The organism is Kitasatospora cinereorecta (genome assembly GCF_024172095.1).
Lineage (GTDB): Bacteria > Actinomycetota > Actinomycetes > Streptomycetales > Streptomycetaceae > Kitasatospora > Kitasatospora cinereorecta.
The window spans coordinates 452,881-508,102 of sequence record NZ_JAMZDX010000007.1; the positions used below are offsets into that span (position 1 = coordinate 452,881).

Sequence of the window (55,222 nt, forward strand, 5' to 3'; positions counted from 1 at the left end):
CCGCCGCCGAGGCCTTTCTGACGGCGTACCGGGAGGCGGCCGGGACGGTGGTCGCGGACCTGGCGCTGTGGGACGTGTTCGCGCTCACCAACGCGTACCACAGGGTGGAGTCCTGGCTGCCCAACTACCACGAGCTGGGCCGCACCGACCTCACCGCCGTCGAACTGCGCCGGCGCCACACCGCCTGGACCGCCGCCACGCTGGAGCGGACGAGGTGACCCTGCTGTCCGACGGCGAGTTGGAGAGCTCGCCCGTGGTCGCCAACCGCACCATGAACCGCGAACGGACGCTGACCGGGGTCAACAGCTACGCCCGCGAGCTGGGCTTCGACCCGGTCGAGGAGCTGGCCTGGCGGGGTGGCGCCGCCTCCTGGCTGGACCTGTGCAGCGGGGAGGGCCGGGCGCTGGCGGTCGCCGCGACCCGGCTGCCGCCGGACGCCGTGCTGACCGGGGTCGACCTGGTCGGGTCGCTGGGCCGCCCGCCGGCCGCGCCCAACCTGCGCCTGGTGGTGGCCTCGCTCGCCGACTGGGAACCGGACCGCCGGTACGACCTGATCACGTGCGTGCACGGGCTGCACTACCTCGGCGACAAGCTCGGGGTGCTCACCCGGATCGCCTCCTGGCTCGGTCCACAGGGCCTGTTCGCCGGCCACCTCGACCCGGCGTCGCTGCGCCGGGCCGACGGCTCCGACCTCGGCCGCAGGGCTCTCGCCGCGCTGCGGGCGGCCGGCTTCGCCTACGCGCCGCGCCGCCACCTGCTGACCCTGCGCGGCGGGCGGGCCGTCGACCTCCCGTTCGCCTACCTCGGTGCCGACGCGGACGCGGGCCCCAACGTCACCGGCCAGCCGGGCATCGCCTCCCACTACCGCTGACGTCGGATCCGTCAGTAGGACGGGCGGGTTTCGTTGCGGGCCGGGAGGACTTCCTCGACGGTGCTGGTGCCGGAGCCCGCTCGGGACTCCCAGGTCCAGGTCTCGTCCAGGCGCAGCCGGCCGTCCGGGAGGCGGCTGAGTTCGCTGACGCAGTGGCCGCCGGCGGTCTCCCCGGCGGTGTTGAGCTGGACGTAGCGGAACTCGAGGACATCGCCGACCCGGGTGCCGACCAGGTGGCCGTGGACGATCTCGCCGCCCCGGTACGCGGCCCAGACGCGGCCGTCCTGCTCGCGGTAGGTGAAGCGGGTCGCGGCGTCGACCTCGCCGGCCGCGGCCCGGCCGGTGGGTGCGAAGACCAGTCCGTCGAGCGAGGGCAGCATCGGGGCTCCTTCCTGGGGCGGAGCGCACAGTTGATCACGCCGGCGGGGGAGTCGGCGCGCCTTTTCGGATGCTGGGACGGCGTGGAACGGTACGGACGGCGAGGGGCGTCGGAGGCTCAGAGGCTCAGAGGTAGTCCTCCAGGCGGGCCACCGCGAAGCCCTGGGCGGTGGCGGTGTCGAGCACCCGGCGCAGCATGTCCGGCATGGTGCCCTTCCAGCTCCCGGGTCCGCGGAAGTGGGTGAGGACGATGTCGCCGGGGTGCAGCCGCTGGTCGGCGTAGCGCCACTCCATGTGGTCGGGGAACGCCTCCTCGTTCCACAGGGCGACGGCGGTGATCCCGCACGCGGCGGCGACCTGGAGGCTGGTGTCGGTGTACTCGCCGTACGGCGGGCGGAACAGCCGGGGGCGGGTGCCGATCTCCTTCTCCAGCCGGTCCTGCTGGCCGCAGATCTCCTTCTCCTGCCCGGCCCGGTCGAGTTTGCGCAGGTCGGGGTGGGTGAGGGTGTGGTTGTCGATGGCGGCGCCCTGCTGGTGCAGGGCGCGGAAGTAGCCGTAGTCGGAGCGGGCGAGGTAGTCGGAGAGGAAGGCGGTGAGCGGTATGCCGAGCTCGCCGGCCATCCGGCTGAACTCGGGATCCTTCTCGGCGCCGTCGTCGACGGTCAGGAACACCACCTTGGCGTCGGTGGGGACCCGGTACACCACCGGCAGCAGCCCGGCCTGGTGCCGCACCCCCGGGCCCTCGCCCAGCGGCGGCTTGGTCGCGGGCGGCGGCGGGGCGGTCAGCGGGACGGCGGCCAGGCCCCAGCGGTGGGCGGTCTGCGCGGCCTGCTGCTGTGCCGCTTCGCGTTGGGCGGCCGCGGCCCGGGCGTCGAGCTCCTGCCGGTCGGCCCGCTCGGGTCTGGCCCCGCCCTGACCGGCGGGCGGTGCGGCGGGCGCCTGGCCGGGCGGTGGTGCGGGCTGCTGCGGGGTCGTGCCACAGCCGGCCAGGGCGGCGGAGAGGGCGGTGGAGAGGAGCGCGGAGAGGACGGCGGCGCCGGTCGGTATCCGGCGAGGGCGGTCCGATGATGCTATCGGCATACCGGCGGATCGTCCCCGGCCCGGGGCAGCGCCAACCACCGCTCACCCGGTCGGCCGCGCGCGCCGACCAGGGCGTACGGGAGCACACGGCGGGGCCGCGACCGACCCCGCCCGCACCGGCTCGCGCCCCTTCCGGCAGGCCGCTCGGCCCTTCCGTCCGGCCGGGTCCGGTTTGACACCCCCCTCGGCGCGGCGTACAGAGAAGAACATGCGCCAGGGTGTGCCGGCGGACGAGCACAGCCCGCCACCCAGCTCGGGCGCGGCGCACGACGGTCCGCCCTCCACCCCCGTCTCCGGGGTCCCGCGGAACGCCGACGCCCGCCCGCGGTGGAGCGATGCCGCAGGACCGGCCCTGGCCGACACCCTGCTCGGAGCCGTCCGCGCCACCGCCGCCTACGGCGGAGTGCTCTACCTGCGCTCCGCCGACCGCCGCTCGCTGGTCATGAGCACCGTCGTCGGCGTGCCGCCGGCCCTGCTCAACGCCTTCCGACTGGTCCCGGTCGCCGCCCCGATCCCCGCCGCCGAAGCCTTCCGCACCGGCCGCACCATCGTGCTCACCGACGCCGACGACACCATGCGCCGCTACCCCCGGCTCGCCGTCGGCCTCCCGTACGCCTACGCCTCGGCCACCGTCCCGGTCGGCGTCGGCGACGAGGTGTTCGGGGTGCTCTCCGTGCTCTGGCCGGTCACCGCCTCCGGTCCGCCCGCCTCCGCCCGGCGGCAGCTGCGCACCGCCGCCCACAAACTCGCCACCACGCTCGCCCCGCACGGCGACGACGTGTACGCCGAGGGCCACCCCACCGTCGTCCCGATGCCCGCACCGGCGGGCTCCGGCCAGCGGCTCGGCCTGTTCGAATGGGACCTCGCCACCAACCGGCTCACCGTCGACGACGAACTGGCCGCGATCCTCGACATCGAGTTCGACGGACGCGGCAGCACCCTGCTCGACCGGATTGCCCCCGAGGACATCGCCCTGCTGCGCGCCGCCGCGTACAAGGCCGCCCGCACCGGCGGCAGCTTCACCCGGCAGATCCACATCCTCGACCGGCGCGGCGGCCACCGCCTGCTCGACCTGCGCGGCCGGGCCACCGAGGGCTCCTCCCACCTGGTCATCGCCGTCCTCGACGCGGGCGCCGCCGGAGCCGCCGTCGCCGCCGTCGAACGGCTCCGCGACGGCGTCTTCGCCCTCGACCCCGAAGGCCGGGTCGGCTACGTCAACCGCAGCGCCGAACTGCTCCTTGAGGCCGACCGCGACCAGCTCCTCGGCCGCCACCCCTGGTCCGTGCTCACCTGGCTCGCCGACCCCGCGTACGAGGACCGCTACCGGGCCGCCATGCTCACCCAGCAGCCCACCGCCTTCCTCGCCTGCCGCCCGCCCGACCACTGGCTCGCCTTCTCGCTCTACCCCGACGCCCACGGCCTCACGGGGCGGATCGTCCCCGCCATCTCACCCGGCGACGACTCCCGGACCCTGCCCGAGGCCCCGCCCCCCACCCGGGCCAGCGTCGGCGCCGTCTACCACCTGCTCCAGCTCGCCAGCGCCCTCACCGAAGCGGTCAGTGTCCGCGAGGTCTCCACCTGCGTCATCGACCAGATCCTGCCCGGCTTCGGCGGCCAGGAGATCGCCCTGTACCTCGCCCGCAGCGGACGCATGCACCTGATCGCCCAGAGCGGCTACCCCGACGGCTTCCTCGACCGCTTCGAAGGCACTGCCACCCGCGAACGGCTCCCCGGCACCGAGGTCTTCGCCACCGGCGCCCCGATCTTCTTCGAATCCGAACGCGAACTCGTCGCCGCCTACCCCGGCATCGTCCGCGACGAGATGCAGGCCTGGGCCTTCCTCCCGCTGATCGCCTCCGGCCACCCCGTCGGCAGCTGCATCCTCGGCTTCGACCGCCCCCGCGTCTTCACCGTCGAGGACCGCGCCGTCCTCACCGCCCTCGGCGGACTCATCGCCCAGGCCCTCGAACGCGCCCGCCTCTACGACGCCGAATTCGCCCTCGCCCGCGGCCTCCAGCAGGCCCTCCTGCCCCACCGCCTCCCCGACATCCACGGGCTCAGCATCGCCGCCCGCTACCTCCCCGGCACCCGCGGCATGGACATCGGCGGCGACTGGTACGACGCCGTCGCCACCCCCGCCGGCGTCTGCCTCGTCATCGGCGACGTCGAGGGCCACAACGTCGGCGCCGCCGCCGTGATGGGACAACTCCGCAGCGCCGCCCGCGCCTTCGTCATCGGCGGAAGCCCGCCCGAGGAAGTCGTCGCCCGCACCAACCACCTGCTCGTCGACCTCGACGCCGGACTGCTCGCCAGCTGTTGCCTGCTCCAGCTCGACCCGGCGAGCGGCCGCATGCGAGCCGTCCGCGCCGGACACCTGCCACCCCTGCTGCGCCACGCCGGCGGGCAGACGGAGATCCTCGACCTGCCCGGGGGCCCGCTCCTCGGCATCGACCGCGCCGTCCGCTACCCCGTCTCCGACGCCCACCTCCCGACCGGCGCCACCCTCGCCCTCTACACCGACGGCTTGGTCGAACGCCCCGGCAAAGCCGTCTCCGAAGGCATCGACCGCCTCCGCTCCGCCCTCGCCCACGCCACCGCCCCCAGCCTCGAAGCCCTCGCCGACCTCCTGCTCGGCCAGGCCCGCCACGCCGCCCACCGCACCGACGACGTCGCCCTCCTCCTCACCCGCCGCGGCTGACCCGGCCCTCGTGCCTGCTGCGTTGCGCGCCGGCCGTCGAGCGTTGGGGGGACGGAGCGGCGGTTGCAGGGGGTGGGGTGGGCTTCGTCCTCGCCCGCCGCGGCTGACCCGCCCTCGTGCCCGCTGTGTTGCGCGCCCGCCCTCGTGCGGTCGGGGCGGCCGCGGGGCGGGGTTTCAGGGCGCGGGGCGGCGGAGGAGGCCTGCCTGGTCGGCCTTCCAGGCGAGGGTGGCGGTGAAGGCGAGGGTGGCCGCGGAGGCGGCCAGGGCGCAGAGGATCCAGAACGGGATGGCCAGCAGGCTCGGCCGGGCGGTGATCATCCGGCCGTTGTCGAGCCACACGGTGGTGCGGTGACCGTCGGGGTACGGCTCGTCGGTCGGGCGTTCCTCGCTGAAGGGGCGGCCGTCGACGCTCCAGTGGTAGGTGCAGCCGTAGGTGGGGTCGCCGGGGGCCTGCTCGTCCATCTGGCGGCCGGTCCGGTGGCAGTCCGTCACGGTGGCGGCGGCGCTGGGCGGTGCGTGCCCGTGGATGCCGATGCCGTGGGCGGCCTGCGCGGCCGAGAAAACGGCGGCCAGGGCGAGGACGAGCAGGATCGCGAGGGCCAGACAGGAGAGGACGTAGTCGGTGGAGCCGACCTCGCGCAGCAGCGGCAGCGAGGCGGCGAACCCGATCAGCAGGGCGGCGCCGGCCACCACCCACCAGCGGCGCCCGGTCGGCGCGTCCTGGGAGGCGGCCCAGACCAGTGCGGCCGAGGCGACCACCAGTGCTGCGACAGACGCCGCCACGACGGCCGCGCAGCGCCGCTGGAACGCCGACCAGGTGACGGCAGGTTCGCGCTCCACCGTTCCGTTCCCCCCTCATTCCCCGTGCCGAGCTGTTCGATTCTTGCCCGGCGGCCCGGCGGGCCACCCGCGTCTGGCCGTTCCATGACAGATCGGTGACCGGACCGGTACATCCCCGGCCCCCGGCCGACCACCGGCGACTTTCGTCGCGCCGGGGTGCGACCTTCGGCGGCAGCGACGGTCGCGGGCGGGCCGCTAACCTCGCCGGGTGAGTGCGATACCTGCTGTGTTGCTGCGGCGCGCCCTGCCCGGGCCGTGGTCGCGTCGGACCGTGGTGCGGGAGGCGGCCGCCGCGGTGCTGCTCGGTCTGGTCGCGGCCGGACTGGAGGCCCTCGGCACCTTCCACCCGCTGCGCTCGGCGACCGTCGGCGCGGCGACCGCGGTGCTGTACGTGCTGCGCCGCGGCCTGCCGGGGCCGGTGCTGGTGGTGGCCGCGGCGTGCGCGAGCGGCCCGGGCGGGTTCGGGCCGGTGCTGGTGACCGCGGGCTACTCGGCGGGCCGACGGATCGTCCGGCCGGCGTGGATGGCGGCGGCGTTCGTCGGTGCGCTCGCCGTCATGCTCGGCGGCGCGGTGGCCGTGGGCGGCGACGGCCTGCCGCTGCCCGGCCTGATCGGCGTCTGCGTGGTCGGATTCCTGCTGCTGGCGGTCCTGCCGGGCCTGTTCGGCCGGTACCGGGCCCAGCGCGACACCCTGCTGGACACCCTCCAGGAGCGCAACGCCCAACTGGTGCGCGAGCGGGTGATGATCGCCCACCAGGCGAGGCTGCGCGAACGCCACCGGATCGCCCAGGACATGCACGACAGCCTCGGCCACCAGCTCGCCCTGATCTCCGTGCACACCGGCGCCCTGGAGGTCGACCGCACCCTGACCGGCCATCAGCGCGAGGCGGTCACCGTCCTGCGCCACGCCGCCACCGGTGCGATGCGGGAACTGCGCGGGGTGGTCGGGCTGCTCCGCGACGACACCCTCCCCGAGGCGGGCGGCATCGACGCCGTCGAGCGGCTGGCGGACGCCTCCCGGGCCGCCGGGACGGCGGTGACCGTCCGTCACGAGGGCGAGGCGCGGACGCTCGCGCCGGCCACCGGCCACGCCGCGTACCGGATCGTCCAGGAGGGCCTGACCAACGCGCACAAGCATGCGCCGGGCGCCCCGATCACCGTCGCGGTCCGGTACGAGCCCGATGCGCTGGTGGTGGAGGTGGTGAACGCCCCCGCCCCGGACGGGGCGCCCGACCAGGCGGTCAGCGGCGGGCAGGGTCTGACCGGGCTGCGCGAACGGGCCCGACTGCTCGGCGGGATCGTCCACGCCGGCCCGGCCGACGCCGGCGGCTACCGGCTCGCCGGCGTGCTGCCCTATCAGAGCGCCGGCCACGCCGCCGCCCTCGACGACGACCTGGCCGCGCTCCCGCCCGAGCCGGAACTCGCCCCGCGCCGCAGCCCCGCGCTCGGCTGCGCCGTCGGCGCGGTCGCCGTGGTCCTCGCCGTCCTCGGACTGCTCGGGTGGGGCGTGGTGCAGTTCTTGCAGTCGGTGCAGAACGCGACCGTGCCGCTGCGGGTGTACGAGGAGGTGCAGGTCGGCGAGAGCGAGCGGGACGTCGACGCGCGGCTGCCGCGCGGCAGCGACTTCGTGACCGGCGACCTGCGGCACCAGGGCCCGGAGATCCCGGCCGGCGCGCACTGCCGGTGGTTCACCACCGACCAGGACACCGGATGGAGCGAGCCGGCGGACGCGGTGCGGTTCTGCTTCCGGGACGGCGTGCTGATCGAGAAGCAGCGCCTGCGTGACAAGGTATAGCCAACCAGCCCGTTCAGCTCAGCTCAGCAGGAGAGACCGCACGTGATCCGCGTCCTCGTGGCCGACGACGAACCGCTCATCCGCGCCGGCATCAGGATGATCCTCACCTCCGCCGACGACATCGAGGTGGTCGGCGAGGCCGCCGACGGCCGCCAGGCCCTCGACCTCGCCCGCTCGCTCGCCGTCGACGTCGTCCTGCTCGACATCCAGATGCCCGTGCTGGACGGGCTCAGCGCCCTCGCCGAACTGCCCCGGGCCGCCCCCGCCGCACGGGCCCTCGTCCTTACCACCTTCGGCGAACGCGAGAACGTGCTGCGCGCGATCGCCGCGGGCGGCGCCGGGTTCCTGCTCAAGGACACCGCGCCCGCCGAACTCATCCAGGCCGTCCGGGCCGCCGCCACCGGCCACGCCTTCCTCTCGCCCGCCGCCACCCGACACATCGTCGACAGCCTCGCCGCCGGGCCCGCCGCCGCCCGCGGCGAAGCCGCCCGGCGCCGTCTCGCCGTCCTCACCGACCGCGAACGGCAGGTTGTCGACCTGCTCGGCGAGGGCCTGTCCAACGCCGACACCGGCGCCCGCCTGCACATGAGCGAGGCCACCGTGAAGACGTACGTCAGCCGGATCCTCGCCAAACTCCACTGCGACAACCGGGTCCAGGCCGCGCTGCTCGCTCGGGACGCCGCACTCTGAACCCCGCACCGGCCGTCGGGACAACGGCGGGAGAAATTCCGGTTGCGGGGAAGTTGTTCGATGTGCAGGTGGGGGAATGGGCCGGACCTGCGATCCATGGGAATCGGCAGCACTCCGGAAACTGATGCATCGTGAGATCAGTGGTGGGCACCACAAAAAGCCGGTCGCAGCGGGCGCTGCGACCGGCTTTCCGGTGAATTCGGGGCGTCAGGCGACGGCGGGGGCGAGCTTCGGGTTCGCGCCGTACTCGTTGTCCTCGGGCTGGCCCTCCATGGCGCAGAAGACGAGCAGGATGATGTTGGCGACCGGGACCACTCCGAGCAGCAGCAGCCAGCCGGACTTGCCGGTGTCGTGGAGTCGGCGGGTGCCCACCGCCAGGGTGGGGACCAGCACGGCCAGGAGGTAGATCACGGCAAGGAAGCCCGTGCCGAGAATGTTGTCCAGGATCGCCAGGACGATGACAGCGATCAGGTTGAACAGGTAGAACATCCAGAATTCCTTGCGGCGCGCCCGACCGCTGAAACCGGCGTAGTTCTTCAGGACTGCCAGGTACCACTCCACGGCGACTGCTCCTATTTCCATGGTGATGAGCGGAGGCGAACGTACGGCCGCCGCCGATGAGCAGTCAAGGTATGTGGCCCGGCTCGATACGCGACCGTGATTCAAGGTCGTTCCGGCCCGGCGGTCTGGGGGGATTTGCGGCGATATTTCCTGTGTACCGGTACCAATTCCACGGCTGTGATCGCACGCTGACCTGATGTCACGCCAACGTGGGCGGTGGGGCGGGAGTTCCCGGCGGTCAGGACGGGATGGCGCGGGAGAGCTGTTCCTGGGCGCGGTCGATCTCGCCGGCGAGCTGGGCGCGCAGGGTGGGGAGCAGGCCGAGCGCGGCGCGGGCGGCCTCCGGGGTGGGGGCGGGGTCGGCCTGGGCGGCGGCGACGGCGGTCCGGACGGGCATGGTGACCAGCGCGGTCTCCCAGGCGGTGCGGTGGACGCCGGTGGCGTAACGCGCGGTCAGGTACTCGAGCGGCTGGAGGGCGAGCGATTCGTGGTCGCCGGGCCCGGCCAGGTGCTCGGAGGGGAGGAGCCAGGCGATGCCGTCCCGGGCGATCAGGTCGAAGGCGCGGTTCTCGTCGGGCACGGGCCGGCGGCCGCTGTCGGCGGTGGCGGCCTGCAGGAGCCGCTCCAGCATCGCGGCCTCGCGGGGGCTGTTCGGCCGGTCCGGGTAGGCCTGGTCGGCCAGGACCTGCTCCAGGTGGTAGCGCTGGCCCCAGCTGCCGACCGAGCGGTGCATGGCGCCCGCCCGGGTCTCCCGCAGGGCGGCCAGCACCAGCGCCCGGGTGGTCAGGTCGCGGCGGGCGAGGACCTGGGCGGCGTCCGGGCCGGAGCGCTCCAGGGCGGTGCGGACGGTGCCGACCGTCGGCCCGTCGTACCAGCGGAGCGTCCAGCTGCGGCGGCCCTGGTCGTACTGCGGCTCGATCGGGGTGCGGTAGCGCGCGGTGAGGCGGTCGGCGAGGCGGCGCACGCGCGGGCCGCGCTGGGGCTGGTGGGTGGCCATGGCGGTACGGTAGCCAGCCCGGCGCGCCGGGCCGGGGCGGACGCGCGCCGGCTCACCTGACCGGTTCGCTCGAACGGGTGAGGGTGCGTCCGAACGGGTGAGGGCAAGGACTGGTGGGCGCGGAGGTTCGGGCGTGGGGGTTCAGGGCGCGGCGGGGTCGAACTCGATGGCGCGGAGGTGGAGCGCCCCGGGCCGGTCCAGCAGGACGGCGGAGGCGAGGCCCGCGCCGGCCGGTCCCGGGCCGGCGGTGAGCCGTTCGCGCAGCACGGCGGTGGCCCTGCGGTGCCGGCCGAAGGCGTACGCGGACACCTGCCGCCCGCGGGCGAGCTGGCCGCTCACCGCCTCGGCCGGCCGGGCGTCCAGCAGGATCAGGTGCAGCCGCCGCCCCTGGCGGGCGGCCGCGCGGGCCAGCCAGTCGCGCACCCACGGCAGGGTGCCGCAGTCGTGCACCACCAACGGTCCGCCCGCGCGCAGCGCGCGGTGCAATCGGCGGTAGTGCAACAGGCGCACGAGCGGACGGTAGAGCGCGTACGGGAGCGCGCGGGGCAGCCGGGCCTCGACGTGCAGCCGGGCGTGCTGGGAGTCGATGACGGGGACGTGGGCGCAGCGCCGGATCAGCGTGCTCTTGCCGCCACCGGGCAGGCCGGAGACGACCACCAGGTCGGCGGCCGGGTAGCGCAGCGCGTGGGGGACGGGGCGGCGCCGCAGATCGTGCAGGCCGTCCGGGCGCAGCACCTCCGGCGGCCCGGACGTGCCCCGCGTCGCGCCCTCGACCGGTATGGCCTCGACCGGTATGGATCCGACGGATTCCCGCACCCCGCGCCTCCTCGCCGTCCCTGGAATCCTTCCCGGGGGTGGGAAAGGAATCACCAAAGGAGCGTAATGTCCCGGTCGGTGCGGGCGGCGGGCTGTCACCGGGCTGTGGCCCGCGGGCCCGGCATCGGGACACAGCCGTGACAGGGCGGGGGTTGTGACCCGGTTGTTGCCGATTCCGTACGGGTCGTTCGATCTTGCCGGTGCCGTCCGTGGCATCCTGGACCGCTACACACAGCCCCGGGGGGACCCGCGGGGCGGACGGGAGTCGTGGGGGAATGAGGTTCTGCTTTCTCGTCGAGGAGCACTACCGGAACGACGGGATGCCACTCGACGTGGTGCGCCAGCTGTCCGACTGGGGACACCGGGTGGATGTCCTGCGGCCCGGCAGCTCGCTGGTCGACCTCGCGGACGAGGTGCGCTCGGGCCGGCACGACGCCTGGGTGCTGAAGACCGTCTCGGGTGGCCCCGGCCTCGGCCTGCTGGAGTCGGCCGCCGCGGTCGGCCTGACCACGGTCAATGACGCGCGGGCGATCCGGCCCGTCCGTGACAAGGCGCAGGCCGCCGTCATCGCCGCCCACCGCGGCCTGCCGGTGCCCCGTACCTGGGCCGCCGCCGACCCGGCCGAGTTCGCCGCGATACCCGACGGCTACTACCCGCTGGTGGTCAAGCCCGCCGACGGCAGCTCCGGACGCGCCGTCCACCTCGTCGAACGCCCCGACCAGCTCGCCCAGCTGACCGCCCTCATGGCCGGCGAGGGCCTGCTGATCGCCCAGCCGTACGTGCCCAACGCCGGCCTCGACCTCAAGGTCTACTCGGCCGGCGGCGAACTGTTCGCCACCGAACGCACCTCGCCGCTCCACCCCCACCATCCGCACCGCGAACGCCCGGTGACCCTCGGCGCCGAGGTCGCCGCGGTCGCCGCCCAGGTCGGCGAGGTGTTCGGGCTGGACCTGTACGGCGTCGACATCCTGCTCGGCCCCGACGGCCCGGTCGTCGTCGACGTCAACGACTTCCCCAGCTTCCGGCAGGTGCCGCAGGCGGTCGCCAAGGTGGCCGGCGCGGTGCTCCGCCTCGCCCGGACCGGCTCCTCCTGGCCGACCGTGCCCAGCGTCCCGGCCGGGCGGGCGGCGGTGCTGTGAGCCGTTCCGGTCCTCGCACCGCCGTACGCACGGCACGCACCGCACGCACGGTCGGGCTGCTCGCGGGGGACGTCGGGCATCCGCTGCTCGCCGCCTGCAGCGAGATCCTGCAGGCGGGCGGCCACCGCGTCGTGGCGGCCGGGGAGCCCGCCGACGTCCTGCTGCTCAAGGCCCGGACGCCGCAGGCGCTGGAGCACGCCCGGCAGGTCGAGGCGGCCGGGACACCCGTGCTCAACTCAGCTGCCTCCACCGCGTTCTGCCAGGACCGGGTGGCGATGGCGCAGCTGGCCGTGGAGGCCGGACTGCCGTTCGCCGCGACCTCCGGGCCGGTCCGACTGGCAGACCTGGCGGTGGAGCGGCCGTCCGTGGTCAAGAGCCGGTACAGCCGGCGCGGCGACCTGGTGGCGCGGGTCGGCGGCGCCGACGATGTCCGGCGGCTCGCCGAGACCTGGGGCGAGGAGCCGGTGGTGGTCCAGGACCTGGCCCCGGCCGGCGGCTGGGACCACAAGATCTGGGTGGTCGCCGGACGGCTCTTCGCCCAGCTGCGCCACTCCGAACTCGCCGCAGGACCGCCCCGGCCGCCCCGTCCGCTGGCCGTCGAGGCACTGCCGGTCGGGTACCGGGACCTCGCGCTCACGGTCGGCGAGGTGTTCGGCCTGGATGTGTACGGCGTCGACGTGCTGGACGTCGGCGGACGGCCGCTGATCGTCGACGTCAATGCCTTCCCCGGCATCCGCGGCCAGGCGGGCGCGCCCGAGGCCCTGGCCGCGCTCGCGCTGGCCGCGGCCGAGGGACGGCACACGCCGCGGGTGGTGGCCGTGGGGGCGGCGGTCTGAGCCCCGGTTCCGTGGAGCGGGTCGGTGTGCGGCCGGGGGCTCAGGCCGGGCGGCGGGACAGGCGGGACAGCCGGGCGGCGAGGGCATGGAGGGTCAGGCCGACCGTGAGCCCGGCGATCGAGCCGAACGCGACCGTGGGGATCAGCTCCAGCGGCGAGGCGAGCGGAAGCCGCAGCCGGGCCCGGTCCGCGATCCGGAACAGGGTGCCGAGCAGCGCCGCCGCCGCGATGCCCACCAGCGCTGTGCGGCGCCGGTACGGCAACGGGGCGAGCGGCACCGGCTCGGTCGACCGCAGCGCACGGTGCACGAACCGGCCGACGTACAGCAGGGCCAGCGCCGAACTGCCGTATTGCAGCAGACTGAACAGCGGCTCCCCGGCCACCGTCCGGTTCAGCACGGGCAGCAGCCGCACCCCGAACCGGTCGTGGTGGGTGAAGGAGTCCCAGCCGACATGCGTGGCCGCGCCGAGCGCCGCCGACAGCACGAACCAGCCGACGTCCGCCGCGCGCACCGGCCACCACCGGCGCCGGCGGGCCGTCAACGCCTCGGCGCGGCCCGCCAGGCGGCGCGGCAGCAGGGCGACCAGCGGCGCCCGCAGCAACCCGTGCCAGAACCCGACCAGCGCCGCGGCCAGCAGCACGTCCACCGTCGGCACACCCCACGCCGCGTGCGTGGCCGCGCCGTAGCCGTACGTGCCGTGCACCAGCGATTCGGTGAAGTACGGGACGTCCGGCGCGAGCGAGCCCGCCACCAGCGCGGAGGCGATCAGCGGCCCGCGCCGACGGGCGATCAGGGGCAGGACGGCGGCGGGGTGGCTCAGCGTGAACGGCACCGCCCCACTCTACGGAGGCGCCCGGCGGCGCCCGCTCCCGGTGACGGTTTCTCGCATCCGGAATTCGGATGCGCGTTTGACCGGCGAGGTGGCAGCATGCCCCGGTGGAGACGATCACGCGCCCGGTGGAACACGCCCTCGGTACCCTCCTCTCCGACCCGGTCGACCTCGGCGGCAGCCGGCGCAGCACCGTGCTGCGCTGCCGGACGGCCGACGGGGACACGGTGATCGTCAAGGCCTTCGACCCCGAACCCGACACCCTGCGCGGCTTCACCGCCGAGGCGGCCGGACTCTCCCTCGGCCTCGCCGGCCCCGAACTGCTCGCCGTCCTCCCGCACGCACCGCGACCGACCCTCGTCATGCGCGACCTCGGCACCGCACCCACCCTCGCCGACCTGCTCCTCGGCGACGACCCGGAAGCCGTCCGCGCCGGACTGCTCGCCTGGGCCCGCGGACTCGGCCGTCTCGGTGCCGGCTCCGTCGACAGTCGTGAACGCTTCGACCGGCTCGTCGCCCGCTACGCCACCGAACGGCCCATCTGGGCCGAGGCCTCCTGGATCGCCGACGACGCCGAACGCCTCCCCCCGCTGCTCGAGGCCGCCGGCCTCACCGTCCCGGCCGGACTCGCCGACGAACTGGCCCGGATCGGCACCGCCGGCGGCGACCGGTACCCGGCCTTCACCCCCGGCGACACCTGCCCCGACAACAACCTGATCACCCCGGACGGCCTGCGCCTCATCGACTTCGAGACCTGCGGCTACCAGTCCGTCTTCCTGACCGCCGCCTACTGCCGGATGCCCTTCTCCACCTGCTGGTGCGTCTTCGATCTCCCCGAGGACCTGGCCCGCGAAGCCGAACACGCCTACCGGACGGAGATCGTCGGCCACTACCCCGACCTCGCCCAGGACGCGGTCTGGGAAGCCGGCATGCGGCAGGCCGCCGTCGTGTGGACGGTCGACATCACGGTCCGACTGCTGCCGCTGAGCGTCGAGGACCGCCCCATGCACCGCACCCGGCGACCCGTCGGCACCGTACGCCAACTGCTCACCCACCGCTGGCGCAAGGCCGCCGGCCTCACCGAGTACCCGGCCTTCGCCGCCACCATGGACCTCCTCCTCACCCGCATCGCCGCCGCCTGGGACAACCCTCCGCTCCCCGGCTACCCGGCCCTCACAGTGGCGCGTCCGGAGCGCTAGGCCCGGCACCTGCGGTGCTCGATCGCGTCCGCAGACGCGACGTCCGTCCGGCCCCGTAGAACCTCGGGTGGCGTGCCCCCCTAGGATCCTCACGTCGCAGCAGATGAAGGGGCGGATCATGGGCGTGGGGACGTGGTGGCGTACGCAGCGGGCACGGACTCTGATGGACCGGAGCCTGCACGACCTGCGGTCGGGGCGGTTCGGTGAGGCCGAGGCCGCCGCGCGCGAGGCCGCGAACATCCGTGCCGAGGTGCTCGGGCCGGCGGCGCCGCAGACCCTCGCCTGCCGTCTGGTCGTCGCCAGGGCCCTGTACTTCCAGCAGCGGTGGGCGGCGACCGAACAGGAGGTGCGTGAGTGCCTGGCGCTGAGCACCGCGACGGGGACGGGCAGTCCGGTGGTCGCGCAACTGCGCACGCTGCTGGCGTCGACGCTGTGTCAGGCCTGCCGGTTGGCGGAGGCCGAGACCGAGGCCCGGGCGGCGATCGCCGCACGTCCTGAGGGCGCCGATCCGGGCGAGGAGACCCCCCACGATGTCCTCGCCATGGTGCTCGGTGACCAGGGACACCACGCCGAAGCAGCCGAGCTGTTGGAGACCATTGCCGCCGCGCGAGCGAGCAGGGCCGGGGCCGGGCATCCGCTGGTCCTCAAGGGGCGCAGCGACCGCCTCCAGTGTCTGGCCTACCTGGGACGCCACGAGGAGTTCGACGTGGAGGCGGATGCGCTCCGGGCCGCAGCAGCCGAGCTTCCGGGCGTGAACGGAGTGCTGGTGAGCTTGGCGGTGGCCAACGCCAGGGCGTTCAGCCTCAACCTCCGAGGACGCTTCCCGGAAGCAGTGGACGTGTTGGGTCCCGCCTTGGCGAAGTCCCGACAGGGGCTGCGGGCGGACCGGTTCGAGCGGGTGCTGCGCCTCGGCCTGGCCCGCGCGCTGACCGGCCAGGGGCAGGCCGAGGCCGCCATCGAGGAGGTCGAGGCGGCCCAGACGCTCTACGACCGAAGGCCGCAGGTGGGGCACGACCTGAGCGCGATTCACCTGGCCAGGGCCGATGCCCTGCTCGCCCTCGGGCGGGCGGCCGAGGCGGAACAGGAATCGCGGCGCTGCCTGACCGTGTGCGAGCAGTCCATCGGAGCGCGGCACCACCGCACCCTGGAGGCCCGGACCGTCCTCGGCGAAGCCCTGGCCGCAACCGGCCGCACCGCAGAGGCGACCGCCTGCCTCGACGCCGTCGCCACCGACTGGGACACGCACTTCGGCAGCGGCCACCACGGGACCGTACGGGCGCGGACGGCACTGCAGTCCGTCGGCACGCCGGGCTGGGCGAGGCACGGTCAGGTGACGACCGGCGGGTGCGCCGCTGCCCGGGATGCCTAGAGGGTGACCGCGAAGTGGGTGAGGCCTTCGGGTGGCTCTTCGGTGACGTCGACGTGGTCGACGGCCGAGCGGCTGGAGCCGCGGCCGCACCAGGCGACCATGCGTTCCACCGCTTCGCGTTCGCCCTCGAAGACGGCCTCCACCCGGCCGTCGGGGAGGTTGCGGACCCAGCCGGCCACGCCGAGGCCGGCAGCCTCGCGGCGGCAGGTGTCGCGGTAGAACACGCCCTGGACCAGCCCCGAGACGAGTACCCGTCGACGGATCACGCCGTTGTCACCTCCACCTGTTCCAGCCCGGTATACCGCAGGGGGCGGTCCGGCCGCGGTCACGACACCGCGGCGCCGGCGGGGAGGCTCAGCCGTCGCCCGAACGGGCGCCAGGCCACCACGGTCAGCGCCGCCATCACCACCGCCGACACCCAGAACGGTCCGGTGATGCCGAGCAGCCGGGCGAGCGGGCCACCGATCAGTGAACCGAGGGCGAAGCCGCCGATCCCGATCATGAGGAAGACGCTCTGGACGCGGCCGCGCAGTTCGTCGGGGACAGCCCGCTGACGCAGGGTCTGGTCCACCGAGTTCCACACCGAGCCGTGGGCGCCGAACACCAGCAGGACCGGGCCGGCGACGGCGGCGGTGCCGGCGAGGGCCAGTCCGAGGTGGGTCAGTGACTCGATCACCAGTCCGGCGCGGAGCAGGACGGAGGTGGAGAACCGCTCCTGAAGACGCGGCGCGACCAGTGAGCCGGCCATCCCTCCGACCGCGATGGCGGTCAGCAGCACGCTGTACCCGAAGCCGGACAGGCCCAGGTGCCGGCGGCAGTACAGGACCATGACGGAGAAGCCCGCCATCAGGGTGATGTTCATCAGGCACAGGGCCAGCGAGAGGGTGCGGATCGCCGGTTCGCGCCAGAGCCAGCGTACGCCCGCGAGGATGTCGGCGGCGACCGAGGCCCGCGGGGCCGCCGGGCCGGCCGGCGGGGTCGAGGCCGGCCGGCGAAGCGCCGCCATCAGCACCGCGGAGAGGGCGAAGGTGACGGCGTTGACGGTGATCGGCAGGCCCGCGGCCACGCCGAACAGGGCTGCGCCCAGCGGCGGGCCGACGAAGCGGTTGAGCAGGAAGTAGGCGCTCTGCATCCGGGAGTTGGCGAGCGGCAGGTCGGCGGAGTCCACCACCGAGGGGATCATCGCCGAGGACGCGTTGTCGCCGAGCGTCTCGCAGCAGCCCAGCAGGAAGCCGAGGCCGTACACCAGCGGGATCGACACCGCGTGCCGGTAGACCGCGAGGGCGAGGACGGCGATCACCAGGGCCCGGCCGGCGTCCATCGCCACGGCGAGACGGCGGCGGTCGACCCGGTCCACCACGACGCCGCTGAGCAGCGAGAACAGCAGCCACGGGAGCTGCTGGGCGAACACCGCGAGGCCGACCAGGACCGGGTCGGTGGTCAGCGAGGAGACCAGCAGCGGTGCGGCCGCGGCCGCGATGCCGTTGCCGAGGTTCGCCACGGCGGAGGCCGCCCAGAGTGTGTGGAACTCCCTGCCCAGCCGCGTCACGCCGCCGTCCTTCCGTTCGGGTCCGCACCGTTTCAACGAACCGGCCGACCTTAGCCGGGCGGGGCCGGAGCGCGCGCCCGATTTTCGCGGGTGCCGGCACCCGGGGGGCGGCGGCGGACATCCGGGTGTAACCGGGGCGAAGCAGGCGCGTCAAGCGGAGGGGGTAGCGTCCGGGGTGAGCGTCCGTCACCGAGGAGGAGGACCGTGCACCGCCCCGAGGCAGCCCGCTGGCTCAAGCATCCGTTGCGCTGGCAGCGCGGACCGGTCTCCGGGGCGGCGGTCGTCCGCGGCGCGCTCGGCATGGGACCGCTGCTGGCGGTCGGCGTGGCGTCCGGGCATCCGCGGGAGGCGGTGCTCGCGGGGCTCGGTGCGATGTTCGCCGGCATCAACGACCGGCCCGGGACGTGGCGGGCCGGGGTGCTGCAGATGGGTGTCCCGGCGGTCGGCGGCGCACTCGGCGTGCTGCTGGGCGTGGCCGGGGCAGAGGCGGGCTGGTGGGCGGTGCCGCTGCTCGCGGTGGTCGCCGTGGCGTCCGGAGCGGTGAGCGTGGCCGGGCCGGTGGGCTCGGCGGCGGCGGTGCAACTGCTGGTGTTCGCGGCGGTGGGCAGCGGGATGCCGCTGGCGGTGCCGGCCTGGGTCAAGGCGGGCTGCTACCTGGCGGGCGCCGGCTGGATCGTCCTGCTGCGGGTGGCGTGGGCGGGTGCCGTGCACGGCCGTCCGACGGCGCCGGGCCGGTCCGGCGGTGGCGGCGGGGCGGGGGAGCGGTTGGCGGTGGCGGCGGTGTTCGACGCGCTCGGGGACGCGCTGGCAGCGGTCGGGACGGCGGACGCGGAGTCCGCCCGGCGGCGGTTGACGGCGGCCCTCGATCGGGCGGACGAGGCGCTGTGGCTGCGCAGCCGACTCCCGGTGCCGTGGGAGCGGCGCGCGGGGCGGCGACGGCCGGCGGAGCGGTTCGGCGCGGCGGCGGCGCTGTGCGAGGCGGCGGTGGCCCTGCTGTGGGAGGGCGAGCGGCTGCCGGAGCGGGTGACGGAGGGGCCGCGCCGCCTCGCGGAGGCGGTCCGCAACGACGGGGTGCCCGGGCCGCTGCCGACCCCGGTCGCCGACAGTCCCGCCCGGATCGCCTTCGACGAGGCGGTCCTGGCGGCCGGGCTGGTGTTCGGTGGCGGCTCCGCGGCGGCGACGGCGCAGGCGCCGGGCACCGGCCGGTTCCGGCGCGGTGTGGCGGTGTGGGGACCGGCGGGTCGGGAGTACGGCCTGCGGGTGGGCGTGTGCGTCGGGGCGAGCACGGCGGTGGCGCTGGTGCTGCGGGCCGACCACTGGTACTGGCTGCCGGCGACCGCCGCGTTCCTGGTGAAGCCGGACTACGGCCCGCTGTTCTCCCGGGTGGTGAACCGGTTCGCCGGTACGGCGGTCGGTGTGCTGGCGTTCGCGGCCCTGGCCGCCGCGGTGTCGTTCGCGGCGCCCGGCAGCGGGTGGTGGGGGCCGGTCGCGGCGGTGACCGCGGCCGGGCTGCTGATGCCCCTCGCGGTCCGGCACTTCGCCTTCCAGACGGCGGTGGTGACCCTCGCCGTGCTGGCCTTCGTCACGCTCGGCGGGGACACCCAGGCGGCCGCGGCCCGGCTCGCGGACACCGCGATCGCCTGCGCCATCGTCCTGCTGGTCGGGCACCTGCCGCGGCTGGTGGACACCCGGGCCCGGGTCGGCCACCGGACCGCGCACGCGCTGCGGCACACCCTGCGCTACCTGGAGCACGTCATCACCGCGCCCGCGCACGGACGCGACCCCCGGCAGCGGGCGGACCTGCGCCGGGCGGCGTACCACGCCCTGGCCGAGGCGCGCGCCGCCGCCGAGAGCGCCGCAGCGGAGCTGCGCACCCGGCCGGACCCGGACTGGCTGCGGATCGCCGCCGGCGCCGAGCGGATCGCCGACGCGGCGACGGCCTGCGCGGTCCGGCTGGAGCACGGTGCGCCGGTGCCCGGGCAGGAGACGGTGCGTCGGGTGACGGCCGTGCTCGCCGAGGTGGCCGCCGTGGTGGACGGGACGGGCGGGCGGGTGGTGGTGGCGGGCGATGCCGAGGGGTGCCTGACCCTGGACGGGATCCTCGACGAGGCGGAGCGGCTGAGCGTGCTGGCGGCCGGCTGAACGGTGTACCGGCCTTCCCGGTGGGCCGTGGCGGCGGCCCACCGGGTGGCGGGGGGTCAGCGGTGGTCGGCCTCGTGGATCTTCTGCCAGGAGCGGGGTTCGGCCGGGGCGGGGGCGGCGGCGAGGGCGGTGGTCGCGGGGCCCGGGCCGGCGGCCGGCCGGGCGGGGGTGAACAGCCAGGTGTCGAGGAGCGGGCCGAGCGGCTTGCCGGAGATCCGTTCGGCGAAGGAGCGGAACTGGTCGAGGGTGGCGTTGCCGTAGCGGTGCTCGGCGGGCCAGCCCTTGAGGATGAGGAAGAAGGCGTCGTCGCCGACGGCGACCCGCAGCGCCTGGACGGCGGCCGCGCCCCGGTCGTAGACGGCGATGTCGAACTGGGCGTCCGGGCCGGGGTCGCCGGGCTTCACGGTCCAGAACGGGTCGTCGGCGGGGTGCGAGGCGTAGACGTAGTCGGCGAGTTCCTGGGCGGTGCCCTCGTTCTCGTGCTCGGACCACATCCACTGGGCGTACCGGGCGAAGCCCTCGTTGAGCCAGATGTCGCTCCAGCGGTCGAGGGAGACGCTGTCGCCGTACCACTGGTGGGCGAGTTCGTGGACGACGACGGAGGTGTTGGAGCCGGCGGCGAACTGCGCGGGGCTGTAGAAGACCCGGGTCTGGGCCTCCAGGGCGAAGTGGGTGGTCACGTTGGGCACGTAGCCGCCCACCGAGTCGAAGGGGTACGGGCCGAGGTAGCCGCTCAGCCAGTCGACCAGTTCGCCGGTGCGCTCGACGCTGGCCCGGGCGGCGCCGTCGTTGGCGCCGAGGTCGCGGCTGTAGGCGTTGAGCACGGGCAGGCCGCTCGCGGTGGTGCCGGTGGTGATGTCGAACCGGCCGAGGGCGAGGGTGGCGAGGTAGGTGGCCTGCGGGCGGTCCTGGCGCCAGCTGTAGCGGGTCCAGCCGAGCTGGGAGCGCTGGGAGACCAGGAGGCCGTTGCTGATCGCCTGGGTGCCGTCGGGCACCAGGACGGAGACGTCGAAGGTGGCCTTGTCGGAGGGGTGGTCGTTGCTGGGGAACCACCACCACGCGGACTCGGGTTCGCCCGCGGCCACGCCGCCGTCCGGGGTGCGCAGCCAGGCGGTGAAGCCGTAGCGGCTGACCGAGGAGGGCACGCCGGCGTAGCGGACCACCACGGTGGTCCGGCTGCCCTTGGCGAGCGGTGCGGCGGGGGTGACGACCAGTTCCTGCTCGCCGCTGGTGGTGAAGGCGGCGCGGTGGCCGTCGACCAGGACCTCGCTGACCGGGAGGGCGAAGTCCAGGTCGAAGCGGGAGAGGTCCTGGGTGGCGGTGGCGAGGATGGTGGTGGTGCCCTCCAGCCGGTCGGTGGCGGGCTGGTACTTCAGCCGGATGTCGTAGTGGGTGACGTCGTAGCCCCCGTTGCCGTACGTGGGGTAGTACGCGTCGCCGGCCCCGGCGGCGCCCGGGGTGGGGGCGGCCGCCGAGGCCGGGGTGGTGAGCAGCAGGACGGCCGAGGCCGCTGCCGCGGCGAGCATCCGTGTGCGCACGGGGTCCTCCGATGCGGTCGGGAAGTGGACAGTTGACGGTAAGTCGGAATCCTGTCCCGGCCGCGCCGGTTCGCGCGTGTCGTTATGAAATGTTCACGTCAAGCAATGGAGTGTCACACCGACGAATGGTCACCAGCGCGGAGCCACCTGCTCCCCGGTGGCCGCCGAGCGGACGCTGATCGCCTCGACCGGGCACATCTCGGCCGCCTCCGTCAGCTCCTCCGAGTCCGCCGCGATGGCCCGCAGCGCTCTCGCGCGGCCGTCCGCCCCCAGCTCCAGGGCGTCCGGCGCGGTGGCCGCGCACAGGCCGGTGCCCACGCAGCGGATCCGGTCGACCTCGACCCGAACCTCGCCGCCCGCGCCGGGCCCGGCTGCCGTCACCAGCTCACCTCCAGCCGCTGCGGACTGCGGGTCAGCAGGCCCTGCCGCCACTCGATCTCCTCGACCGGCAGCGCCAGCCGCAGGCCCGGCAGCCGGCGGGCCAGCTTGTGCAGGCCGAGCTCCAGCTCCATCCGGGCCAGCCAGGCGCCCAGGCAGTGGTGCGGGCCGGCGCCGAAGGTCAGGCTCGGGGTGCCCAGCGGGGCGAACAGGTCCGGCGTGCCCTCCGGGTAGACCAGCGGATCGTGATTGGCCGACACCGCGTCCGCCGCCACCACCGCGCCCGCCGGGATCAGCACCCCGCCGATCTCCACGTCCTCCACCGCCCGGCGCAGCAGACCCGGCAGCACCTCCCGGTCGCCGAGCGGGATCTCCCGCAGCAACTGCTCGGTGGCGGCGCTCGCCGCCTCCGGGTCGGCGCCGATCCGCCGCCAGGCCGCCCGGTCCTCGTCCAGCAGGTACACCAGCGCGTTGCCGAGCGTGGTCATGGTGGTCTCGTGACCCGCCACCACCAGGCCGCACACCAGCGAGGTGAGCTGCTCCTCGGTGACGCCGCCGGTCTGGTCGGCGGCCTGCACCAGGCTGGAGACCAGGTCGTCGCCCGGGTTCTTCCGCCGCTCGACCACCAGTTGGTGGCCGAAGGCGCCGAACTCCCGCATCGCGCCGGCGATCTCCTCTGCGGAGTACGCGGTCGCCGAGAGCGCGTGGTCGCTCCAGTGGGCCAGCCGCTCGTGGTCCAGGCCCTCCAGGGCCATCAGCCGGCTGATCACCGCCACCGGCAGCTGCCGGGTGAGCGCCGCGACCGCGTCGACCGGCGGGCCCGCGGCGACCAGGTCCGCGACCAGCTCGTCCACCACCGAGGACACCCACGGCCGCCAGCGCTCGATCGCCCGCGGGGTGAAGGCGCGCTGCACGGTCCGGCGGATCCGCTGGTGCTCCGGGCCGTCGCTGTTCAGCAGGCTGGCCGGGTCGTCCAGGATGTTCGGGGTCACCATCAGCCGCGGGGCGTCGGCCGCGTACAGCGAGGCGCGGTTCAGTCGGGGATCGGCCAGCACCTGCCGGACGTCCGCGTGGCGGGTGACCAGCCAGACGGCAGTGCCGGTGGGCAGCGCCGCCTGCCGGGGCGGACCCGGCTCGACGTGGCGCAGGCAGTGCAGCGGGATGAGCGGCGGTGTGTCGGGCCCCGGGTGGTGCGCGGTGGTCATCCGTCCTCCTGGCGGGTACGGCCGAGGGGCTGCGGGACGCAGACCCACTCGACCGTACGGGTGCCGTCGGGGCCGCGAGAAGAACGCAAACCAGCCATCGGCGCCCACCCCGCCCACCAGGGACGCCCGTCTGCCGCACAGGGCGGACGGGTGGTGGCTCAGACCCCGGTCTCGGCCGGAAGGCGACCGGTGCGCACCGCCGCCGCCAGCTCGGCGTGGTCGCGCTCGCTCTGGTCGGCGTACGCCACCGCGAAGGCCGCCACCGCCGTGTCCAGCCGCTCGTCCTTGCCGCAGTACCCGGCCAGGACGACGGCGTCCGCGGTGTGCGCGTGCGCCCGGGCCAGCAGCGCGCCGGTCAGCCGGCCGTAGTCGTCCAGCTGGGCGGGCAGCAGGGCCGCCGGGTCGACGCTGCCCTTGCGATTGCGGAACTGCCGTACCTGGTAGGGGAGTCCGTCCACGGTGGTCCAGCCCATCAGCACGTCGCTGACCACCTGCATCCGCTTCTGGCCGAGCACCACCCGCTGCCCCTCGTGGGCGGGCGCGCCGGAGACCGCGAAACCGGCCCGGGCCAGGTGCGGCAGCAGCACCGAGGGGCGCGCCTCCTTCACCTGCAGCACCAGCGGGTGCTCGCGCTGGTCCAGCAGCAGCACCACGTACGCCCGGGTGCCGACGCTGCCGGTGCCGACCACCCGGAACGCCACGTCCTGCACGCTGTAGCGGGCCAGCAGCGGGTGCAGCTCGACCGGGACGGTCTCCCGGTACGCCGCCAGCGACCCGGCGACCAGCGCCTCCTCGGCGTCGGTCACCTCGCTCAGGATCGGCGGCGCCGCGACGAAGCGCCAACGGCCCTCGTCGGTCCGGACGGTGGACCGCGCCGCGAACTTGGCACTGGTGTTGCGCAGCGCCTTCGCCGACACCGCGCCCAGCACCTCGGACAGCTCGTGCGCCTGGGCGAAGGTCACCAACTCGTCGTCGGGGATGGCGTTCCAGGAGTCCAGCGCGGACAGCTTGGCCAGCCTGCGCACCGTCCGCCGGTAGGAGCCGGCCGCGTCCGCCGCCGCCTGCCGGCACACCGCCTCGCCCGCCCCCGCCTGCCGCCCCGCCAGCACCAGGCTCGCCGCCAGCCGCTTCAGGTCCCACTCCCACGGGCCCGGCACGGTCTCGTCGAAGTCGTTGATGTCCAGCGCCAGCCGGCCCCTGGCGTCGCCGTACAGGCCGAAGTTGGCCGCGTGCGCGTCACCGCACAGCTGCGCGACGGGCCCGCTGGTCGGCGTGGTGGCCAGATCGTGTGCCATCAGCCCGGCCGAACCGCGCAGGAACGCGAACGGCGAGGCCGCCATCCGCCCGATCCGGATCGGCACCAGGTGCTCCAGCCGACCCGCGTTCGCCCGCTCCACCGCCGCCACCACGCTCGGCCGACCCGCCGCCGGGGCGTGCAGCGCGTGCGACTCCAGCGGCGTCCGCTCCCGCAGCGCCTTGCCGCGCCGCTTCCCGGAACCCTGCGGAGGCCACGGCGCGAACCCCGCCACCGCCAGCTCCCGCACTCTCGCACCGGCCCCCACCGCAGTCACTGCCAACCCCACCACCGGACTCCGTTCCGCTCTGTTCTGACTGACCGGACCGACGAACAGGATCGCCCGTTCGGTTCCCGCCGGGGCGGAAGGCTACCGTCCGGACCGCCGGACCGCCGACCGGCCGGCGGGGCACCGACCTCGGCGGCCGGCCGCCGCGCGGGCCCGCGTAGCATGCCGGACATGGCCCACGACCTGCACGCCCTCGACGACGCCTACCTCGCCTTCTGGCGCGAGTACCAGCTCTGCACGCTGACCACCCTGCGCCCGGACGGCACCCCGCACGTGGTGCCCGTCGGCGCCACGTTCGACCCGGCGACGGGCATCGCGCGGGTGATCAGCAGCCGGGGCAGCCGCAAGGTGCAGAACGTGCTGGCGGCCGGCGACGCGGGCCTGCGGGTCGCCCTCTGCCAGGTCGACCGCGCCCGCTGGGCCACCCTGGAGGGCCGCGCCGTGGTCCGCGACGAGCCCGAGGCGGTCGCCGACGCCGTCCGCCGCTACGCCGAGCGCTACCGGCAGCCGCGGGTGAACCCGGAGCGCGTGGTGATCGAGATCACGGTCGACCGGGCGATGGGGCGGGCCTGACCCGTACACAGCTCCGCACGCAGCTCCGTACACGGCGCCGGGCACCGGCCTCGCGGCCGGTGCCCGGGTCCTGGGTTCGCAGGGGGATCAGCCGACGGCGACCGCCGACCACGTCGCCGCCACCGCCGCGTACTCGGCGCTGCCGGCCCCGTACAGGTCGGTGGCGGCCTTCAGCGTCGCCGTACGGGCGCCCGCGTAGTCGGTGGTGGAGGTCATGTAGACGGTCAGCGCCCGGTACCAGATCTTCCCGAGCTTGTCCCGGCCGATCCCGGTGACCGTCGAGCCGTTGCAGGTCGGGCTGTTGTACGAGACACCGCCGATCACCTTGGCGCCGCTGCCCTCGGCCAGCAGGTACGCGAAGTGGTTGGCCACGCCCGACGAGTAGTGCACGTCCAGGCCGCCGACGCTCGAACTCCAGCAGTCCGCCGACTTGGTGTCCTTGGACGGCTGGTCCATGAAGCGCAGCGCCGCCTTGCCGAAGCCCGGCTTCACGATCTTCTCGCCGATCAGGTAGTCGCCCGGGTCGTTCGCGTTCCCCGCGTACCACTCGACCAGGGTGCCCATGATGTCGCTGGTCGCCTCGTTCAACCCGCCCGATTCGCCCGAGTAGTTGAGCGCGGCCGTCCGGGACGTCACGCCGTGCGACATCTCGTGCCCCGCGACGTCCAGCGCCACCAGCGGCCCGAACGTCGACCCGTCACCGTCGCCGTACGTCATGCAGAAGCAACTGTCGTCCCAGAACGCGTTGTTGTACGCGCTGCCGTAGTGCACCCGGTTGTACGAGCCCTTGCCGTCGCCGGCGATGCCGGTGCGGCCGTGCACGTTCTTGTAGTAGTCCCAGGTGGTGTTGGTGCCGTACTGCGCGTCGACGGCGGCGGTCGGGCGGTCGGCCGCGGCGCCGGTGCCCCAGTGGTTGTCCGCGTCCGTGAACACCGTCGAGGGCGCCCGGCTGAAGCAGATGCCGAAGAAGCACAGGTCGGTCTTGTTGGCCGCGTCACCGGTGTAGGTGTTGCCGCGGGTCGGGTCCTTGAGCTGGTAACCGCCGCCGGACGCCGTGGACTCCAGCGCCACCGTGCCGCTGTACAGCGACTGCCCGTCGCCCGCCACCGTCTCCAGGCTGTCCCAGGAGGCGATCTGCGCGCCCGAACGGGCATCCGTCAGCACCGTCCGCGCCACCGGGTTGCCCAGGTAGTCGGTACCCGAGACGACCGTCCGCCACGCCAGGCGCGGGGCGCCGTGGGAGGCGTCCACCACCAGCTGCGGAGTGCCCGTCTCGCGGACCGCGGTGTTGCCCGGAACGGCCTGCTTCAGCGCGCTGCCCGCCTGGGCCTGCGCCGCGTCCGCGCCGATCGCGGGCGTGGTCGTCTCCACCGCCAGGTCGCTGCCGGAGGCCCGGTCCGCGTCCCGGAACGCCCCGCCCGGCGCCAGGTGCACCACCAGGTCGCCGCCGATCACCGGCAGGCCGCGGTAGGTCCGGTCGAACCGGACGTGCTGGCTGCCGTCCGCGTCGACCACCACGTCGCGCACGCTGCGGCCCTGCGCGGACGTGACGGCCAACTGCCCGCCGTGCGAGGCGATCGCCGCCTCGGCCCGGGCGATCGCCGTGGACGGGCTCGGCCGGCCGGCCGCCCGCCCCTCTGTCGCCGACGGGCCGGCCGCGGCGATCATCGTGCCGGCCGCCAGGACGACGGCGGTGGCGACGGCGGTGGAACGGATGCTCGTACGCATCGGACTCCTCGGAGTGTGGGGGAGCCCGGGGAACCGGAGCAGGGGTGCGCCCCGTCCCCGGAGGGATCGGTGGCGCTTTGCCTGAAGAAGACCCGAAGATGAGATGAGCTGGAGACGCAGTTTTACATGTGCAGAACACTTCCCGTCCAGAGTGCGAGGCGAAAGTCCTGCGTGGTGCTGACGTCATGTCAAGAAACGCGCAGGTTGCGGCGGGCAGCGGAGGGGGTGCGGCCGAAGCGGGTGCGGAAGCGGTTGGTGAGGTGGGCGTGGTCGGTGAAGCCCGCCGCGGCGGCGATCTCGGCGAGGGGGAGGGCGGTGCGGCTGATCAACTGGCCGGCGGCGTCGAGGCGGACGGTCAGCAACTCCTGCTGGAAGGTGGTGCCGTGCTCGGCCAGGCCGCGTTGCAGGGTGCGCGGGGCGACGCCGAGATCGCGGGCGGCCTCGGCCAGGTGCCAGCGGTGGGCGGGGGTACGGGCGAGCAGGGCGCGCAGTTCGAGCGGGGTGGGGCGGGGGCGGGGGCGCCGGCGTTCCCAGGCGAGGTGCCAGCCGTCGATGCGGGTCGTGCAGGTGCGCAGGGCCACGTCGGGGCTCGAGCCGGGGACGCCGTCGACGGTCACCAGCACGTGCGGGTTGCGGCCGGTGACGGTCGTCGCCGCGGTGACGTGGACCGCGCAGACGAAGAGTGACTCGGCGGGGGTCGGGGTCCGGCCGAGGGCGGGGACGTGGTGGACGGTCAGGCGGTCGGCGGTGAGGGAGTGCTGGGTCTCGTGGCCGACGTGGAACCAGCCTTCGAGGGCCGCCGCGTGGTCGAGGAGGTCGGTGAGGGTGGCGCAGGCGGCGAGGTCCGCGCGGAGTGGATCGGTCGACAGGAGGTGCTCGGCGGCGGCCAGCAGCGCGGGCCAGCCGTGGGCGGCGAGGGCGTCGAGCAGGCGGGCATGGAGCTGTTCGGGCACGGGTTCGCCGGTGGCGAGGAGGTCGGCGGCGAGGGTGGTGAGGTCGGTGGTGGTGCCGAGGGCGGCGAGGGTGTGAAGTGCGGCGCCGGCCAGGGCCGGATGGACGGTGCGGGCCATGTCGGCAGGGGTGCGGCGGGGCATGGCGTGAGCGTACAAGCGGGGTGGGTGGGGCTTCGGGGGTGGCTCGTGGGTGCGGGCCGTGGGGTGGCTGGGCGCGCAGTTCCTCGCGCCCCGGGGGTGATCGCCACTGGGGTGTTGGCCGCAGGCCGCACTGTTGGCGTGATCGTACAAGTGACGGGTGGGTGAGGTCGGGAGGATTCGGGGTGTGGACATGAATGGACAGCGGGTTCTGGTGACCGGTGGGACGAGTGGTGTGGGGCGGGCGCTCGCCGAGGTGTTGGTGGGGCGCGGGGCGAAGGTGGTGGTGTGCGGGCGGTCGGCGGTGGAGTCGGCCCGGGCGGTGAGGGCGGATCTGGGCGTGCCGGGCGAGGCGGCGCGGACGGTCGCGGCGGCGGTGGAGCGCCTCGGCGGGCTGGACGTGGTGGTGGCCAACGCCGGGGTGCAGTACCGGACGCCGCTGACGCTCGGGCCGGTGGCGGAGACGCTGGCGCTGGCGCGGGAGGAGATCGAGGTGAACCTCGCGTCGGTGGTCGAGTTGGCGGCGGCGGCATGGCCGCACCTGGCGGCGACGGGCCGGGCGGCGTCGTTCGTGGCGGTGACGTCGGGTCTGGGGTACGCGCCGAAGCAGAGTGCGCCGGTCTACTGCGCGACGAAGGCGGCGGTGCACGTGATGGTGGAGTCGCTGCGCCACCAGTCGCGGACGGTGGCACCGCAGGTGGGGGTGCAGGAAGTGGTGCTGCCGCTGGTGGACACGGCGATGACGGCGGGTCGGGAGGGGCCGGCCCGGAAGATCGCGCCGGAGCGGGCGGCGCTGGCGATCGTGCGCGGTGTGGAGCGGGGGCGGGACACGGTGCCGGTGGGGGCGTCGCGGATGCTGCTGGCGCTGTTGCGGGTGGCGCCGCCGGTGGCGAAGCGGATCCTGCGGGACGGCTGAGCGGTGGACGCCCCTTGCGCCGGGCGTCGCGGGACGGTTTGACTAGCACCGCTAGTTAACTGTCCGGGAGAGAGAAGGTCGGCCGTGGTGCAGCGGTTCGCGGATCAGTACATCGGCGGTGCGTGGCGCCCGTCCCTGGACGGGGGCGTCGTCGAGGTGTTCAACCCGGCGACCGAGCAGCTGCTGGCCACCGTCCCGGCCGGCGGTGCGGCGGACGTGGACGCGGCGGTCGCCGCCGCCCGGGCCGCCGCGCGGGCGTGGGGTGCCACCGCCCCGGGGGAGCGGCTGGCCCCGCTGGGCCGGCTGCGGGACGGCCTGGCGGCCGCGCAGCAGGAGATCGCCGAGACGGTGGTGGCGGAGCTGGGCAGCCCGATCGGGTTCGCGTCGTCGGTGCAGGCGGGTCTGCCGCTGGCGGTGACGCAGTCGTACCTGGAGCTGCTGGCGGCGTACCCGTTCGAGGAGCGGGTCGGGAACTCGGTGGTGTACGCCGAGCCGGTCGGCGTGGTCGCGGCGATCACGCCCTGGAACTACCCGCTGCACCAGGTGGTGGCGAAGGTCGTCCCGGCGCTGGCGGCGGGCTGCACGGTGGTGCTGAAGCCGGCCGAGGACACCCCGCTGGTGGCCCGGCTGTTCGCCCGCCTGGTGGACGAAGCGGGCTTCCCGGCGGGGGTGTTCAACCTGGTGACCGGTACGGGCGCGGTGACCGGTGCGGCGCTGGCCGCCCACCCGGATGTGGACCTGGTCTCCTTCACCGGCTCCACCGCGGTGGGCCGGACGGTCGCCGAGGCGGCCGGGCGCGGGATCAAGCGGGTCACCCTGGAGCTGGGCGGCAAGTCGGCCAACGTGGTCCTGCCCGGCGCCGACCTGGCCCGCGCGGTCAACGTCAACGTGGCCAACGTGTTCGCCAACTCCGGCCAGACGTGCAGCGCGTGGACGCGGCTGCTGGTCCCCGAGGAGCAGTACGAGGAGGCGCTCGCGCTGGCGGCGAAGGCCGCCGCCAAGTACGTGCCGGGCGACCCCGCCGACCCGGCCACCCGGGTCGGGCCGCTGGTCAACGCCCGCCAGCTGGAGCGGGTCCGCGGCTACATCCGGGACGCGCTGCAGCAGGGCGCCCGGCTGGTGGCCGGCGGCGCGGAGCGGCCGGAGGGCATCGAGGCCGGCCACTACGTGCGGCCGACCGTGCTCGCGGACGTCTCCCCGGAGGCGGCCGTCGCCCGTGAGGAGATCTTCGGCCCGGTCCTCACGGTGCTGGCGTACCGCGACGAGGAGCACGCGCTGGAGATCGCCAACGGCACCGACTACGGCCTGGCCGGCGGCGTGTGGGCGGCGGACGAGGCGAGCGCCGTGGCGTTCGCCCGGCGGATGGACACCGGCCAGGTCGACATCAACGGCGGACGGTTCAACCCGCTGGCCCCGTTCGGTGGTTACAAGTCCTCCGGGATCGGCCGCGAACTGGGCCGACACGGGCTGGAGGAGTACCTGCAGACCAAGTCGCTGCAGTTCTGAGCCGACGTCAGGGTCCGCCGACCAGCCAGGCGGTGGACTGGTCGGCGGCGTCGAAGCTGCGCGCCGCGGCGAAGTCGCCGGTGACGTCCGGGTGGCGGCCCAGCACCTCGTGGGCCCGGGCGAGACCGGTCGGCTCCACCCGCCGGGTCAGGCCGAGGTGCGGCAGCCAGCGGCCGGGCAGGTAGTGCTCGTTCGGCTCCGGCACCGCAGCCAGCTCCCGCCAGACGGCCCGGTGCAGGTCGATCAGGTCCGGGCTCGGCACCACGCCCCAGGCCAGCACCCGGCGGCGGCTGCGCGCGCTGAACGACAGCAGTCCGCTCAGCCGTACCGGCAGCGGCAGCGCCTCGGCGAGCAGGGCGCCGATCCGGGCCAGCGCGTCCGCGTCGATCGCGCCGCACACCGCGAGGGTCAGGTGGGGGCGGTGGCCCGGGTGCGGGTTGTCGGCCAGGCTGTCGACGCCGCCGTCCGCCAGCTGCCGCCACACCGCCCGTACCGCCGCGTCCAGGGCGGGACCGCAGGTCAGCTCGATCGTCTGCATCCGGATACGGTAGAGGGGGCCCCGCCCGCCCCGGCGCGCGGGGCGGCCGGGCGAACGGGGGAGCGGTGTGATGGGGTGGTCGGCATGAGGACGCGCACGGGGCGGCTGCCACGGCCGGGTACAGGGGCCGCCGGTCGCTGGGGCGGGGCGCTCGCCGCCGCCGTGCTGCTGCTCGCCGCCGCCGCGGCGCCGGTCGCGGCCGAGGGCAGCCGGACCGAGTTCACCATCGCCGACCCGCGGATCACCGAGTCCAGCGGCCTCGCCGCGAGCCTGCGCCACCCCGGCGTCTACTGGACCCACAACGACAGCGACGACGGCCCGTACGTCTACGCCGTCGACTCCACCGGCCGCACGGTGGCCACCGTCACCCTGCGCGGCGTCAAACCCCGTGACGCGGAGGCGATCTCGCTCGGCCCCGACGGCAGCCTCTACCTCGCCGACATCGGCGACAACCTCGACGGCAGCTGGTCCGAGGTGTGGCTCTACCGGTTCGCGGAGCCCGCCGACCTGCACGACCAGACCGTGGACGCCACCCGTTACCGGGTCCGCTACGAGGACGGTCCGCGCAACGCCGAGGCGCTGATGATCCACCCGGTCACCGGCCGCGCCTACATCGCCAGCAAGAACGAGCGCACCGGCGGCCTCTACCAGGGCCCCGAGACGCTCACCGCGAGCGGCGTCAACACCTTCCACCGGATCGCCGACGTCCCGTGGATCACCGACGGCGCGTTCTCCCCGGACGGCACCCGGCTGGTGCTGCGCGGCTACTTCCTCGCCGAGTCCTACCGCTGGAAGGACGGCGCCCCGCAGCGGATCGGCGCGCTGGACGTCCCGTTCCAGCGGCAGGGCGAGTCGGTCACGTTCGCCCCCGACGGCCGCTCGCTGCTGTACGGCTCCGAGGGCCGCAACAGCACGGTGGTCCGGGTGCCGTTGAGCGGCGACCGGCTGCCGGACAGCGCCGCGGCCCAGACCAGCGCCACCCCCACCCCGTCCGCCCCCGGCGGGGGACCGGCGAGCGGGACCCCCGCCGCCGCGCCCGCGACGCCCGCCGGAAAGGCCGGCAGCAGCCGTGGCACCGGGATCCTGGTCGCGGTCGGCGTGGTCGCCCTGCTCGCCCTCGTATTCCGCCGACGCCGGAGCTCCTGACACCGTGACCGACACCCTCGTCCTGCCCCCGCCCGCGCGGGTCCGCCTCGCCGCCCTGGCGGCCGCGGTCCTCACCGTGGCCGCCGGCCTGGCCGTCACCCGCGTCGGCGGGGGCGAGAGCGCCAAGGTGGCCGGCGACTGCCTGTACACCGTCCTGCTCCACACCCTGATCACTGCCGCCGCCCCGCGGCTGCGGCCGCGTACGGCCGGGGCCCTCGCGCTGGGCCTCAGCTGGTGCGTCGAGTTCGCCCAACTGACCGGCGTCCCGGCCGACCTGGCCCGCCACAGCCTCCTCGCCCGGCTGGTCCTCGGCACCACCTTCAACGCCCCCGACCTGCTCTGGTACGCCGTCGCGGCCGGCTGCACCACCCTGGTCCACACGGCGCTCGTCCGGCGGACGGCGCGCGGGTAGTGGACGGCGGTGTGGAGTGTGGTGGTCACCTTCCGTTGTTACCCTGGCGCCCTGCCCGCCGGGGCCGCCCCGGCGGGCCGTTTGCGGACGACGTGAAGGAGACGTGATGGTGCACGCGCGGGCCGGTCAGCCCACCGCCCCCGAGGACCTGATCGACGTGGCCAGGCTGGTCACCGCCTACTACACCCTGCACCCGGACCCGGAGGTGCCGGGCCAGCGGGTGGCGTTCGGCACCTCGGGGCACCGGGGCTCGGCGCTGGAGACGGCGTTCAACGAGGACCACATCGCGGCCACCACCCAGGCGATCTGCGAGTACCGGGCGGCGCAGGGCGTCACCGGTCCGCTCTTCCTCGGCGCGGACACCCACGCGCTCTCCGAGCCGGCCCGGGCGACCGCCCTGGAGGTGCTGGCCGCCAACGGCGTCACCGTGCTGCTGGACGAGGCCGACGGCTACACCCCGACCCCGGCGGTCTCCCACGCGATCCTCGCCCACAACCGCACCGCCGCCCCGGCCGAGCGGGCCGACGGCATCGTGGTGACGCCCTCGCACAACCCGCCCGCCGACGGCGGGTTCAAGTACAACCCGCCGCACGGCGGCCCGGCCGGCTCGGACGCCACCGGCTGGATCCAGGACCGCGCCAACGAGCTGATCGCCGCCGGGCTCACCGGCGTCCGGCGGATCCCGTACGCGCGGGCGCTCACCGCGCCGACCACGCACCGCTACGACTTCCTCGGCCGGTACGTCGACGACCTGCCCTCGGTGCTGGACCTGGACGCCGTCCGCGCGGCCGGCCTGCGGATCGGCGCCGACCCGCTGGGCGGCGCCTCGGTGGCGTACTGGGGGCGGATCGCCGAGACCCACCGGCTCGACCTGACCGTGGTCAACCCGCTCACCGACCCGACCTGGCGGTTCATGACCCTGGACTGGGACGGCAAGGTCCGGATGGACTGCTCCTCGCCGTACGCGATGGCCTCGCTGATCGGCCGCCGGAACGAGTACGCGATCTCCACCGGCAACGACGCGGACGCCGACCGGCACGGCATCGTCACTCCCGACGGCGGGCTGATGAACCCCAACCACTACCTGGCCGTCGCCATCGACTACCTGTACCGGCACCGCACCGACTGGCCCGCCGAGGCGGCGGTCGGCAAGACGCTGGTCTCCTCCTCGATGATCGACCGGGTGGCCGCCGACCTGAAGCGCGAGCTGGTCGAGGTGCCGGTCGGCTTCAAGTGGTTCGTGGACGGGCTGCTCTCCGGCGCGGTCGCGTTCGGCGGCGAGGAGTCGGCCGGCGCCTCGTTCCTGCGCCGGGACGGCTCGGTGTGGACCACCGACAAGGACGGCATCCTGCTGGCCCTGCTGGCGTCGGAGATCACCGCCGTCACCGGGCGGACCCCGTCCGCGTACTACACCGAGCTGACCGGCCGATTCGGCGCCCCCGCGTACGCCCGGGTCGACGCCCCCGCCGACCGGGCACAGAAGGCGCTGCTGGCGAAGCTGTCCGCGGACCGGGTCCGGGCCGACCGGCTGGCCGGCGAGCCGATCACCGCGATCCTCACCGAGGCGCCCGGCAACGGCGCCGCGATCGGCGGGCTGAAGGTGTGCACCGAGAACGCCTGGTTCGCGGCGCGCCCGTCCGGCACCGAGGACGTGTACAAGATCTACGCCGAGTCCTTCCAGGGCGCCGAGCACCTGGCCCAGGTCCAGGACGAGGCCCGCGAGCTGGTCGCCGGCGTGCTGAGGCCTGTCTGACAATTCGCGTCGGCCGCCCGGCGGGAATTGTCAGACAGGCCTTGAGTCAGGACGGTGCGGCAGCGGCCCAGTAGCCGGGAGGGGCCGAGCGGGTCCGCAGATCCTTGCGGACCCGCAAGGCCAGCCGGGCGGTGTCGGCCCGGTTCGACATCGCGCCGATCCCGGCGCCGACCAGCAGCGGCGCGAGCGAGGGCAGCTTGCGCAGGGTGCTGCGGGTGACCCGGCGGCGGACCTTCTGCCGCACCTCGGAGCCGACCGCCAACCCGGCCACCGCGGCCAGCCCCGCCGGGTGCGCAAGCGCGCCCGCGTCGATCCCGCGCCGGTCGGCCCAGGCGGTCGTGTACGCCACCCCGCGCTGCGTCGCGGAGCCGGTGGCCGGGATCCCGTACACCTGGTGCAGCTCGGCGATCAGCTTGATCTCCACCGCCGCCACCACCAGGGTCTCCGCCGCGAGCTCCACCAGCATCGCGGGCGGCACCGGCAGCATGGCGGTGGCGCCGATCCCGGCGCCGACCGCCGCCGAGGTCCGCACGGCGCCGGCGGTCAGCAGGTCCGCGAGCGCCTCCGGGTCGGTGGCGTGCGGATGCTGGGCGCGGAGCGTGGCGAGGTCGCGGACCGGGATGCGCGGCGCGGTCAGGAGCACCCGCTCGGTCAGCGCCCGGCCGCCGATCCCGGCGCCCCGGGCGGTGATCAGGCCGCCGCGGCGCAGCGTCCGCGCCACCGAGCGGACCAGTGCGGCGGCCCGGCGGGCGCCGCTGCGGCGGGCCGACTCGCCGGGCTGCTCCATCTCCTCGGTGAGGGCGGCGAGTTCCTCCGCCGCCCGGGCGGCGGGCAGCGCGTCGGTGGGCGGCAGCGCGTCGGTGGGCGGGCCGTCGGTGGGCGGGCCGTCGGTGGGCGGGCCGTCGGTGGGTGGGGGCTCGGCCGGTTGCGGTTCACGGTGGTCGTTCGGGTCGGGCTCGTTCGACTTCCGGAAGACTCCCATGCCCCGAGTCTGGCAGGGATCCGGCCCGCGCGCCGGGGAGATCCGGCGGCGCGGCGCACGGGAGCGGGTGGCGCGGCGCAGGTGGCCCGGTGGCCATCCGGGTGCCGAAGGGCGGGGGCCGGGTGGAGCGGCGCGGGCCGGGGAAGAAGAGGTGGGTGCGCCTCCTCCCCGCAGCGGTGCGCGCGGTGGTCGGCCGCGCGCTCAAGGACCCCGTCGTCGTGCAGACCGTCCGGGCGACGGTGGCCGCCACGATCTCGTACGCGGTCGCCGTCCAGCTGAGCAGCGAGCCCGCCCCGCTGACGGCGCCGCTCACCGCCCTGCTGGTCGTCCAGGTCACCCTCTACTCGACGTTGACCACCGGCATCCGGCGGGTCAACTCGGTGGTGGTGGGCGTGCTGATCGCGATCGGGTTCAGCTCGGTGATGGGCCTGTCCTGGTGGAGCCTCGGGCTGATCATCCTGGCCTCGCTGACGGTCGGCCAGTTCGTCCGGGTCGGCGAGTTCGTCCAGGAGGTGGCGATCAGCGCGATGCTGATCCTCGGCGTCACCCAGGTCGCCTCGCAGGCCTGGGACCGGGTGCTGGAGACGCTGATCGGCGCGGTGGTCGGCCTGCTGTTCAATCTGGTGTTCGCCCCGCCGGTGTGGGTGGACACCGCCGGTGAGCACATCGAGGAACTCGCCCGGCGCGCCCGCCACCTGCTGCTGTCCATCGCCGAGGAGCTGCCCGGGCCCGTCCCGGTGGAACGCGCCGCCGCCCGCCTGCACGAGGCCCGGCGGCTCGACCAGGCCATCGCCGAGGTGGACGCCGCCCTCCGGCAGGCCGAGGACAGTCTGCGGCTCAACCCGCGGATCTCCGAGGGGCTGCTCTCCAGACTGGTGCTGCGCACCGGCCTGGACACCCTGGAGATCTGCGTGGTCGTGGTCCGGGTGCTGGCCCGCTCGCTCACCGACCTGGCCAAGCGCCGCCGCCCCGGCGAACCGCTGTTCCCGCCGGAGGTGACGGTCGGGCTGGAGGACCTGCTCGAACACATCGGCAGCGCGCTGGTCAGCTTCGCCGTGCTGGTCACCACTCAGGTCAGCCGGAACGCCGAGGAGGCGGAGTCCCGGCTGACCTCCGAACTCGCCGCCGCCTGGCGCAGCCGGGAGAACGTCGCCCAGTTGCTGCTGCGGCGCGTCCAGGAACACCCCGAGGCCTGGCAGCTGCACGGCGCGCTGCTCGCCGAGATCGACCGGATCCTCGACGAGCTCGACCTCGACCACCGCTCCCGCCGCCTGATGGAGGAGCTGGACCGGGCGGCCGTCGCCGGCCACGAGCGCTTCAGCCGCTACGCCGGGCTGCGCCGCCTGGTCCGCGGCGAACGGCTGCGGAAAGCGTAGGCCCGTAGGCGGCTCTCCGGGTCAGCCGCGGTCAGCCGCCGAAGTTCAGGGCGTACAGCATCCGGGCGGAGTCGGCGGTGACGAAGTCCATCGGCACCGTGCCCAGGACCGGGCGGGCGGAGTGGTCGAGCCCGCCGACGTACGAGCGGAGCCTGGGCGCCATCGCGTCCGCCGCCTGGCGTGGCCACAGGCCCCAGCCGGAGCTGGAGGTGAAGGAGAGGAACAGCCGCTGCGGGTCGCCGGAGGCGCGGGCCGCGTCCAGGTGCGAGGAGGTCTCCGGCCACTTGCGGGAGGAGATCTCGAAGATGGTGCCGATGTCGTAGTCGTCCTCGATGTCGGTCATCGCCCCGCCCCAGCGCACGCCCGGCACCCCGCCGTTGTCGGCGATCACGACCACTCTGCCGCGCACCTCGCCGAGGTGCGGGATCCGGTTCTCGGTCCACATCAGGCCGGGCCAGTGGGACTGGTACTTGGTGGCGAAGATCGTGCCGAAGTCCGCGTCCGAGACGGAGGAGTACTCCTGCTTGACCCGCATCAGTACCGTCTCGCCGGGGTGCGCGGCCAGGAACGCCTGGCACTGGTTCAGCACGTCGCCGAAGAAGATCTGCTGGAACACCGGGCCGTGGTGGATGGCGAACACGCCGTCGATCGCGCGGCAGCGGACGTCCAGGAAGCGCACCCCGGCGGCCAGCTGGTCGGCCACCGAGAGGGTCTGGGTCTCGGTGATCGGACCGCCGTGCAGGGCGCCGGTGTCGTGCGTGCCCGGGATGGTCAGGCGGGCCAGGGACGCCTGACCGTCCAGCGCCGCCATCCAGTCCGCCGCACCCGGGACGGTCGCCGCGGACGCGCGGGCGCCGCCTAGGCCCACCCCCGCCGCGGCCAGGCCCACCGCGAGCGCGGACCGCGCGAAGACACGCCTGCTGACGATCGGAGCATCGGTCAGGGACACGGGCCCACACCTCCGTTGACGCATCGGTAACTTCCGATATGGCATGCGCATTATCGACACGCTCCGGTGCGCCCGTACAGACCTTCGACAGCCCGGGTTCCGGTACGACTTCCGGCCGACCCGGACACCGGCGGCGCGCCGCGCGCTACCGTGGAGACGACGCCGCACCAGGGGAGAGTGAGATGACCGAACGGCCCGCCGCCGGCGACCGCCGGATCCTCTCGGACGAGTCCGCCGCGGCGCTGCGCGCCTACGCCGCCGGACAGCGGGAACGGGCCGACCGGCTCGCCGCCGTCCTCGAGGACATCGCGCTCAACGGACTGCCGCGCCCCGAGGACTGCACCCCCTGGGAGGCCATCCGCGACCGGCGGCTGGCCGAACTCGCCGCCGGGAGCGACCGGGCGGCCGCCGAGCGGCACCACGCCGCCTGATGGCCCGGCAGCGCCGGCGGGCCCAGATCACCTTCACCGCCGTCGCGGAACGCCAGATCGACGAGATCGCCGACCCGGACGCGATCCACGCCCTGGACCGTGCGCTCGCCGCCCTCTCGGTCGACCCGGCGATGGGCACCCCGATCCGCGGGACCGTGCCCGAACTGCGCGAATACTGCGACGACGTGGACGCCGTCCGGCTGATCTACTACGTCACGGCGCTGCGCACCGTGGTGGTGGTCGCCTACCTGGAGGCGGGCTGACCGGCCGGGGCGGGCGGGCGTCGCCCGCCACCGCGTCCGGCCGGCGGCACGTCAACAGCTCGGCGACACGTGGCTCGGCCGTGCGTACGGGCTCAGCCGCGCGCGCCGATGATGCACAGCGTCGTCAGTCCGGCCAGTGCCACCAGCCATGCCCACCAGGTCACCCTCAGGTCCACGTCGACCCTCCCACTCCGAATTCGATTGCCCCTGATCCGAGCACCGGCGGGCGTCCGGCGTCAAGACCTCCGAGCCCATCGACCCGATCTTGTCCCCCCGACGGGTGAGGCGGACCGACCTGCGACGGGACCCGTTCCGGGACTCCGTGACGGGTCGGCGGATTGTGTCAGTGGTGACCGTTAGCGTGCCGAGCATGACTGTCGATCTCACCGCCGTCTGGGCCGGCCCCGCGCGGGTGCTTCCCGAGCGCCTGGTCGCCGCCGGTCTCTGGTTGCCGTACCCCGACTCCGGCCCGCACCCCGCGCTCGGCGGGGTGCCGGTCTGCTACGTGTCCGCACCGCTGTGGCAGGCGCTCCAGCCGATGGCGGCCGGGCTGGACCCGCGGGCGGCGCGGAGCGATCCGACGGCCGCGGCGTGCGACGTGCTGCGGCTGCTGGCGGCGTCGGCGGCGGCCGCCGACGGCGCGTTCCACCGGACCCCGCGGGTGGCGGAACTCGGGCGGCGCCCGGTGCACTTCCGCCGGGTACCCGGTCCGGACGGGCCGGTGGTGGCGCTGTTCCCGAACGATCCGGCGCTCCGGCCGGCCACCGGGGGCTGAGCTCCCCCCGGAGGGCAGGGTCACCCCTGGGCCGCGACGGCGCAGACCGGGCGGGTGCGGGCGGCGTAGGAGCGCGCGGCCACCAGCAGGGCGAGGCCGAGTCCGGTGAAGGCCAGGCCGCCGAAGGCAACCATCCAGGTGACCCCCGAGGCGGTGGTGAAGGGCGGGGTGGGGGTGATCCCCGGCAGCACGCCGACGGCGATCAGCGGGGCGATGGCGGTCAGCGCGGCGCCGTACACGGTCAGCGGTACGCCGGTCAGCAGGGCCGGCGCCAGGGGCAGCAGGCGCGGGACGCGCCGTCCGGCGAGGAGGGGCGTCCAGCACGGGAAGACCTGCCCCCAGGTGTGCAGCAGGCCGGCCAGCAGCGCCGCGCCGAGCAGTGCGGCGAGCACGCTCACGTCGATCCCCGCCGCCGCAGCCGTCCGCGCGAGTCCGGTGGCGCCCGCGCTCGCGCTGCGCCGCCAGTCGGCGGCCGAGACGCCGAGGGCGTCGCCGCCCAGCGTCCACACGGTCTTGACGCCGGCCCAGGGCAGGAGCCCGCCCAGCAGCAGGTACGCCAGGCGCCGGGTGGGCCGTGCGGCCGGGACGGCGGCCGGGTGGTTGAGCGGTCCGTCGCTGCCGCCGGTGTGCCGCCGTCCGCAGCGCGGGCAGTCACCGCGCAGCCGCCGCCGGTACACCACCGCGACCAGGAGCAGCAGGACGGCGCCGGCCGTGTCGAGCAGGACCTGGATCAGGCCGGTGGCGCTCTCCGGCCCCGCGAGGGCGAGCAGGGTCACCAGATGGATCGGCAGGCCCGTGGCGCCGATCGCCAACACCGGTACGGCCACGGCCAGGACCGCCCCCACCGCGTACCGCGCCGTCCGGGACAGGGCCCGGGTGGTCGCCGGGGCCGCGCCGCCGGCCAGGAGGGCGAGGGCCGCCAGCAGGAGCTGCAGCGGCGCCGGGTACGCCGAGTGCTCGGTCCACGGCACGCGCGTGCCCGTCGCCGCCCAGCCGACCTGGACCGCCGCGTACAGCCCGCCCCAGCCCGCCGCCGCCGCGGGCATCCACGCGGGCCACCTCCGATGCCATGTCACGTCCACCGCGACCTCCGTTCGTTCCGGTTCGGGACGGCTCCAAGCCTCGCCACCGCGGGCGCCGTTCACATCGGCCCCGGGGCTCGCCCCGACCTCCCCCGGGCAGGGGAGGGCCGTCCCGGGGGAGGAGGCCGGGGAGGGGCGCCGGGGGATGTCGATCAATGGCATGCCCTTTTCAAGGAGCGGTGGTTGGTGTCACGCTTCCCTGTGGCCCCGGAGCGGGGAGCTCTCCGGCGCGGCCACCCTCGCGGCGGGAGTCCACCGCTCGTCAACTCGCCCGTACGACCCCACCGGTGGCGAGTCGGCTGTCCCCCTCTGTGCCGGGGGCCGGAAACGATCGGGTACCCCCATCCCTCCTGAGAGGATCCGATGACAGACAGGTTCAGCCGCCTGGCCCGCCGCCTGGCGGCCATCGTCGGCACCACGCTGATAGCGGCGAGCACGGGCAGCGTCGTCGCCGCCCCGGCCCACGCCGCGGACTGCACCCCCGCCCAGGCGATCACCAACGGCGGTTTCGAGTCCGGCAGTTCGCCCTGGACCTCGTCGAGCGGAGTGATCACCAGCGGCGGCGGCCAGAGCGCCCACGGTGGCAGCTCCTTCGCCTGGCTGAACGGCTACGGCTCCAGCCACACCGACACGCTCTCGCAGACCGTCACCCTGCCGGCCGGCTGCACCAGTGCCAGCCTCAGCTTCTGGCTGCACATCGACACCGCCGAGACGACCACCACCACCGCGTACGACAAGCTGACCGCGAAGATCGGCTCCACCACGCTGGCGACGTACTCCAACCTGAACGCCGCCGCCGGCTACGTGCAGAAGACCTTCGACGTCTCCGCGTTCGCCGGGCAGAGCGTCACCGTCTCCTTCAGCGGTGTGGAGGACTCCGGCCTGCAGACCAGCTTCGTCCTGGACGACCTGGCCCTCGACGTGTCCGGCGGCGGCACCACCCCGCCGCCCACCACCGATCCCACCCGCACCCCGGCCGCCCCCGGCTACACCGTCAGCCTCAGCAGTGATGCCACCGGCGCCAACTGGAGCGGCCACGAGAGCATCGGCTTCACCAACGCCTCCGCCGCGCCGCTGAACGAGGTCTACCTGCGGCTGTGGGACAACTACCACGGCAGCTGCCCGACCACCCCGATCACCGTCACCAACCTGACCGGCGGCACCGCGGGCGCACTCAGCGTCAACTGCACCGCGATGAAGGTCACCCTGCCCGCCCCGCTCGCCCAGGGCCAGAGCGGCACCGTCGCCTTCGACCTGTCCATCGCCGTCCCCTCCGGCGCCGACCGCTTCGGCCGCGACGGCTCGTTCAACTTCATCGGCAACGCGCTGCCGGTGCTCGCCGTCCGCGACGCCGCCGGCTGGCACCTCGACCCGTACACCAACAACGGCGAGTCCTTCTACGCCCTGGCCTCCGACTACAGCGTCACCCTCGACCACCCGACCAGCCTCCAGGTGCCCGCCACCGGTACCTCGGTCGACACCCCCGGCAGCTCCGGACGCACCGTCACCAAGGCCACCGCGAGCAAGGTCCGCGAGTTCGCCTGGGCCGCCGGACCGTTCACCAAGATCTCCGGCACCTCCACCGCCGGCGTCAAGCTGAACGTCTACTCGGTCTCCGGCATCAGCTCCACCGACGCCCAGTCCATGCTCTCCACCGCCAAGTCCGCGATCGACTCCCACGCCACCCGCTTCGGCGCCTACCCCTACGGCGAGGTGGACACCGTCCTGGACAACAACTTCTGGTTCGGCGGCATGGAGTACCCCGGCTTCGTCCTCGACCTGGTTTCCACCACCGCCCTCACCCACGAGCTCGGCCACCAGTGGTGGTACGGCATCGTCGGCGACGACGAGTACACCAGCCCCTGGCTGGACGAGGCGTTCACCGACTACGCCACCGACCTCGCCCTCGGCAAGACCGGCACCAACTGCTGGAACAGCGTCTCCTGGGCCTCCTCCGCCGAGAAGATCACCAACTCGATGGCGTACTGGGACGCCAACTCCTCCCGCTACTCCACCGTCGTGTACGGCTACGGCAAGTGCGCCCTGCACGACCTGCGCCGGCTGATCGGCGACAGCGCCATGACCACGCTGCTGCACGACTACGCGCAGGCGCACTGGTACGGCGTCTCGACCACGGCCGAGTTCAAGGCCGCGGCGCAGAAGGCGACCACCACCGACCTGACCTCGTTCTGGACACAGCACCGCATCGAGGGCTGACCTGCACCGTCCCTCCGGGCCGCCCGGCCCGTCGGCGCCGACCGCAGGGTCGACACCGGAAGGCCGGGCGGCTCGACGTACGGGCCCGAAGCGGACCCGACGCTCGGTCTTGTGCGCGGGCTTGTGCGAGGGCTTGTGTGTGGGCCGGGCCGCGGCGGCGTGCCGCGGCCCGGCGCGGCACGGCGGGGCCGTAGGCTCCCGCCCGTGTCGTCCGCATCCAGCGCCCCGCAACCGCCGGTCGAGGCCGGGCTCAGCACCGGGGGAGTGGCCCGCCGCCTCGGCGTGTCACCCACCACGATCCGCTCCTGGGAGCGCCGCTACGGCATCGGCCCCGCCCACCGCGAGGCGGGCCACCACCGTCGCTGGACGCCGGACGACCTCGCGGCGCTGGAGGAGATGTGCCGCCTCACCGCGCGCGGCGTCCCGCCGGGCGAGGCGGCCCGGCAGGTCCTGGAGGCCGTGCGGCACGGCACCGACCCGGAGGGCGCTCCGGCCTCCGGCCCGCCCGGGGCCCCGGAGGCGTACCGGGCGCCCGGCGGCGGCAACACCCTGCCGGTCGGCACCGTACGCCCCGAGTGCCGGGGACTGGCCCGGGCCGCCGTCCGGCTGGACAGCGGCGAGGTCGCGCGGATCCTGCGCGACGTCGTCGACACGCTCGGACCGGTCACCGCCTGGACCGAGGTGATGGCGCCCGCCCTGCGCGCCGCCGGACGCAAGTGGGCCGCCGAGGGCGAACGGTACGTCGAGGTCGAGCACCTGCTCTCCTGGCACGTCTCGACTGCGCTGCGCCGCGTCGCAGACCGTCCCGCCGACCGCATCGGACCCGCGGGCCCGGACGGCACCCGCCCCGGGCCGCCCGTCCTGCTCGCCGGCATGCCCGGCGAACTCCACACCCTGCCGCTGGAGGCCGTCGCCGCCGGCCTCGCCGAACGCGGCCTGCCCTACCGGATGTTCGGCCAGGCCATGCCGTCCGAGGCCCTGCTCGAAGCCGTCCGGCGCACCGGCCCGTCCGCCGTCATGGTCTGGTCCCAGGCCCGGCCCACCGCGGACCCGGTCCTGGTCCGCCGGGTCGCCGCCACCGCCTGGGGCGGCCGCGGCGCCCGTACCCGACCCGCCGTCCTCGCCGCCGGACCCGGCTGGGCCGGCAGCCGGCGCCACCCCGGCCTGCTGCGCCCCCGCGACCTGGCCACCGCCCTCGACCAGCTCGAACTCCTCCTCGGCGGCTGACCGTTCGGCCGATGGCGCGGGTGGGTGATCCGGTGATGCCGGTGGGCCCTGCGAGGGAACCTGCGCCCGGGAACGTGTCCGCCGGTGGAGGGCGGAGTTGGGGAGGACGCGACCGAACCACGCCGTACCGCCCCGCGCCCTGCTCCACCCGCCTGCGCGCCGCCCCCGGGGACGTGCGGATTGCGCTCGGCCGGCCCGGCGCGGACGGCAGGCGTCATGAGCCGGACGGGTGCGCCGGCCGGAACGGCCGCAGGCGTACGGCACGGGCCACGCCCACGCGGTGCCTCCCGCGCCCCCACGGCGGCCCTCCCCACCCCCGATTCGCTCCGGCCTCGTAACCCGCCACTGCCGTCCGGAGTTCTCCGGGCATGACCGTCATCAACGATCCCCGTCAGCCCACGGACCGCGAAGGCACCCGACTGGGCATCCAGGCGCCGCTGCGCCTCCACACCGCGTCGTCCGGCCCCCACCGGCCGGCCCAGCCGCCCCAGCCGCCCCAGCCGGCCCAGCCCGGCCACCTGGCGGCCACCCAGCTGCTCGGCCTGCGGGAGGTGGTCCTCCCGGCCGCCGTCCTGGTCGCCGCCGACGCGCTGCTCGAACACGCCCTCGCCTCGGAGGACGCGGTCACCCGGACGGCCGCCGCGGCCACCCGCACCCGCCTGCGCGCCGCACTCGACGCGGTCTGACCGGCCGCCACCTCGAGTGCGCGTACTGGGTGCCCTCGATCCTCGGCCCTCGGCCGTTCGCGGTTCAGCGGGTGAGCTGCCAGGTCAGGGAGTCGGTGAGGGAGGGGAGGAGAGCCGGGTCGATGACGGCCGGGGTGGGGTCCGTGGCGGTGGCGGTGAGGCGGTGATGGAGCCGCTTCGAGCCGGTGAGGTGGAGTTCGCGCAGGTCGAGCTCGGTGCGGCCGCGCAGCCAGGGGAGTTCGCGCCCGTCGAGGTACCAGCGCAGCCGGGTGCCGGCGACCGGGAGGTCGAGGGTGAGGCAGTCGGAGCTGGTGAGGGCCGTCGTGGTGGGCGTGGGGCTGGTGAGGGTCGAGGCGTAGCGGTAGAAGCCCGCGATCATCGCCTCCCGCCCGGGGAGGTTGAACTCGCGTCCCAGCGATCGCATGATCGAGTTGTCGGTGGGCCGGTAGAGCCCGTCCGGGTAGTAGCCGCCGCCGAGGTAGGTGCCGACGGTGCCGCCGTCCGGTGAGGTGCGGCCGAGCCAGCGGTACCACTTGGTGCGGTCGCGCCGCATGGTGTCGGCCGTGAGGGTGCTGATGTTGGCCTCCGCCGGTTCGGGGCCGTCGTACGTGCCCTGGCCGTCGTAGGCGTACTCGTCGGCGAGGTGGCCGAGCGAGTGGCCGGTCTCGTGGACGGCTATCTGGCCCGAGCGGTCGTTGCCGCCGGACACGGTGGCGATGCCGGAGAAGCCGAGCGGGGAGACGACGTCGTTGTAGCCCGCGCCGCCGTACTTGGTGCTGTTGGCGACGACCAGGACGAGATCGGCCTGCGGGGCCTTGGCGGCGTAGCGCTCGACCGCGTCGGTGTCGACGCACAGCAGCCGCTCCACGTCGCTGCACCAGAAGTAGGAGCCGAGGGCGGTCTGCCGGACGGTCGCCCGGTCGGGGTCGCCGGAGACGCCGGAATCGGCGGAGACCGCCTGGACGGCCCAGACGTTGAAGAGCCCGCGGTAGGTGGTGTACGGCTCGACGGCGGTGATCTCCTGCCACTTGGTGGCGGCGTCGGCGAGGAACTTGCCCTGCTCGGCGGCGGTGTAGCCGTCGCCGATGACGACCAGGTCGAGCTTGGCGGCGGTGGGGCCGTTCTGGACCAGCGGGGTGACGGTGCCGTCGCCGTCGCCCTCGGCCCGGGTGCTGAGGTGCGGGGCGGCGGCGAAGGGCGACCGGGCGGGTGCCTGGGCGCGGGAGATGGTCCCGTCCTCGGCGAACGCCTCCACCGGCTGGGTGGTGCCGGCCGGCCGGGCGTCCGGGCCGGCGGTCGCGGCCGGGGTCGGGGCTTGGGTCGGGGTCTGGCCGGCGGGTGCGGCGAGGGCGGGGTGGGTGAGCCCGGCGGTGGCGAGGGCGAGGCTGCCGGCCAGGGCGAGGACGGTGAGGCTTCTTCTGCGCACGGGGGTGACTCCCTGAGTTAAATTGAGGGATAATCAGATTTGAGTGCCGAGTTAATCTAGGGCATCGCCGCGTCCCCGACAATGGGTCGGGACGGCACGGACGAACGGACCACGAAGGGGCGGCCATGACCGAGGAACACCCGACCGCCACCATCGGGCAGCGCATCCAACACCTCAGACACGAGCGCGGATTGACCCAACGCGCTCTCGCCGAACCCGCCTACACCGCCGCCTACGTCTCCACCCTCGAAGCCGGCCGCGCCAAGCCCTCCGACGCCGCCCTGCGACACATCGCCGAACGCCTCGGCGTCACCTACGACGAACTCACCACCGGACGACCCGCCCAGCTCGCCGCCGAACTCAAACTCGCCCTCGCCGACGCCCAAGGTGTCCTCGCCACCGGCGACATCGGCGACGCCGCCCGCCGCTTCACCGACGTCCTGAACCGGGCCGAACAGGCCGACCTCACCGACATCCGGCCCGCCGCCCACCTCGGACTCGGCGAATGCGCCCTCGAAGCCGGCCGACTCGCGGACGCCGCCCGGCACTTCGAGACCGCCGAGGCACAGCTCGCCGACCAGCCGCTGCCCCGCCGCGCCGCCGCCGTCCGCGGCCGGGCCGTCACCCACCTGCTCGCCGGTGAACTCCGCTACGCCTGCTACCTGCTGGAAAGCACCATCGACCAGCTCAACGCCACCGGCCTGCACGACCCCGACGCCCTGCTGCTCCTCTACTCGGCCGTCATCGGCCCCTACATGGACATGGGCGCCCACGCCCGCGCCGCGCAGGCCGCCGAACTCGCCCTCGCCCTCGCCCCCGGCGCCACCGACCCCGCCCTCGTCGCCCACCTCCACCGCAGCGTCGCCCGTACCCTGATCGCCGAAGGCCGCACCGCCGAAGCCGACGCCTCACTCGCCAAGGCCCAGGAGCTCTACCAGCACCTGCGACTCGCCTGCGACCTGGCCAAATGCCACTGGATGCGCGGCTACGTCCACGCCCAGGCCGGCGACCTCACCGGCGCCGAACGCGAACTGCGCACCGCACGCCAGATGCTGGCCACCCGCCAGGCCGAACTCTTCACCCACCAGGTCGACGTGGAACTCGCCGACGTCCTGCGAAGGCTCGGCCGCCACCGCGACGCCGAACACCTGCTCACCGCACTGCTCGACCGGACCGGACCCGACCTCGGCGCCGTCCACGCGGCCGGTGCGCACCGGCTGCTCGGGCTGCTGGCCGAGGAGCAGGAGGGCACCGGCACCGCCGAGGAACACTACGTCCGGGCCCTCTCGCTGCTCGAACGGGCCGGGGCCGCCGGCGACCTGGCCGACCTGTGCCGCCTGCTCGGCGACCTCTACCGCCGCACCGGCCGCACCGAACTCGCCCTCGACGTCTACCGCACCGGCCTCGGCCACCGCGCCGCCCCCGGCACCACCACCCTCGGCCCCGCCCCGGCCGCACCGCCGTACCCCGCCGGCCGGGCCGGCGGCTCGGTGCACCGGTAGCGGGCGACGGGCGGGTCTCGGCAGTCGAGGCCGAAGTCGAGGCCGAAGTCGGGCCGGGGTCGGCGACGGTCCGGTCAGGAGACCGCTGCGGTGCGGACCGGACGCAGGACCCGGCGGAGCATCGCCGGGGAGAGCAGCTCCTGCGGCGGCGCCTGCAGGTGGGCGACGCGCAGGAAGGTCAGCGCCACCTGTGGATCGTCCACGGCGACCCGGTTGACCCGGGCCACGTACCGGTTGAGCAGCCGGACCCGGGCCGTGCGGCGACCCTCGACCGACGGGAAGCGCAGGTCGCCGCCGACGGACATGTCCCAGGCCACGTCCGTGATCCGGGCCGCCCGGCGGAAGAACCGCTTCGCCAGGTCCGGTCCGGCGCCCTCGGCCAGGCTGTCGCGCAGGGCGAGCGCCTCGCACGCGGCCACCGTCATCCCCTGGCCGTACGTCGGATTGAACTGGCAGATGGCGTCCCCGATCACCAGGTAGCCCTCCGGGAAGCGGTTCAGCCGCTCGTACCGGCGGCGGATCGAGGCCGGGATCCGCATCAGCGTCGGCGGGCCCAGCGGCTCCCAGCGCTCCAGCAGCCCGTGCAGGTCCGGCACCGGCAGGCGGCCCGCGAAACCGAGGTACGTCGCCGGATCGCTCGGCGGCGCCTCGCCGTCCATCGAGAACAGCGTCACCAGCCAGCGGTCCCCCTCCCCGCTCAGCGCGACCCCGCCGCGCGGCACCTCCGCCGTCGCGGCGATCAGGTACGCGTCCGCGTCGGCGTCCCCGGGCTGCCGCCGGTAGTCCCGCGAGGCGTACACCAGGCCCGAGTCGATCCGCTCCTCGGCCGGCGCGGCGAAGCCCATCGCCTTCAGCCACACCGGCCCGCGGTTGCCCCGGCCGGTCGCGTCCACCACCAGCTCGGCCGGCAGCGACTGCGGCTGGGACGCGCCGTGCCGCAGCACCTGCACCCCCGCCACCCGGGTGGTGCTCCCCGCCGCCAGCACCGGCTCCAGCACCTCACAGCGGTCCTCGATCGTCACGCCCGGCAGCGCCGCCACCTGCGAGCGCAGGTAGTGCTCCAACTCCGGGCGGCTCACCAGCAGACACGCCAGGTCCGAGGCCGTCGGGCTGAGCCGGCGGCCCTCGCTGAACCACTTCACGTCCGCATTTGCGTCCCGCACCAGCGCACCCCGGGCCACCAGGTCGTCCGCCAGCCCCGGGAACAACTCATGCAGCACCGCGAAGCCGCGGGCCAGCAGTCCGTGCGCATGCCGGCTCTGCGGCACCCCGCGCCGCGGCCCGGCCTCGGCCGGCAACGCGTCCCGGTCCAGGACCGTCACCCGCGCGAAGCTCTCCGTCAGCACCCGCGCCGCGAGCAGCCCCGCGATGCCCGCACCCACCACCACCGCATGCCGTGCGCCGCCGCCGTCTTCACCGCTCATGGACACACTCCCTCCCATTGTCCCGACTCCACCTTGGCTTACCCGAATTGACGCTCGATTGACCCGCAGGTCGGGACAGTGGGGTGCGGCGGGTCAGCGGTGGGCGATCAGGGCGTAGCGTTCGTCGGGGACGGGGCCGCCCCAGAGGGTGGGGTCGGTGGTGAGGGGTTCGATGCGGACGTGGGGGAGGAGGGGGCGGACAGCCGCTGCCAGGGTGGTGGCGGTGACGCCGCCGTTCCAGGGGAGGCGGTCGGCGCCCGGGACGTACGGGGTGGCCGCGGCGGCGGACTCGCGCCAGCGGCCCTCGACCAGGACGAGCCGGCCGCCGGGGCGGAGCCGGTCGACCCAGGCGCGGAGCGCGGCGGTGGGGTCGGGCAGCGTCCAGACCAGGTGACGGGCGAGGACCACGTCGAAGGACCGGTCGCCGGTGGGCGGTTCGCCGCCGTCGCCGACCAGGAAGTCGGCGGGCAGGCCGGCGGACGCCAGCTTGCGGCGGGCGTGCTCGACCATCTGCGGGGCGAGGTCGACACCGGTCACGCGGTGCCCGGACTCGGCGAGCAGGAGTGAGAGCGAGCCGGTGCCGCAGCCCACGTCGAGCACGTCGGCCGGGGCGGGCGGCAGCCACGCGTCGAGCAGTCGTGACCAGGCGGCGCGGGTGGGTGCGGCCCGGAGGCCGTGGTCGGGTTCCTGGTCGAAGGTGGTGGCGGCGGCGTCCCAGTAGGCGGCGATGGCGTTCGATTGGTCGCTCATGGGGGTCATGGGGGTCATGGTGTCACCGGCCACTGACAGTCCGTGGGGGTGATGGATCACGGGTGCGCGTGGGGTGGTGGTCGGGGGACGAGCCGCGGCACCACCCCACGTCCGGACGTCAGAGCTCGCCGGTCAGCGCCCGGGCCGCGGCCAACTCCTCGCGGGCGGCCTGCTCCACGGCCTCCAGGAACTCGAACGAGCTCGGGCCGATCGGCACCCGGAGCGGAAGCGCCCCAGCGGTGGAGACCAGCCGCAGCACCCCGGCCGCGAAGTCCGCCGGCCGGCCCATCCCCGGCGTTTCCTCCATCGCCCGCAGCGCCCCCAGCATGTCGTCGGCCGGGCCCGCGTACGCGGACAGCCGCACCGCCGACGGCGCGACCGTCGTCCCGTACCGGGTGGCGTACCCGCCCGGCTCCAGCACCGTCACCCGGATCCCGTGCGGGGCGACCTCCGCCGCCAGCGCCTGACTCATCCCCTCCAGCGCGAACTTGCCGGTGCCGTACGCCGCCAGACCTGGGAAGGACATCCGGCCGGCCAGCGAGGAGACGTTCACGATGTGCCCCGAGCCCTGGGCGCGCATCAGTGGCAGCACCAGCCGCACCAGCCGCCACGGGCCGACCACCAGCGTCTCCAACTGGTCGCGCAGTTCGTTGTCGGAGACCTCCTCGACCGCGCCGAAGATCCCGTTGCCCGCGTTGTTCACCAGCACGTCGATCCCGCCGAGCCGGTCCGCCGTGGTGGCCACCGCCTCCGCGCACTGCTCGGCGTCGCGGACGTCCAGCGCGAGCGGGGTGATCCGGTCCGGCCAGCGCCGCACCAGCTCCTCCAGCGCGGCCGGCTTTCGGGCCGTCGCCGCCACGAAGTCCCCCGCCTCGGCCGCGGCCGACGCCAGGGCCAGGCCGAGCCCCGACGAGCAGCCGGTCACCAGCCATCGACGTGCCATGGTTCCCCCCTCGATTCGATGTGCGCGCCCACGCTCCCATTCCCGCCGGTCGCCCCGCGACACCCGTCCAGGGGCGTACGGGAGCGCGCCGGCGCACCCGGTGCGCGCCGTGCGCTGCCATGCTGGTGGGGGAGCGGGGGGCGACTACCCGAGGGTCAGGAGACCGGCCAGGTGGTCGGCGAACTGCGTGATCAGGTCCAGCTGCGGCCCGCCGCGGGCGAGCCGGAACCCGTGTCGGCGGCCCCAGAACGAGGCCTGGACCGCGTGGAACTGGGCCCAGCGGCGGGTGCGTTCACGATCCAGACCGGCAGCCTCGGCGTACACGTCGAGGGTGCGGCGGACGGCGGCGGCCAGGTCGTCGGCGGCGAGCAGGGCGAACGCCCGCGACTTCAGCAGGGTGCCCGCGTCGTAGGCCGGATCGCCCGCCAGGCCCTTGGGATCGACCGCCAGCCACGGCTCCCGGTCCGCGCTCAGCACATTGCGAGCATGGAGGTCGCCGTGCACGACGGTGTCCGGCTGCGCGCGGCCCAGCTCGGCGACGGTGGCCAGGGCGGCATCCACCACGTACGGTGTCAGACTGTGCGTCAGTTCGGACGCGTCCGTGCGCAGTTGGTGTTCCCAGACGTCGGCCTGCCCGCTCAACCGCGGAAGCCCGGGTGGCGCGGGCACCGCCAGACGGCGACTGAGCCGACCCGCGACCGTCAACAGCTCGTCGCCGTCCACCACCTCCGCCAGCGTGGTCGGGAGGGCCCGCTCCAGCAGCATCGCGTACCGCTCGTCGTCCCGCTCGTACAGCAGGACGGCGCCGCGCCCGCCCCACGCCGCGAATGCATCCGGCTCGTGGACGTTGCCCGGATGCGGGAACGACACCTTCAGCACGGCCTCCTCCCCGGTACGGCGACGCACCGGGACGATCAGCCCCACCCCGCCGTGGGTCACCGCGCCGTCCGGCACGCAGTCCCAGCGTCCCAGCAACTCCTCGACGATCCCCGGCAACTCGGCCAACCACGCCGCGCCGCCGTCCCCCTCGCGCTCGACGGTGGTCCGCACGAACGCCTCCGGTATCCCGACCATCCGGGCACCCTACCCCTGCGCGGCGGCCTAGGCCGGGCTCACGGGGCCGGCCGTGTGGCCGAGTCGGCGTCGATGCCCCGACTCCGCAGCCGCGCCCGGACCCGGTCCCATCGCTCGGCCGGAAGCGTCCACCCGATCACCGATCCGGTGTCGCTCGCGGCGAAGGACACGTCCGATCCGGCCGGGCCCCAGATCTCCGCAGCTATGGTGAGCGCGGCACGAGGGTGACGAACCATGCGCGCTGCCGCTTCTCCGCCAGGTCCAGGCCGACGGCGGTCTCGCCCTCCCTGGCCCCCGTCGCCTCGGCGATCGCGGTGAGGGCGGCCCGGGCCTCCGGCGGCCAGGGGACGTCGGAGATCAGATCCACGCCGACCGAATCCGCCCCGGGGGCCACCTCCCGGACCACCTCCTCGACCACCGCCCGCCGCGTCTCAGGGGCGACCCCGTCGAGCAGGAGCAGGTCGAGCACGACCGGTCGTTCGGCGGGCATGGGGCGGTCTCCGGTCTGGGCGGTGGCTTCGGCGCGGGTGGTGGGGCGGCCGAGTGTCGCGGCGGTCACGGACGGCTCTGGCGGCAGGACCTCGCGCTGAACTCTATCGAGGCTCCGGGGGGTGGAGGGCGGCGGTGACGAGGGGGATGACGTCGTCGGGGGAGATGGTGCCGCCGTTGATCAGGCGGTCGAAGAGGAGGCCGTCGACGCAGGTGAGCAGGGTGATGGTGCGGCCTTCCGGGTCGGTGACGCCGTGTGCGGCGAGGAAGGCCTCGACGGCGCTGCGGGCGGCGTTCGCGCGGGGTACCAGGATTTCGCGGAGCTCGGGGTGGTGGACGCTCTCGAGGGCGCACGCATAGCGGGCGAGGGAGCGGCGGCGTCCTTCGCCGGTCAGTCGCTGGTGGGTGAAGGCGGCGAGTCCGGCGGCGAGTTGGTCGGTGTCGCGGATGGTGGGGGTGTGGGCGCCGGCGGTCCTGATCTCGGCCTGGTCCAGGTCGACCAGGCGGCGGACGAGGGCGGTGAGGAGGGCGTGGCGGGTGCGGTAGTAGGCGGAGGTGGTGCCGGTCGGCAGGTTCGCGGCGCGGTCGACCGCGCGGTGGGTGAGGCCTCGCATTCCGGTGTCGGCGAGCACGGAGATGGCCGCGTCGGCGAGGGCGGTGCGTCGGTCGGTGGGCATACCCCTTTCTACACCTGTAGAGGGAGGGGCTACGCTTCCTTCTACACCTGTAGAAGAGCGGGAGGGTCCGACATGGGCGGCACTGCGGTGGTGGTCGGTGGGGGCATCGGTGGGCTGGCCGCGGCGATCGGTCTGCGCCGGATCGGCTGGGAGGTGACGGTCGCCGAACGCGCCGCCGTCCTCGACGATGCGGGCGCGGCCATCTCGCTGCACGCCAACGGCCTGCGCGCGCTCGACGTGCTCGGCGTCGGCACGGCGGTGCGGGCGGCGGCGCGGCCCCAGTACACCGGGGGCACCCGGGTGCCGGGCGGCGGCTGGCTGGCCCGGATGGACGGCGCTGTGCTGAGGCGGGAGTTGGGCACGCCGATCGTCGGCATCCCCCGGGCCGAACTGCACCGCCTGCTGCGGGCCGCGCTGCCGCCCGAGTGCCTGCTGGTCGGGGCAGAGGTGAGCGCCGTCGACCGGTTGCAGCCGGGGCGGGTGCGAGTGGTGCTGGGCGGTGAACTCCGTTCGGCGGACCTGGTGGTGGCTGCGGACGGTGTCCGCAGCCGACTGCGCGCAGGGCTGTTCCCGGAGCACCCCGGGCCGGTCTACAGCGGATCGACGGTGCTGCGCGCGATCACCGAGCGGCCGATCGACTCCGATTCCGGCTCCGAGTCGGACTTCGAACTGACCTGGGGCCGGGGCGCCGAGTTCGGCCACATCCTGCTGGCCGACGGCCGGGCAGAGTGGCATGCCGTGCTCAACTCGCCGGCCGGGGTGCGGTATCCGGACCCGCTCGCCGAGCTGCGCCGCCGGTTCGGGACGTGGCACGAGCCGATCCCCGCCCTGCTGGCCGCCACCCGGCCCGAGGATGTGCTGCACCACGACATCCACGAACTGGTCACCCCACTGGCGGCGTTCACCGCCGACCGGGTCGTCCTGCTCGGCGACGCCGCCCACGCGATGACCCCGAACCTGGGCCAGGGTGCCTGCCAGGCACTGGAGGACGCCGCCGTGCTGGCCGCCGCCCTCGCCGCCGGACCCACCGTCGAGGCAGCATTGGCCCGTTACGACGCCGAGCGCCGCCCGCGCAGCCAGTCGGTGGCCAGGGCTGCCCGTCAGGCCGGCCGGATGGGCCAGCAGCTCGCCAACCCGGTGGCCGTGGCCCTGCGCAACGCTGGTCTGCGGCTGGCCCCGTCGGGTGTGACCGTCAGTGCGATCCTGCGCCACGCCGCCTGGGAGCCGGCGCCGCTGGACCGCGCGGCGGCCGAGCTGCCAGGGTCGGTCTGACAACTCCCGCAAAGGGCGGCTGCCGGAGCGCGTACGAGCGGGCGGCGTGCAGGCGCCGCGACAACGGGACTCACGTGACAACGGGACTCATGGGCGCAGCCGCCAGAGTTGGAGCGGGCTCTCGGCGGTACCGGTGGAGCCGATCATGGCCAGGGTGCGGCCGTCCGGGCTGAGGGCGGCGGTGCCCCGTTCGAAGCCGGGCAGGGAGGCCACTTCGGTGTCGTGGTCGAGCTCCCAGACGTGGGCCCGGTGGTCCGCGCCGCCCTCGATGAGCAGGGTCCCGCCGTCGGCGCTCATCGCCCGGGGCACCCCGAACAGGGGTCGGTGGGTGAGGTCCAGGCCGGTGGAGACCTGTAGGCGGTGCAGCACACCGCCCCCGTCGACCGCGACGACGTAGGACTCGTCCGAGCTGAACGCCAGAAAGCCGACGTAGTCGGTGAACCCGGTGATGGTGAGCAGCGCGCGGCGGGCCGGTACGTCCCAGAGCCGGACCGTGGCGTCGCGACTGCCGCTGGCCAGCATGCTGCCGTCCGGGCTGAAGGCCAGCGCGGTCACCATCATCCCGTGCCCGGTGAAGGTGGCCAGCTCGGCGCCGGTGACCGGATCGAACACGTGGACGGTGCCGTCGGCGGAGCCGATGGCCATACGTTCGACGGCTTCAGATCCCGGTGCACCACTCCCGCCGCATGGATCGCCGCGAGCGCCTCGGCCAACCCCGCGGCCAGCGAGTGCAGCCGGTCCGCGGCCAGCGGCGCGGCCTCCCGCAGCGAACCGCCCGCCACGTAGGCCGTGGCCAGCCAGGGCGGCGAACCGTCCGGATCGGCGTCCACGACCTGCGCGGTGTGGAACCCGCCCACCCGCCGGGCGGCCGCCACCTCGGCGCGGAACCGTTCCCGGAACTCGGGCTGCGCGGCCAGCTCGGCCCGGATCGTCTTCACCGCGACCGCCCGCCCGGCGGCCGTGCGGGCCAGGTAGACGACGCCCATGCCGCCTTCCCCGAGCCGCCCCAGCACCTCGTAGGGCCCTACTCGCCCCGGATCCCCCACCTCCGACTCGCGCATTGCCACCCTCTCTGAGTCCGCCCAAGGGGGGAGTCTAGGGAGATAGTTGACGACCTGTATGCCGGTATGAAGATCCTCTGGCCGGCGGTGTGGGTGATGATCGGTCAGGCGAGGTCCCAGTCCAGGCACTGGTACCGGACGGCGGGGGCCCAGCCGGTGTCGGTGAAGGCGCGGCCCGCCTCCAGCGCGTCGGCGACCGCGGCGAGGTATGCGGCGAGGGAGGGCCAGCGGTCGGGCTCGGGGGCCTCGGCCTCGGCGTGGCACCCGACCCGGCCGTACCCCGGGCCGGGGGTGCAGTCGGCGAACAATCCGTACAGGCCGTCCGGGTCGGAGCCCGCGAAGGCGAGGTGGCGTCGGCCGGGCTCGTCCTCGTCCCCGTGGGACGCGGGCCCGCCGACCCACTGCGCCAGCTTCGCGAGCGGGCCGATGCCGCCGTTCGGGAGGAGGTAGCCGCTGGGGT

Annotated in this window: 53 protein-coding genes and 1 pseudogene (2 of these 54 running past the window's edge); 25 read left to right on the top strand and 29 right to left on the bottom strand. The window is 74.8% G+C overall.

Annotated elements, in window-relative coordinates:
• Positions 1-218, top strand: partial view of a phosphotransferase family protein gene (locus FHR36_RS34835; protein WP_253803958.1) — the final stretch only. The gene continues 670 nt to the left of window position 1, outside the view; 218 of the gene's 888 nt are visible here — the last part of the coding sequence; its start codon lies off the left edge, out of view; the stop codon is at positions 216-218.
• Positions 215-871 (top strand): class I SAM-dependent methyltransferase, encoded by a 657-nt coding sequence (locus FHR36_RS34840; protein ID WP_253803960.1) that lies wholly within the window; start codon positions 215-217, stop codon positions 869-871. Before FHR36_RS34835 ends, FHR36_RS34840 begins: the two co-directional genes overlap by 4 nt.
• 11 nt (positions 872-882) lie before the next feature.
• Here the strand turns inward: FHR36_RS34840 and FHR36_RS34845 are convergent, their stop codons facing one another.
• Both FHR36_RS34845 and FHR36_RS34850 read right to left on the bottom strand, forming a co-directional pair.
• Positions 883-1,251, bottom strand: coding sequence for an avidin-fold protein (locus FHR36_RS34845; protein WP_253803962.1), 369 nt, complete (start codon positions 1,249-1,251; stop codon positions 883-885).
• A gap of 124 nt (positions 1,252-1,375) precedes the next feature.
• Positions 1,376-2,329: a polysaccharide deacetylase family protein gene (locus FHR36_RS34850; RefSeq protein ID WP_253803964.1), complete on the bottom strand. Its 954-nt coding sequence runs from the start codon at positions 2,327-2,329 to the stop codon at positions 1,376-1,378.
• Between the two features lie 208 nt (positions 2,330-2,537).
• Between FHR36_RS34850 and FHR36_RS34855 the strand changes: the two genes are divergently transcribed.
• Positions 2,538-5,027 (top strand): SpoIIE family protein phosphatase, encoded by a 2,490-nt coding sequence (locus tag FHR36_RS34855; RefSeq protein ID WP_253803966.1) that lies wholly within the window; start codon positions 2,538-2,540, stop codon positions 5,025-5,027.
• A gap of 174 nt (positions 5,028-5,201) precedes the next feature.
• Here the strand turns inward: FHR36_RS34855 and FHR36_RS34860 are convergent, their stop codons facing one another.
• Complete coding sequence (locus tag FHR36_RS34860; protein WP_253803967.1) at positions 5,202-5,867, bottom strand: hypothetical protein; 666 nt, start codon at positions 5,865-5,867, stop codon at positions 5,202-5,204.
• A gap of 208 nt (positions 5,868-6,075) precedes the next feature.
• Here FHR36_RS34860 and FHR36_RS34865 point away from each other — a divergent pair, with 208 nt between their 5' ends.
• Positions 6,076-7,662, top strand: a complete 1,587-nt coding sequence (locus FHR36_RS34865) for a sensor histidine kinase (protein WP_253803969.1) — start codon at positions 6,076-6,078, stop codon at positions 7,660-7,662.
• A gap of 42 nt (positions 7,663-7,704) precedes the next feature.
• A complete protein-coding gene (locus FHR36_RS34870; RefSeq protein ID WP_253803971.1) occupies positions 7,705-8,352 on the top strand; it encodes a response regulator transcription factor in 648 nt (215 codons plus the stop codon).
• A 207-nt stretch (positions 8,353-8,559) separates the two neighbouring features.
• Here FHR36_RS34870 and FHR36_RS34875 read toward each other — a convergent pair whose 3' ends face one another.
• From FHR36_RS34875 to FHR36_RS34885, 3 genes are all read right to left on the bottom strand, one after another.
• Complete coding sequence (locus FHR36_RS34875) at positions 8,560-8,913, bottom strand: DUF805 domain-containing protein (protein ID WP_253804150.1); 354 nt, start codon at positions 8,911-8,913, stop codon at positions 8,560-8,562.
• A 238-nt stretch (positions 8,914-9,151) separates the two neighbouring features.
• Positions 9,152-9,910 carry a hypothetical protein gene (locus tag FHR36_RS34880; protein ID WP_253803973.1) on the bottom strand — a complete coding sequence of 253 codons (759 nt, stop codon included), beginning with the start codon at positions 9,908-9,910 and terminating at the stop codon, positions 9,152-9,154.
• A gap of 141 nt (positions 9,911-10,051) precedes the next feature.
• Complete coding sequence (locus tag FHR36_RS34885) at positions 10,052-10,726, bottom strand: AAA family ATPase (RefSeq protein ID WP_407660880.1); 675 nt, start codon at positions 10,724-10,726, stop codon at positions 10,052-10,054.
• A 275-nt stretch (positions 10,727-11,001) separates the two neighbouring features.
• Between FHR36_RS34885 and FHR36_RS34890 the strand changes: the two genes are divergently transcribed.
• Entirely contained in the window at positions 11,002-11,865 is an 864-nt protein-coding gene (locus tag FHR36_RS34890) for an ATP-grasp domain-containing protein (RefSeq protein ID WP_253803975.1), read from the top strand.
• Positions 11,862-12,701: an ATP-grasp domain-containing protein gene (locus FHR36_RS34895; protein WP_253803978.1), complete on the top strand. Its 840-nt coding sequence runs from the start codon at positions 11,862-11,864 to the stop codon at positions 12,699-12,701. Before FHR36_RS34890 ends, FHR36_RS34895 begins: the two co-directional genes overlap by 4 nt.
• 40 nt (positions 12,702-12,741) lie before the next feature.
• On the opposite strand, the gene FHR36_RS34900 is transcribed toward FHR36_RS34895, so the two are convergent.
• Positions 12,742-13,533 carry a DUF4184 family protein gene (locus FHR36_RS34900; RefSeq protein WP_253803980.1) on the bottom strand — a complete coding sequence of 264 codons (792 nt, stop codon included), beginning with the start codon at positions 13,531-13,533 and terminating at the stop codon, positions 12,742-12,744.
• Positions 13,534-13,637: 104 nt separating this feature from the next.
• On the opposite strand from FHR36_RS34900, the gene FHR36_RS34905 reads away from it, so the two are divergent.
• Together FHR36_RS34905 and FHR36_RS34910 are read left to right on the top strand one after the other, a co-directional pair.
• Complete coding sequence (locus FHR36_RS34905) at positions 13,638-14,729, top strand: hypothetical protein (RefSeq protein ID WP_253803982.1); 1,092 nt, start codon at positions 13,638-13,640, stop codon at positions 14,727-14,729.
• A 163-nt stretch (positions 14,730-14,892) separates the two neighbouring features.
• Positions 14,893-16,098: a tetratricopeptide repeat protein gene (locus FHR36_RS34910; RefSeq protein ID WP_253803986.1), complete on the top strand. Its 1,206-nt coding sequence runs from the start codon at positions 14,893-14,895 to the stop codon at positions 16,096-16,098.
• On the opposite strand, the gene FHR36_RS34915 is transcribed toward FHR36_RS34910, so the two are convergent.
• Entirely contained in the window at positions 16,095-16,364 is a 270-nt protein-coding gene (locus FHR36_RS34915; protein WP_253803988.1) for an acylphosphatase, read from the bottom strand. The two genes, FHR36_RS34910 and FHR36_RS34915, sit on opposite strands and share 4 nt — an antisense overlap.
• Positions 16,365-16,423: 59 nt before the next feature.
• Positions 16,424-17,647, bottom strand: a complete 1,224-nt coding sequence (locus FHR36_RS34920; protein ID WP_253803991.1) for an MFS transporter — start codon at positions 17,645-17,647, stop codon at positions 16,424-16,426.
• 204 nt (positions 17,648-17,851) lie between these two features.
• On the opposite strand from FHR36_RS34920, the gene FHR36_RS34925 reads away from it, so the two are divergent.
• A complete protein-coding gene (locus FHR36_RS34925; protein ID WP_253803993.1) occupies positions 17,852-19,789 on the top strand; it encodes an FUSC family protein in 1,938 nt (645 codons plus the stop codon).
• A 56-nt stretch (positions 19,790-19,845) separates the two neighbouring features.
• Here FHR36_RS34925 and FHR36_RS34930 read toward each other — a convergent pair whose 3' ends face one another.
• The 4 genes from FHR36_RS34930 to FHR36_RS34945 all read right to left on the bottom strand — a co-directional run bounded on the left by FHR36_RS34930 (position 19,846) and on the right by FHR36_RS34945 (position 24,481).
• Positions 19,846-21,315, bottom strand: a complete 1,470-nt coding sequence (locus FHR36_RS34930) for a M1 family metallopeptidase (protein WP_301331133.1) — start codon at positions 21,313-21,315, stop codon at positions 19,846-19,848.
• A 141-nt stretch (positions 21,316-21,456) separates the two neighbouring features.
• The gene (locus FHR36_RS34935) at positions 21,457-21,708 is read right to left on the bottom strand and encodes a ferredoxin (protein WP_253803998.1); all 252 of its coding nucleotides are present in this window, start codon (positions 21,706-21,708) and stop codon (positions 21,457-21,459) included.
• A complete protein-coding gene (locus FHR36_RS34940; protein WP_253804000.1) occupies positions 21,705-22,910 on the bottom strand; it encodes a cytochrome P450 in 1,206 nt (401 codons plus the stop codon). Before FHR36_RS34940 ends, FHR36_RS34935 begins: the two co-directional genes overlap by 4 nt.
• 158 nt (positions 22,911-23,068) lie before the next feature.
• Positions 23,069-24,481, bottom strand: coding sequence for a DUF2252 domain-containing protein (locus FHR36_RS34945; RefSeq protein WP_253804003.1), 1,413 nt, complete (start codon positions 24,479-24,481; stop codon positions 23,069-23,071).
• 183 nt (positions 24,482-24,664) lie between these two features.
• Here FHR36_RS34945 and FHR36_RS34950 point away from each other — a divergent pair, with 183 nt between their 5' ends.
• On the top strand, positions 24,665-25,066 hold the full coding sequence (locus FHR36_RS34950) for a pyridoxamine 5'-phosphate oxidase family protein (RefSeq protein ID WP_253804005.1): 402 nt from the start codon (positions 24,665-24,667) through the stop codon (positions 25,064-25,066).
• Between the two features lie 87 nt (positions 25,067-25,153).
• On the opposite strand, the gene FHR36_RS34955 is transcribed toward FHR36_RS34950, so the two are convergent.
• The gene (locus tag FHR36_RS34955) at positions 25,154-26,794 is read right to left on the bottom strand and encodes a M4 family metallopeptidase (RefSeq protein ID WP_407660881.1); all 1,641 of its coding nucleotides are present in this window, start codon (positions 26,792-26,794) and stop codon (positions 25,154-25,156) included.
• A 188-nt stretch (positions 26,795-26,982) separates the two neighbouring features.
• A complete protein-coding gene (locus tag FHR36_RS34960; protein ID WP_253804007.1) occupies positions 26,983-27,888 on the bottom strand; it encodes a helix-turn-helix transcriptional regulator in 906 nt (301 codons plus the stop codon).
• A 190-nt stretch (positions 27,889-28,078) separates the two neighbouring features.
• Between FHR36_RS34960 and FHR36_RS34965 the strand changes: the two genes are divergently transcribed.
• Together FHR36_RS34965 and FHR36_RS34975 are read left to right on the top strand one after the other, a co-directional pair.
• Positions 28,079-28,801 (top strand): SDR family NAD(P)-dependent oxidoreductase, encoded by a 723-nt coding sequence (locus FHR36_RS34965; RefSeq protein WP_301331045.1) that lies wholly within the window; start codon positions 28,079-28,081, stop codon positions 28,799-28,801.
• A gap of 87 nt (positions 28,802-28,888) precedes the next feature.
• Positions 28,889-30,307, top strand: a complete 1,419-nt coding sequence (locus tag FHR36_RS34975) for an aldehyde dehydrogenase family protein (RefSeq protein WP_253804156.1) — start codon at positions 28,889-28,891, stop codon at positions 30,305-30,307.
• 7 nt (positions 30,308-30,314) lie between these two features.
• Here FHR36_RS34975 and FHR36_RS34980 read toward each other — a convergent pair whose 3' ends face one another.
• Positions 30,315-30,845 (bottom strand): 2'-5' RNA ligase family protein, encoded by a 531-nt coding sequence (locus FHR36_RS34980; protein ID WP_253804009.1) that lies wholly within the window; start codon positions 30,843-30,845, stop codon positions 30,315-30,317.
• An 84-nt stretch (positions 30,846-30,929) separates the two neighbouring features.
• Here FHR36_RS34980 and FHR36_RS34985 point away from each other — a divergent pair, with 84 nt between their 5' ends.
• The 3 genes from FHR36_RS34985 to pgm all read left to right on the top strand — a co-directional run bounded on the left by FHR36_RS34985 (position 30,930) and on the right by pgm (position 34,156).
• Positions 30,930-31,991, top strand: a complete 1,062-nt coding sequence (locus FHR36_RS34985; protein ID WP_253804011.1) for a hypothetical protein — start codon at positions 30,930-30,932, stop codon at positions 31,989-31,991.
• Between the two features lie 4 nt (positions 31,992-31,995).
• The gene (locus FHR36_RS34990) at positions 31,996-32,403 is read left to right on the top strand and encodes a ribosomal maturation YjgA family protein (RefSeq protein WP_253804013.1); all 408 of its coding nucleotides are present in this window, start codon (positions 31,996-31,998) and stop codon (positions 32,401-32,403) included.
• Positions 32,404-32,509: 106 nt separating this feature from the next.
• Positions 32,510-34,156, top strand: a complete 1,647-nt coding sequence (pgm, locus tag FHR36_RS34995; RefSeq protein ID WP_253804014.1) for a phosphoglucomutase (alpha-D-glucose-1,6-bisphosphate-dependent) — start codon at positions 32,510-32,512, stop codon at positions 34,154-34,156.
• Between the two features lie 46 nt (positions 34,157-34,202).
• Here the strand turns inward: pgm and FHR36_RS35000 are convergent, their stop codons facing one another.
• Entirely contained in the window at positions 34,203-35,138 is a 936-nt protein-coding gene (locus FHR36_RS35000) for a hypothetical protein (protein WP_253804016.1), read from the bottom strand.
• A 155-nt stretch (positions 35,139-35,293) separates the two neighbouring features.
• On the opposite strand from FHR36_RS35000, the gene FHR36_RS35005 reads away from it, so the two are divergent.
• The gene (locus tag FHR36_RS35005) at positions 35,294-36,514 is read left to right on the top strand and encodes an FUSC family protein (RefSeq protein WP_253804018.1); all 1,221 of its coding nucleotides are present in this window, start codon (positions 35,294-35,296) and stop codon (positions 36,512-36,514) included.
• A gap of 31 nt (positions 36,515-36,545) precedes the next feature.
• On the opposite strand, the gene FHR36_RS35010 is transcribed toward FHR36_RS35005, so the two are convergent.
• Positions 36,546-37,463 carry a phosphatidylinositol-specific phospholipase C gene (locus FHR36_RS35010; protein WP_253804019.1) on the bottom strand — a complete coding sequence of 306 codons (918 nt, stop codon included), beginning with the start codon at positions 37,461-37,463 and terminating at the stop codon, positions 36,546-36,548.
• A gap of 182 nt (positions 37,464-37,645) precedes the next feature.
• On the opposite strand from FHR36_RS35010, the gene FHR36_RS35015 reads away from it, so the two are divergent.
• The 3 genes from FHR36_RS35015 (at position 37,646) to FHR36_RS35025 (ending at position 38,932) form a co-directional block, all read left to right on the top strand.
• On the top strand, positions 37,646-37,894 hold the full coding sequence (locus FHR36_RS35015; RefSeq protein WP_253804020.1) for a hypothetical protein: 249 nt from the start codon (positions 37,646-37,648) through the stop codon (positions 37,892-37,894).
• Positions 37,894-38,157: a hypothetical protein gene (locus FHR36_RS35020; protein ID WP_253804021.1), complete on the top strand. Its 264-nt coding sequence runs from the start codon at positions 37,894-37,896 to the stop codon at positions 38,155-38,157. The genes FHR36_RS35015 and FHR36_RS35020 overlap by 1 nt, the downstream gene beginning before the upstream one ends.
• A 370-nt stretch (positions 38,158-38,527) precedes the next feature.
• On the top strand, positions 38,528-38,932 hold the full coding sequence (locus FHR36_RS35025; RefSeq protein ID WP_253804022.1) for a hypothetical protein: 405 nt from the start codon (positions 38,528-38,530) through the stop codon (positions 38,930-38,932).
• Positions 38,933-38,952: 20 nt separating this feature from the next.
• On the opposite strand, the gene FHR36_RS35030 is transcribed toward FHR36_RS35025, so the two are convergent.
• Positions 38,953-39,978 (bottom strand): hypothetical protein, encoded by a 1,026-nt coding sequence (locus FHR36_RS35030; protein ID WP_253804023.1) that lies wholly within the window; start codon positions 39,976-39,978, stop codon positions 38,953-38,955.
• A gap of 399 nt (positions 39,979-40,377) precedes the next feature.
• On the opposite strand from FHR36_RS35030, the gene FHR36_RS35035 reads away from it, so the two are divergent.
• The 3 genes from FHR36_RS35035 (at position 40,378) to FHR36_RS35045 (ending at position 44,144) form a co-directional block, all read left to right on the top strand.
• A complete protein-coding gene (locus FHR36_RS35035; RefSeq protein ID WP_253804024.1) occupies positions 40,378-42,231 on the top strand; it encodes a M1 family aminopeptidase in 1,854 nt (617 codons plus the stop codon).
• A 204-nt stretch (positions 42,232-42,435) separates the two neighbouring features.
• Positions 42,436-43,458 carry a MerR family transcriptional regulator gene (locus FHR36_RS35040; RefSeq protein WP_253804026.1) on the top strand — a complete coding sequence of 341 codons (1,023 nt, stop codon included), beginning with the start codon at positions 42,436-42,438 and terminating at the stop codon, positions 43,456-43,458.
• Positions 43,459-43,826: 368 nt separating this feature from the next.
• Positions 43,827-44,144 (top strand): hypothetical protein, encoded by a 318-nt coding sequence (locus tag FHR36_RS35045; protein ID WP_253804028.1) that lies wholly within the window; start codon positions 43,827-43,829, stop codon positions 44,142-44,144.
• A gap of 64 nt (positions 44,145-44,208) precedes the next feature.
• Here the strand turns inward: FHR36_RS35045 and FHR36_RS35050 are convergent, their stop codons facing one another.
• The gene (locus tag FHR36_RS35050) at positions 44,209-45,570 is read right to left on the bottom strand and encodes a M64 family metallopeptidase (protein ID WP_253804030.1); all 1,362 of its coding nucleotides are present in this window, start codon (positions 45,568-45,570) and stop codon (positions 44,209-44,211) included.
• A 125-nt stretch (positions 45,571-45,695) separates the two neighbouring features.
• Here FHR36_RS35050 and FHR36_RS35055 point away from each other — a divergent pair, with 125 nt between their 5' ends.
• Complete coding sequence (locus FHR36_RS35055; protein WP_253804032.1) at positions 45,696-47,072, top strand: helix-turn-helix domain-containing protein; 1,377 nt, start codon at positions 45,696-45,698, stop codon at positions 47,070-47,072.
• A gap of 74 nt (positions 47,073-47,146) precedes the next feature.
• Here FHR36_RS35055 and FHR36_RS35060 read toward each other — a convergent pair whose 3' ends face one another.
• The 6 genes from FHR36_RS35060 to FHR36_RS35085 all read right to left on the bottom strand — a co-directional run bounded on the left by FHR36_RS35060 (position 47,147) and on the right by FHR36_RS35085 (position 52,429).
• Positions 47,147-48,496, bottom strand: a complete 1,350-nt coding sequence (locus tag FHR36_RS35060) for an NAD(P)/FAD-dependent oxidoreductase (RefSeq protein WP_253804034.1) — start codon at positions 48,494-48,496, stop codon at positions 47,147-47,149.
• A gap of 93 nt (positions 48,497-48,589) precedes the next feature.
• Positions 48,590-49,246, bottom strand: coding sequence for a class I SAM-dependent methyltransferase (locus tag FHR36_RS35065; RefSeq protein WP_253804036.1), 657 nt, complete (start codon positions 49,244-49,246; stop codon positions 48,590-48,592).
• A gap of 118 nt (positions 49,247-49,364) precedes the next feature.
• The gene (locus tag FHR36_RS35070; RefSeq protein WP_253804038.1) at positions 49,365-50,189 is read right to left on the bottom strand and encodes an SDR family oxidoreductase; all 825 of its coding nucleotides are present in this window, start codon (positions 50,187-50,189) and stop codon (positions 49,365-49,367) included.
• Between the two features lie 144 nt (positions 50,190-50,333).
• Positions 50,334-51,263, bottom strand: coding sequence for an aminoglycoside phosphotransferase family protein (locus FHR36_RS35075; RefSeq protein ID WP_253804040.1), 930 nt, complete (start codon positions 51,261-51,263; stop codon positions 50,334-50,336).
• A gap of 202 nt (positions 51,264-51,465) precedes the next feature.
• Positions 51,466-51,822 carry a hypothetical protein gene (locus tag FHR36_RS35080; protein WP_253804042.1) on the bottom strand — a complete coding sequence of 119 codons (357 nt, stop codon included), beginning with the start codon at positions 51,820-51,822 and terminating at the stop codon, positions 51,466-51,468.
• 34 nt (positions 51,823-51,856) lie between these two features.
• Positions 51,857-52,429 carry a TetR/AcrR family transcriptional regulator gene (locus tag FHR36_RS35085; protein ID WP_253804045.1) on the bottom strand — a complete coding sequence of 191 codons (573 nt, stop codon included), beginning with the start codon at positions 52,427-52,429 and terminating at the stop codon, positions 51,857-51,859.
• A 72-nt stretch (positions 52,430-52,501) separates the two neighbouring features.
• On the opposite strand from FHR36_RS35085, the gene FHR36_RS35090 reads away from it, so the two are divergent.
• A complete protein-coding gene (locus FHR36_RS35090) occupies positions 52,502-53,701 on the top strand; it encodes an FAD-dependent monooxygenase (RefSeq protein ID WP_253804047.1) in 1,200 nt (399 codons plus the stop codon).
• 87 nt (positions 53,702-53,788) lie between these two features.
• On the opposite strand, the gene FHR36_RS35095 is transcribed toward FHR36_RS35090, so the two are convergent.
• From FHR36_RS35095 to FHR36_RS35105, 3 genes and pseudogenes are all read right to left on the bottom strand, one after another.
• Positions 53,789-54,313, bottom strand: coding sequence for a WD40 repeat domain-containing protein (locus tag FHR36_RS35095; protein ID WP_253804049.1), 525 nt, complete (start codon positions 54,311-54,313; stop codon positions 53,789-53,791).
• 32 nt (positions 54,314-54,345) lie between these two features.
• A pseudogene (locus tag FHR36_RS35100) lies at positions 54,346-54,762 on the bottom strand (protein kinase domain-containing protein); the annotation flags it as partial.
• A 104-nt stretch (positions 54,763-54,866) separates the two neighbouring features.
• Positions 54,867-55,222, bottom strand: partial view of an SMI1/KNR4 family protein gene (locus tag FHR36_RS35105; protein ID WP_253804050.1) — the 3' portion only. 271 nt of this gene lie beyond the right edge of the window; the window shows 356 of its 627 coding nt (coding positions 272-627); the start codon falls outside the window, past its right edge; the stop codon is at positions 54,867-54,869.

What these genes read in the sequence shown, in the direction of transcription:
- FHR36_RS34845 (WP_253803962.1), bottom strand. Translation starts at nt 1,251, where the DNA reads ATGCTGCCCTCGCTCGACGGACTGGTCTTCGCACCCACCGGCCGGGCC.
- FHR36_RS34850 (WP_253803964.1), bottom strand. Translation starts at nt 2,329, where the DNA reads ATGCCGATAGCATCATCGGACCGCCCTCGCCGGATACCGACCGGCGCC.
- FHR36_RS34855 (WP_253803966.1), top strand. Translation starts at nt 2,538, where the DNA reads ATGCGCCAGGGTGTGCCGGCGGACGAGCACAGCCCGCCACCCAGCTCG.
- FHR36_RS34880 (WP_253803973.1), bottom strand. Translation starts at nt 9,910, where the DNA reads ATGGCCACCCACCAGCCCCAGCGCGGCCCGCGCGTGCGCCGCCTCGCC.
- FHR36_RS34890 (WP_253803975.1), top strand. Translation starts at nt 11,002, where the DNA reads ATGAGGTTCTGCTTTCTCGTCGAGGAGCACTACCGGAACGACGGGATG.
- FHR36_RS34910 (WP_253803986.1), top strand. Translation starts at nt 14,893, where the DNA reads ATGGACCGGAGCCTGCACGACCTGCGGTCGGGGCGGTTCGGTGAGGCC.
- FHR36_RS34930 (WP_301331133.1), bottom strand. Translation starts at nt 21,315, where the DNA reads ATGCTCGCCGCGGCAGCGGCCTCGGCCGTCCTGCTGCTCACCACCCCG.
- FHR36_RS34940 (WP_253804000.1), bottom strand. Translation starts at nt 22,910, where the DNA reads ATGACCACCGCGCACCACCCGGGGCCCGACACACCGCCGCTCATCCCG.
- FHR36_RS34950 (WP_253804005.1), top strand. Translation starts at nt 24,665, where the DNA reads ATGGCCCACGACCTGCACGCCCTCGACGACGCCTACCTCGCCTTCTGG.
- FHR36_RS34955 (WP_407660881.1), bottom strand. Translation starts at nt 26,794, where the DNA reads ATGCGTACGAGCATCCGTTCCACCGCCGTCGCCACCGCCGTCGTCCTG.
- FHR36_RS34960 (WP_253804007.1), bottom strand. Translation starts at nt 27,888, where the DNA reads ATGCCCCGCCGCACCCCTGCCGACATGGCCCGCACCGTCCATCCGGCC.
- FHR36_RS34965 (WP_301331045.1), top strand. Translation starts at nt 28,079, where the DNA reads ATGAATGGACAGCGGGTTCTGGTGACCGGTGGGACGAGTGGTGTGGGG.
- FHR36_RS34980 (WP_253804009.1), bottom strand. Translation starts at nt 30,845, where the DNA reads ATGCAGACGATCGAGCTGACCTGCGGTCCCGCCCTGGACGCGGCGGTA.
- FHR36_RS34985 (WP_253804011.1), top strand. Translation starts at nt 30,930, where the DNA reads ATGAGGACGCGCACGGGGCGGCTGCCACGGCCGGGTACAGGGGCCGCC.
- pgm (WP_253804014.1), top strand. Translation starts at nt 32,510, where the DNA reads ATGGTGCACGCGCGGGCCGGTCAGCCCACCGCCCCCGAGGACCTGATC.
- FHR36_RS35000 (WP_253804016.1), bottom strand. Translation starts at nt 35,138, where the DNA reads ATGGGAGTCTTCCGGAAGTCGAACGAGCCCGACCCGAACGACCACCGT.
- FHR36_RS35015 (WP_253804020.1), top strand. Translation starts at nt 37,646, where the DNA reads ATGACCGAACGGCCCGCCGCCGGCGACCGCCGGATCCTCTCGGACGAG.
- FHR36_RS35020 (WP_253804021.1), top strand. Translation starts at nt 37,894, where the DNA reads ATGGCCCGGCAGCGCCGGCGGGCCCAGATCACCTTCACCGCCGTCGCG.
- FHR36_RS35025 (WP_253804022.1), top strand. Translation starts at nt 38,528, where the DNA reads ATGACTGTCGATCTCACCGCCGTCTGGGCCGGCCCCGCGCGGGTGCTT.
- FHR36_RS35030 (WP_253804023.1), bottom strand. Translation starts at nt 39,978, where the DNA reads ATGCCCGCGGCGGCGGCGGGCTGGGGCGGGCTGTACGCGGCGGTCCAG.
- FHR36_RS35035 (WP_253804024.1), top strand. Translation starts at nt 40,378, where the DNA reads ATGACAGACAGGTTCAGCCGCCTGGCCCGCCGCCTGGCGGCCATCGTC.
- FHR36_RS35045 (WP_253804028.1), top strand. Translation starts at nt 43,827, where the DNA reads ATGACCGTCATCAACGATCCCCGTCAGCCCACGGACCGCGAAGGCACC.
- FHR36_RS35055 (WP_253804032.1), top strand. Translation starts at nt 45,696, where the DNA reads ATGACCGAGGAACACCCGACCGCCACCATCGGGCAGCGCATCCAACAC.
- FHR36_RS35060 (WP_253804034.1), bottom strand. Translation starts at nt 48,496, where the DNA reads ATGAGCGGTGAAGACGGCGGCGGCGCACGGCATGCGGTGGTGGTGGGT.
- FHR36_RS35065 (WP_253804036.1), bottom strand. Translation starts at nt 49,246, where the DNA reads ATGAGCGACCAATCGAACGCCATCGCCGCCTACTGGGACGCCGCCGCC.
- FHR36_RS35070 (WP_253804038.1), bottom strand. Translation starts at nt 50,189, where the DNA reads ATGGCACGTCGATGGCTGGTGACCGGCTGCTCGTCGGGGCTCGGCCTG.
- FHR36_RS35075 (WP_253804040.1), bottom strand. Translation starts at nt 51,263, where the DNA reads ATGGTCGGGATACCGGAGGCGTTCGTGCGGACCACCGTCGAGCGCGAG.
- FHR36_RS35085 (WP_253804045.1), bottom strand. Translation starts at nt 52,429, where the DNA reads ATGCCCACCGACCGACGCACCGCCCTCGCCGACGCGGCCATCTCCGTG.
- FHR36_RS35090 (WP_253804047.1), top strand. Translation starts at nt 52,502, where the DNA reads ATGGGCGGCACTGCGGTGGTGGTCGGTGGGGGCATCGGTGGGCTGGCC.